Annotated in this window: 71 protein-coding genes and 1 tRNA gene; 21 read left to right on the top strand and 51 right to left on the bottom strand. The window is 35.2% G+C overall.

All coding sequences use genetic code 11. The features are described from left to right. Positions 1 to 166: 166 nt before the first annotated feature. From A9G09_RS11710 to A9G09_RS11720, 3 genes are all read left to right on the top strand, one after another. A complete protein-coding gene (locus A9G09_RS11710) occupies positions 167 to 1,417 on the top strand; it encodes a nucleoside permease (protein ID WP_065635021.1) in 1,251 nt (416 codons plus the stop codon). A gap of 70 nt (positions 1,418 to 1,487) precedes the next feature. Next, positions 1,488 to 2,522, top strand: coding sequence for an ADP-ribosylglycohydrolase family protein (locus A9G09_RS11715; RefSeq protein ID WP_065635022.1), 1,035 nt, complete (start codon positions 1,488 to 1,490; stop codon positions 2,520 to 2,522). Continuing rightward, positions 2,500 to 3,477 (top strand): PfkB family carbohydrate kinase, encoded by a 978-nt coding sequence (locus tag A9G09_RS11720; protein WP_065635023.1) that lies wholly within the window; start codon positions 2,500 to 2,502, stop codon positions 3,475 to 3,477. Before A9G09_RS11715 ends, A9G09_RS11720 begins: the two co-directional genes overlap by 23 nt. Before the next feature lie 165 nt (positions 3,478 to 3,642). Here the strand turns inward: A9G09_RS11720 and A9G09_RS11725 are convergent, their stop codons facing one another. The 7 genes from A9G09_RS11725 to A9G09_RS11755 form a co-directional block, all read right to left on the bottom strand. Next, positions 3,643 to 4,380: a GntR family transcriptional regulator gene (locus tag A9G09_RS11725; protein ID WP_065635024.1), complete on the bottom strand. Its 738-nt coding sequence runs from the start codon at positions 4,378 to 4,380 to the stop codon at positions 3,643 to 3,645. Between the two features lie 1,026 nt (positions 4,381 to 5,406). Beyond that, entirely contained in the window at positions 5,407 to 5,745 is a 339-nt protein-coding gene (locus A9G09_RS11730) for a tail fiber assembly protein (RefSeq protein WP_081297567.1), read from the bottom strand. 4 nt (positions 5,746 to 5,749) lie between these two features. Then, positions 5,750 to 7,333, bottom strand: coding sequence for a pyocin knob domain-containing protein (locus A9G09_RS12780; RefSeq protein ID WP_065635025.1), 1,584 nt, complete (start codon positions 7,331 to 7,333; stop codon positions 5,750 to 5,752). Then, positions 7,333 to 7,986, bottom strand: a complete 654-nt coding sequence (locus tag A9G09_RS11740; RefSeq protein WP_065635026.1) for a DUF2612 domain-containing protein — start codon at positions 7,984 to 7,986, stop codon at positions 7,333 to 7,335. The genes A9G09_RS12780 and A9G09_RS11740 overlap by 1 nt, the downstream gene beginning before the upstream one ends. After that, on the bottom strand, positions 7,979 to 9,097 hold the full coding sequence (locus A9G09_RS11745; RefSeq protein WP_065635027.1) for a baseplate J/gp47 family protein: 1,119 nt from the start codon (positions 9,095 to 9,097) through the stop codon (positions 7,979 to 7,981). The genes A9G09_RS11740 and A9G09_RS11745 overlap by 8 nt, the downstream gene beginning before the upstream one ends. Then, positions 9,081 to 9,443 carry a hypothetical protein gene (locus tag A9G09_RS11750; protein ID WP_065635028.1) on the bottom strand — a complete coding sequence of 121 codons (363 nt, stop codon included), beginning with the start codon at positions 9,441 to 9,443 and terminating at the stop codon, positions 9,081 to 9,083. The genes A9G09_RS11745 and A9G09_RS11750 overlap by 17 nt, the downstream gene beginning before the upstream one ends. After that, positions 9,440 to 10,090, bottom strand: a complete 651-nt coding sequence (locus tag A9G09_RS11755) for a Gp138 family membrane-puncturing spike protein (protein WP_065635029.1) — start codon at positions 10,088 to 10,090, stop codon at positions 9,440 to 9,442. Before A9G09_RS11755 ends, A9G09_RS11750 begins: the two co-directional genes overlap by 4 nt. 72 nt (positions 10,091 to 10,162) lie before the next feature. Between A9G09_RS11755 and A9G09_RS11760 the strand changes: the two genes are divergently transcribed. Both A9G09_RS11760 and A9G09_RS11765 read left to right on the top strand, forming a co-directional pair. Next, positions 10,163 to 10,345, top strand: a complete 183-nt coding sequence (locus A9G09_RS11760) for a type II toxin-antitoxin system HicA family toxin (RefSeq protein ID WP_065563028.1) — start codon at positions 10,163 to 10,165, stop codon at positions 10,343 to 10,345. Positions 10,346 to 10,366: 21 nt separating this feature from the next. Then, entirely contained in the window at positions 10,367 to 10,813 is a 447-nt protein-coding gene (locus tag A9G09_RS11765) for a type II toxin-antitoxin system HicB family antitoxin (protein WP_065635030.1), read from the top strand. 245 nt (positions 10,814 to 11,058) lie between these two features. On the opposite strand, the gene A9G09_RS11770 is transcribed toward A9G09_RS11765, so the two are convergent. Beyond that, positions 11,059 to 11,880: a phage antirepressor N-terminal domain-containing protein gene (locus A9G09_RS11770; RefSeq protein ID WP_065635031.1), complete on the bottom strand. Its 822-nt coding sequence runs from the start codon at positions 11,878 to 11,880 to the stop codon at positions 11,059 to 11,061. Between the two features lie 287 nt (positions 11,881 to 12,167). On the opposite strand from A9G09_RS11770, the gene A9G09_RS11775 reads away from it, so the two are divergent. Then, on the top strand, positions 12,168 to 12,740 hold the full coding sequence (locus tag A9G09_RS11775; RefSeq protein WP_065635032.1) for a hypothetical protein: 573 nt from the start codon (positions 12,168 to 12,170) through the stop codon (positions 12,738 to 12,740). A 17-nt stretch (positions 12,741 to 12,757) separates the two neighbouring features. On the opposite strand, the gene A9G09_RS11780 is transcribed toward A9G09_RS11775, so the two are convergent. The 26 genes from A9G09_RS11780 to A9G09_RS11905 form a co-directional block, all read right to left on the bottom strand. Beyond that, on the bottom strand, positions 12,758 to 13,462 hold the full coding sequence (locus tag A9G09_RS11780) for a hypothetical protein (protein ID WP_065635033.1): 705 nt from the start codon (positions 13,460 to 13,462) through the stop codon (positions 12,758 to 12,760). Positions 13,463 to 13,504: 42 nt separating this feature from the next. Further along, on the bottom strand, positions 13,505 to 14,329 hold the full coding sequence (locus tag A9G09_RS11785; RefSeq protein ID WP_065635034.1) for a hypothetical protein: 825 nt from the start codon (positions 14,327 to 14,329) through the stop codon (positions 13,505 to 13,507). Continuing rightward, complete coding sequence (locus A9G09_RS11790; protein ID WP_081297568.1) at positions 14,298 to 14,648, bottom strand: hypothetical protein; 351 nt, start codon at positions 14,646 to 14,648, stop codon at positions 14,298 to 14,300. The genes A9G09_RS11785 and A9G09_RS11790 overlap by 32 nt, the downstream gene beginning before the upstream one ends. Further along, positions 14,645 to 15,367: a phage baseplate protein gene (locus A9G09_RS11795; RefSeq protein WP_065635035.1), complete on the bottom strand. Its 723-nt coding sequence runs from the start codon at positions 15,365 to 15,367 to the stop codon at positions 14,645 to 14,647. The genes A9G09_RS11790 and A9G09_RS11795 overlap by 4 nt, the downstream gene beginning before the upstream one ends. Beyond that, positions 15,367 to 17,151 (bottom strand): hypothetical protein, encoded by a 1,785-nt coding sequence (locus tag A9G09_RS11800; protein WP_065635036.1) that lies wholly within the window; start codon positions 17,149 to 17,151, stop codon positions 15,367 to 15,369. The genes A9G09_RS11795 and A9G09_RS11800 overlap by 1 nt, the downstream gene beginning before the upstream one ends. Then, positions 17,151 to 17,288 carry a hypothetical protein gene (locus A9G09_RS12930; protein WP_176700986.1) on the bottom strand — a complete coding sequence of 46 codons (138 nt, stop codon included), beginning with the start codon at positions 17,286 to 17,288 and terminating at the stop codon, positions 17,151 to 17,153. Before A9G09_RS12930 ends, A9G09_RS11800 begins: the two co-directional genes overlap by 1 nt. A gap of 8 nt (positions 17,289 to 17,296) precedes the next feature. Then, positions 17,297 to 17,713: a phage tail assembly chaperone gene (locus A9G09_RS11805; RefSeq protein ID WP_065563021.1), complete on the bottom strand. Its 417-nt coding sequence runs from the start codon at positions 17,711 to 17,713 to the stop codon at positions 17,297 to 17,299. Continuing rightward, positions 17,713 to 18,144, bottom strand: a complete 432-nt coding sequence (locus A9G09_RS11810; protein WP_065635037.1) for a phage protein — start codon at positions 18,142 to 18,144, stop codon at positions 17,713 to 17,715. The genes A9G09_RS11805 and A9G09_RS11810 overlap by 1 nt, the downstream gene beginning before the upstream one ends. A gap of 9 nt (positions 18,145 to 18,153) precedes the next feature. After that, on the bottom strand, positions 18,154 to 19,665 hold the full coding sequence (locus A9G09_RS11815) for a DUF3383 domain-containing protein (RefSeq protein ID WP_065635038.1): 1,512 nt from the start codon (positions 19,663 to 19,665) through the stop codon (positions 18,154 to 18,156). Positions 19,666 to 19,667: 2 nt separating this feature from the next. Then, positions 19,668 to 20,099 carry a hypothetical protein gene (locus tag A9G09_RS11820; protein WP_141671589.1) on the bottom strand — a complete coding sequence of 144 codons (432 nt, stop codon included), beginning with the start codon at positions 20,097 to 20,099 and terminating at the stop codon, positions 19,668 to 19,670. Continuing rightward, positions 20,086 to 20,412 (bottom strand): hypothetical protein, encoded by a 327-nt coding sequence (locus tag A9G09_RS11825; protein ID WP_065563018.1) that lies wholly within the window; start codon positions 20,410 to 20,412, stop codon positions 20,086 to 20,088. Before A9G09_RS11825 ends, A9G09_RS11820 begins: the two co-directional genes overlap by 14 nt. Beyond that, the gene (locus A9G09_RS11830; RefSeq protein WP_065635039.1) at positions 20,409 to 20,870 is read right to left on the bottom strand and encodes a hypothetical protein; all 462 of its coding nucleotides are present in this window, start codon (positions 20,868 to 20,870) and stop codon (positions 20,409 to 20,411) included. Before A9G09_RS11830 ends, A9G09_RS11825 begins: the two co-directional genes overlap by 4 nt. Then, on the bottom strand, positions 20,867 to 21,244 hold the full coding sequence (locus A9G09_RS11835) for a DUF4054 domain-containing protein (protein WP_065635040.1): 378 nt from the start codon (positions 21,242 to 21,244) through the stop codon (positions 20,867 to 20,869). The genes A9G09_RS11830 and A9G09_RS11835 overlap by 4 nt, the downstream gene beginning before the upstream one ends. 16 nt (positions 21,245 to 21,260) lie before the next feature. After that, positions 21,261 to 22,217, bottom strand: coding sequence for a major capsid family protein (locus tag A9G09_RS11840; RefSeq protein WP_065635041.1), 957 nt, complete (start codon positions 22,215 to 22,217; stop codon positions 21,261 to 21,263). After that, positions 22,217 to 22,717, bottom strand: coding sequence for a hypothetical protein (locus tag A9G09_RS11845; protein ID WP_065635042.1), 501 nt, complete (start codon positions 22,715 to 22,717; stop codon positions 22,217 to 22,219). The genes A9G09_RS11840 and A9G09_RS11845 overlap by 1 nt, the downstream gene beginning before the upstream one ends. A gap of 1 nt (position 22,718) precedes the next feature. Then, positions 22,719 to 23,861: a DUF2213 domain-containing protein gene (locus A9G09_RS11850; protein ID WP_065635043.1), complete on the bottom strand. Its 1,143-nt coding sequence runs from the start codon at positions 23,859 to 23,861 to the stop codon at positions 22,719 to 22,721. Between the two features lie 70 nt (positions 23,862 to 23,931). Next, positions 23,932 to 24,771: a phage minor head protein gene (locus tag A9G09_RS11855; protein ID WP_065635044.1), complete on the bottom strand. Its 840-nt coding sequence runs from the start codon at positions 24,769 to 24,771 to the stop codon at positions 23,932 to 23,934. Then, positions 24,728 to 25,996, bottom strand: a complete 1,269-nt coding sequence (locus A9G09_RS11860) for a DUF1073 domain-containing protein (protein WP_065635045.1) — start codon at positions 25,994 to 25,996, stop codon at positions 24,728 to 24,730. The genes A9G09_RS11855 and A9G09_RS11860 overlap by 44 nt, the downstream gene beginning before the upstream one ends. Further along, positions 25,993 to 27,411: a phage terminase large subunit gene (gene terL, locus A9G09_RS11865; protein WP_176700987.1), complete on the bottom strand. Its 1,419-nt coding sequence runs from the start codon at positions 27,409 to 27,411 to the stop codon at positions 25,993 to 25,995. Before terL ends, A9G09_RS11860 begins: the two co-directional genes overlap by 4 nt. Next, positions 27,365 to 27,823: a DNA-packaging protein gene (locus A9G09_RS11870; RefSeq protein WP_065635047.1), complete on the bottom strand. Its 459-nt coding sequence runs from the start codon at positions 27,821 to 27,823 to the stop codon at positions 27,365 to 27,367. Before A9G09_RS11870 ends, terL begins: the two co-directional genes overlap by 47 nt. 8 nt (positions 27,824 to 27,831) lie before the next feature. Then, entirely contained in the window at positions 27,832 to 28,338 is a 507-nt protein-coding gene (locus A9G09_RS11875) for a Rha family transcriptional regulator (protein ID WP_065635048.1), read from the bottom strand. A gap of 444 nt (positions 28,339 to 28,782) precedes the next feature. Further along, positions 28,783 to 29,379: a hypothetical protein gene (locus tag A9G09_RS11880; RefSeq protein ID WP_065635049.1), complete on the bottom strand. Its 597-nt coding sequence runs from the start codon at positions 29,377 to 29,379 to the stop codon at positions 28,783 to 28,785. Between the two features lie 173 nt (positions 29,380 to 29,552). Beyond that, entirely contained in the window at positions 29,553 to 29,900 is a 348-nt protein-coding gene (locus tag A9G09_RS12935) for a hypothetical protein (RefSeq protein ID WP_065635050.1), read from the bottom strand. A gap of 200 nt (positions 29,901 to 30,100) precedes the next feature. Beyond that, positions 30,101 to 30,544, bottom strand: coding sequence for a D-Ala-D-Ala carboxypeptidase family metallohydrolase (locus A9G09_RS11895; protein WP_065635052.1), 444 nt, complete (start codon positions 30,542 to 30,544; stop codon positions 30,101 to 30,103). Continuing rightward, a complete protein-coding gene (locus tag A9G09_RS11900; protein WP_065635053.1) occupies positions 30,528 to 30,851 on the bottom strand; it encodes a phage holin family protein in 324 nt (107 codons plus the stop codon). Before A9G09_RS11900 ends, A9G09_RS11895 begins: the two co-directional genes overlap by 17 nt. Positions 30,852 to 31,056: 205 nt before the next feature. Continuing rightward, positions 31,057 to 31,737 (bottom strand): endonuclease, encoded by a 681-nt coding sequence (locus A9G09_RS11905; protein WP_065635054.1) that lies wholly within the window; start codon positions 31,735 to 31,737, stop codon positions 31,057 to 31,059. 275 nt (positions 31,738 to 32,012) lie between these two features. Between A9G09_RS11905 and A9G09_RS11910 the strand changes: the two genes are divergently transcribed. Beyond that, on the top strand, positions 32,013 to 32,201 hold the full coding sequence (locus tag A9G09_RS11910; protein ID WP_065635055.1) for a hypothetical protein: 189 nt from the start codon (positions 32,013 to 32,015) through the stop codon (positions 32,199 to 32,201). 131 nt (positions 32,202 to 32,332) lie between these two features. Here the strand turns inward: A9G09_RS11910 and A9G09_RS11915 are convergent, their stop codons facing one another. From A9G09_RS11915 to A9G09_RS11960, 11 genes are all read right to left on the bottom strand, one after another. Next, positions 32,333 to 33,109, bottom strand: a complete 777-nt coding sequence (locus A9G09_RS11915) for a BRO family protein (RefSeq protein ID WP_065635056.1) — start codon at positions 33,107 to 33,109, stop codon at positions 32,333 to 32,335. A gap of 272 nt (positions 33,110 to 33,381) precedes the next feature. After that, complete coding sequence (locus tag A9G09_RS11920; protein WP_065635057.1) at positions 33,382 to 33,735, bottom strand: antiterminator Q family protein; 354 nt, start codon at positions 33,733 to 33,735, stop codon at positions 33,382 to 33,384. Further along, on the bottom strand, positions 33,732 to 34,289 hold the full coding sequence (locus A9G09_RS11925; RefSeq protein ID WP_065635058.1) for a recombination protein NinG: 558 nt from the start codon (positions 34,287 to 34,289) through the stop codon (positions 33,732 to 33,734). Before A9G09_RS11925 ends, A9G09_RS11920 begins: the two co-directional genes overlap by 4 nt. A gap of 59 nt (positions 34,290 to 34,348) precedes the next feature. After that, positions 34,349 to 34,663 carry a hypothetical protein gene (locus tag A9G09_RS11930; RefSeq protein ID WP_065635059.1) on the bottom strand — a complete coding sequence of 105 codons (315 nt, stop codon included), beginning with the start codon at positions 34,661 to 34,663 and terminating at the stop codon, positions 34,349 to 34,351. After that, on the bottom strand, positions 34,663 to 35,106 hold the full coding sequence (locus A9G09_RS11935) for a recombination protein NinB (RefSeq protein WP_065635060.1): 444 nt from the start codon (positions 35,104 to 35,106) through the stop codon (positions 34,663 to 34,665). The genes A9G09_RS11930 and A9G09_RS11935 overlap by 1 nt, the downstream gene beginning before the upstream one ends. A gap of 2 nt (positions 35,107 to 35,108) precedes the next feature. Continuing rightward, the gene (locus tag A9G09_RS13275; protein ID WP_141671591.1) at positions 35,109 to 35,291 is read right to left on the bottom strand and encodes a DUF1187 family protein; all 183 of its coding nucleotides are present in this window, start codon (positions 35,289 to 35,291) and stop codon (positions 35,109 to 35,111) included. Next, a complete protein-coding gene (locus A9G09_RS12940; RefSeq protein ID WP_176700985.1) occupies positions 35,210 to 35,485 on the bottom strand; it encodes a hypothetical protein in 276 nt (91 codons plus the stop codon). The genes A9G09_RS13275 and A9G09_RS12940 overlap by 82 nt, the downstream gene beginning before the upstream one ends. After that, complete coding sequence (locus tag A9G09_RS11945) at positions 35,460 to 36,797, bottom strand: replicative DNA helicase (protein WP_065635062.1); 1,338 nt, start codon at positions 36,795 to 36,797, stop codon at positions 35,460 to 35,462. Before A9G09_RS11945 ends, A9G09_RS12940 begins: the two co-directional genes overlap by 26 nt. After that, positions 36,797 to 37,942 (bottom strand): hypothetical protein, encoded by a 1,146-nt coding sequence (locus A9G09_RS11950; RefSeq protein ID WP_065635063.1) that lies wholly within the window; start codon positions 37,940 to 37,942, stop codon positions 36,797 to 36,799. The genes A9G09_RS11945 and A9G09_RS11950 overlap by 1 nt, the downstream gene beginning before the upstream one ends. Positions 37,943 to 38,122: 180 nt before the next feature. Next, on the bottom strand, positions 38,123 to 38,407 hold the full coding sequence (locus tag A9G09_RS11955) for a CII family transcriptional regulator (RefSeq protein ID WP_065635064.1): 285 nt from the start codon (positions 38,405 to 38,407) through the stop codon (positions 38,123 to 38,125). Next, complete coding sequence (locus A9G09_RS11960; protein ID WP_065635065.1) at positions 38,388 to 38,603, bottom strand: Cro/CI family transcriptional regulator; 216 nt, start codon at positions 38,601 to 38,603, stop codon at positions 38,388 to 38,390. Before A9G09_RS11960 ends, A9G09_RS11955 begins: the two co-directional genes overlap by 20 nt. A gap of 99 nt (positions 38,604 to 38,702) precedes the next feature. On the opposite strand from A9G09_RS11960, the gene A9G09_RS11965 reads away from it, so the two are divergent. The 12 genes from A9G09_RS11965 (at position 38,703) to A9G09_RS12030 (ending at position 48,111) form a co-directional block, all read left to right on the top strand. Beyond that, positions 38,703 to 39,353 carry a LexA family transcriptional regulator gene (locus tag A9G09_RS11965; protein WP_065635066.1) on the top strand — a complete coding sequence of 217 codons (651 nt, stop codon included), beginning with the start codon at positions 38,703 to 38,705 and terminating at the stop codon, positions 39,351 to 39,353. 70 nt (positions 39,354 to 39,423) lie between these two features. After that, positions 39,424 to 40,227: a hypothetical protein gene (locus A9G09_RS11970; protein WP_065635067.1), complete on the top strand. Its 804-nt coding sequence runs from the start codon at positions 39,424 to 39,426 to the stop codon at positions 40,225 to 40,227. Between the two features lie 45 nt (positions 40,228 to 40,272). Then, positions 40,273 to 40,689 carry a hypothetical protein gene (locus A9G09_RS12795; protein ID WP_141671592.1) on the top strand — a complete coding sequence of 139 codons (417 nt, stop codon included), beginning with the start codon at positions 40,273 to 40,275 and terminating at the stop codon, positions 40,687 to 40,689. A 430-nt stretch (positions 40,690 to 41,119) separates the two neighbouring features. Next, positions 41,120 to 41,404 carry a hypothetical protein gene (locus A9G09_RS11980; RefSeq protein WP_065635069.1) on the top strand — a complete coding sequence of 95 codons (285 nt, stop codon included), beginning with the start codon at positions 41,120 to 41,122 and terminating at the stop codon, positions 41,402 to 41,404. Positions 41,405 to 41,493: 89 nt separating this feature from the next. Next, on the top strand, positions 41,494 to 42,036 hold the full coding sequence (locus tag A9G09_RS11985; protein WP_065635070.1) for a hypothetical protein: 543 nt from the start codon (positions 41,494 to 41,496) through the stop codon (positions 42,034 to 42,036). Positions 42,037 to 42,040: 4 nt separating this feature from the next. Next, positions 42,041 to 42,430 carry a hypothetical protein gene (locus A9G09_RS11990; RefSeq protein ID WP_065635071.1) on the top strand — a complete coding sequence of 130 codons (390 nt, stop codon included), beginning with the start codon at positions 42,041 to 42,043 and terminating at the stop codon, positions 42,428 to 42,430. 184 nt (positions 42,431 to 42,614) lie between these two features. Then, positions 42,615 to 43,235 (top strand): DUF1071 domain-containing protein, encoded by a 621-nt coding sequence (locus A9G09_RS11995; RefSeq protein WP_065635072.1) that lies wholly within the window; start codon positions 42,615 to 42,617, stop codon positions 43,233 to 43,235. Next, the gene (locus tag A9G09_RS12000) at positions 43,216 to 43,869 is read left to right on the top strand and encodes a lambda exonuclease family protein (RefSeq protein ID WP_065635073.1); all 654 of its coding nucleotides are present in this window, start codon (positions 43,216 to 43,218) and stop codon (positions 43,867 to 43,869) included. The genes A9G09_RS11995 and A9G09_RS12000 overlap by 20 nt, the downstream gene beginning before the upstream one ends. Before the next feature lie 2,056 nt (positions 43,870 to 45,925). After that, positions 45,926 to 46,774, top strand: a complete 849-nt coding sequence (locus A9G09_RS12010; protein WP_065635075.1) for a phosphoadenosine phosphosulfate reductase family protein — start codon at positions 45,926 to 45,928, stop codon at positions 46,772 to 46,774. Positions 46,775 to 46,878: 104 nt separating this feature from the next. After that, entirely contained in the window at positions 46,879 to 47,175 is a 297-nt protein-coding gene (locus tag A9G09_RS12015; protein ID WP_065635076.1) for a hypothetical protein, read from the top strand. 242 nt (positions 47,176 to 47,417) lie between these two features. Further along, positions 47,418 to 47,876 (top strand): hypothetical protein, encoded by a 459-nt coding sequence (locus A9G09_RS12025; RefSeq protein WP_065635078.1) that lies wholly within the window; start codon positions 47,418 to 47,420, stop codon positions 47,874 to 47,876. Continuing rightward, on the top strand, positions 47,866 to 48,111 hold the full coding sequence (locus tag A9G09_RS12030; protein WP_065635079.1) for an AlpA family transcriptional regulator: 246 nt from the start codon (positions 47,866 to 47,868) through the stop codon (positions 48,109 to 48,111). The genes A9G09_RS12025 and A9G09_RS12030 overlap by 11 nt, the downstream gene beginning before the upstream one ends. On the opposite strand, the gene A9G09_RS12035 is transcribed toward A9G09_RS12030, so the two are convergent. The 4 genes from A9G09_RS12035 to dusA all read right to left on the bottom strand — a co-directional run bounded on the left by A9G09_RS12035 (position 48,087) and on the right by dusA (position 53,035). Further along, on the bottom strand, positions 48,087 to 49,259 hold the full coding sequence (locus A9G09_RS12035) for a tyrosine-type recombinase/integrase (protein WP_176700989.1): 1,173 nt from the start codon (positions 49,257 to 49,259) through the stop codon (positions 48,087 to 48,089). The genes A9G09_RS12030 and A9G09_RS12035 overlap by 25 nt on opposite strands. A 165-nt stretch (positions 49,260 to 49,424) precedes the next feature. Next, positions 49,425 to 49,501: transfer RNA gene (locus A9G09_RS12040), tRNA-Arg, on the bottom strand. Between the two features lie 445 nt (positions 49,502 to 49,946). Continuing rightward, positions 49,947 to 51,965: a DNA helicase Rep gene (rep, locus tag A9G09_RS12045; protein WP_065635081.1), complete on the bottom strand. Its 2,019-nt coding sequence runs from the start codon at positions 51,963 to 51,965 to the stop codon at positions 49,947 to 49,949. Positions 51,966 to 52,066: 101 nt separating this feature from the next. After that, positions 52,067 to 53,035: a tRNA dihydrouridine(20/20a) synthase DusA gene (gene dusA / locus A9G09_RS12050; protein WP_065635082.1), complete on the bottom strand. Its 969-nt coding sequence runs from the start codon at positions 53,033 to 53,035 to the stop codon at positions 52,067 to 52,069. A gap of 79 nt (positions 53,036 to 53,114) precedes the next feature. Here dusA and A9G09_RS12055 point away from each other — a divergent pair, with 79 nt between their 5' ends. Continuing rightward, complete coding sequence (locus A9G09_RS12055) at positions 53,115 to 53,489, top strand: DUF5362 family protein (protein WP_065635083.1); 375 nt, start codon at positions 53,115 to 53,117, stop codon at positions 53,487 to 53,489. 42 nt (positions 53,490 to 53,531) lie between these two features. On the opposite strand, the gene bamE is transcribed toward A9G09_RS12055, so the two are convergent. Further along, positions 53,532 to 53,975 (bottom strand): outer membrane protein assembly factor BamE, encoded by a 444-nt coding sequence (bamE, locus tag A9G09_RS12060; RefSeq protein WP_065635084.1) that lies wholly within the window; start codon positions 53,973 to 53,975, stop codon positions 53,532 to 53,534. 210 nt (positions 53,976 to 54,185) lie between these two features. Here bamE and A9G09_RS12065 point away from each other — a divergent pair, with 210 nt between their 5' ends. Next, on the top strand, positions 54,186 to 54,797 hold the full coding sequence (locus tag A9G09_RS12065; protein WP_065635085.1) for an FKBP-type peptidyl-prolyl cis-trans isomerase: 612 nt from the start codon (positions 54,186 to 54,188) through the stop codon (positions 54,795 to 54,797). Positions 54,798 to 54,838: 41 nt separating this feature from the next. Here the strand turns inward: A9G09_RS12065 and A9G09_RS12070 are convergent, their stop codons facing one another. Beyond that, positions 54,839 to 56,044, bottom strand: coding sequence for an MFS transporter (locus A9G09_RS12070; RefSeq protein ID WP_065635086.1), 1,206 nt, complete (start codon positions 56,042 to 56,044; stop codon positions 54,839 to 54,841). Between the last annotated feature and the right edge of the window lie 127 nt (positions 56,045 to 56,171).

The raw sequence follows: 56,171 nt of genomic DNA on the forward strand, positions 1-56,171 counted from the left end.
AAAGATTATCCAAATATTCTTATATTGTTAATAAAGCATTTAAATTTATTTTGCTAAAAAAATAAACAATTCTTACTAACTTTGAATTCCTGTGTTAATATTGTCGCGATGCAATACCTTTATATAACCTATAGATAATTGTAACATACAAGTGGAGTTCATTTATATGAATATGAATAATATAAAGCTTTCTTCTATGATGTTTCTTGAGTGGTTTATTTGGGGCGCGTGGTTTGTGCCTTTGTGGCAGTTTTTGAGTTATCATGGTTTTTCTGCTGCGCAAATTAGTCTGTGTTATGCAACGACTGCAATGGCAGCAGTAATTTCTCCAATCATTATTGGTTCTATTACAGATCGTTATTTTGCAGCACAAAAAGTATTAGCAGTTTTATGCATACTCGGTGCTCTTTTAATGTACCTTGCAGCACAACAAACAACTTTCAACCTATTTTTCCCTATATTATTTTTATATGCTTTAACTTATATGCCAACGGTGGCTTTAACCAATACCATTGCTTTATCAAATGTCAGTGATGCAGAACGTTATTTTCCACGTATTCGAGTATTAGGCACAATTGGCTGGATAGCATCTGGCGTAGTATGTGGTTTTCTACCAACCTTGCTAGGTTTTGGTGATATTTCGAAAAGTAATATTCCACTTATCATCACAGCTATAAGCTCTGTAGTATTAGGAATATTTGCATTTATGTTACCTAATACGCCACCAAAAAGTACTGGCAAAATCAGCTTAAGAGTAATTTTAGGCTTAGATGCTATTATTTTATTAAAAGATAGAGAATTTAGAACATTTACGCTATGTTCATTTTTGTTCTGTATTCCACTTGCTTTTTATTACACTTTTTCAAATGGTTACCTTACTGAAATAGGCATGACAAATGCAACTGGATGGCTATCCCTTGGCCAAGTTTCTGAAATTCTATTTATGCTTTGTCTCCCACTCTTTATCAAACGATATGGTATAAAAAATGTATTAATGCTCGGATTAATAACCGCAGGCATACGTTATGGCTTGTTTGTCTATGGCGGTGTGGACAATCTATTTATTTATAGTTTGTTATTTATTGGGATTTTACTACATGGCGTTAGTTATGATTTTTATTTCGTTACCGGCTATGTCTATGTTGATAAAAAAGCCCCTGCACACGTTCGAGCCTCTGCTCAGGGATTATTTTCACTTTTCTGCTTAGGTTTAGGGAATTTAGTTGGTTATAACTTAGGTGGAACAATGATGGAATACTTTTTCAAATATGAAACGCCTGAAAATGGTTTAACTTATAACTGGGCTGGCATGTGGGGCTTTGGTGCAGTAATGATTGTGATCATTGCAGTAATATTCCTACTATTTTTCAGAGAAAAACGTGAAATCGAACCAATTAAAGTTGATCAATTGCAATAACATTGATCTCGAATTTATGCTGGTAATTAATCACTTTGCGAATAATTTACAGAATTAAATAGAGGATATTATGTCTATCTCTAAGGAAAATAAAATATTAGGTACGTTTTATGGACAAGCCATTGGCGATGCAATGGGAATGCCATCTGAACTGTGGCCTAGAACAAAAGTACAGTCCTATTTTGGATGGATAGATACTTTTTTACCGGGTCCGAAAGAAAATAATGCAGCCTGTTATTTCAATCAAGCTCAATTTACTGACGATACTTCAATGGCACTCGCGCTTGCTGATGCCATTATTGAGTGTAATGGCCAAATTGAGCCAAACACTATTGCCAATAATATAATGAAATGGGCACAAAATTTCGATGCCTTTAACAAAAATGTCTTAGGACCTACTTCAAAAATTGCACTTAATCTAATTTCGCAAGGCAAATCAATTGATTCATTAGAAAATAATGGAACAACGAACGGTGCAGCGATGCGTGTATCGCCATTAGGTTGTCTGTTGCCGGCTGATAATTTAGATGATTTCATCGAACAAATTACGCTTGCTTCAAGCCCAACACATAAGTCAGATATAGCCATTGCTGGTGCGGTCACCATTGCCTGGGCAATTTCTAAAGCAATAGACAATTATAGTTGGCAACAAATTAAATTAGGTTTAGCAACGATTGCTGATATTGCTCAAACACGAAAAATAACCACATTTAGTCCTTCAATATCAAAACGAATTGAGTTAGCACTGGATCTGGCTGAAAAACCAGGAGGCGTTAAGTCTAAGTTGTCCGATATTTATAATATTGTAGGAGCAGGCACCAGTACGCTTGAAGCCGTACCCGCTGCATTAGCAATAGTTGAAATTGCAAAAACCGATCCTAATCAATCAGCCATACTTTGTGCAAACCTTGGTGGTGATACAGATACTATTGGTGCAATGGCGACCGCAATTTGTGGTGCACTAAATGGAGTTGAGTGTATCAATCCATTATGGATAAAACAACTTAATGAAGCTAATCACTTAGATTTTACACACTATAGCAAAGAGTTTTATCGTTTAAGACGGATAAAGGAGTCAGCTAATGGTCAACCAACAGCTCATTAGGCAAATTGAATGTTTAACAACTAAACGGCAAATTTATCTTATTGGCGCTGCCGTTATTGACTTAGTGATGCAAACCCCTTTTATTCCCAGCTCAGGTGGTGAAGTTTTGTTATCACAGCAAGAAAAACATATCGGTGGATGTGCCTTTAATATTGCATTAATGTTAAAACAATTAGGTATGCAATCGTATAATGCCCTACCTATTGGAACAGGTATTTGGGCAACACAAATTAGCCAATTAATGCAACATCATCAGATTGTATCTGAGTTTACTCATCTTGAAGAAGATAATGGCTGGTGTTTGGCTCTGGTTGACCCCACAGGTGAAAGAACTTTTTTTACTATTGAAGGTATTGAAAGTACTTGGAATAAACAATTACTTGCTAATCTTCATATAGAAAAAAACGCAATAATTTATTTATGTGGCTACCAATTATCGAGTAAAACAGGATCTGAAATTCTCGATTGGTTAGAATCTCTCTCTCAACCTTTTGACCTTTTTATTGATTTTGGCCCAAGAATATCAACGTTAAATTCCGAAATTTTTAATCGGGTATTCGCTTTAAAACCCATTATATCGGTCAATCGACAAGAGGCTGAATTTCTTGGTCTTGATAGTCAATCCAGCAATTTTAAAGATGCTGTACAAAACTTTGCCCATAATTGGTTTACTCAGCATCATACACCGATCATTATTCGATTAGATTGTGAAGGTGCCTACGTTTATCAAAAAGGTGAACAAAAGTGGGTGGATATATTTCCAGTCACAGTAATCGATACAATTGGTGCAGGAGATAATCATGCAGGAGGCGTTCTTGCGGCTTTATCAGCTGGTTGGTCTTTATCCGATGCAGTTACGTTAGGCAATGCAGTTGCATCTTACACTGTTGGCCAAAAAGGTGCGGACTGTTCACCAACCAGACAACAACTTATTAAACATATAAAACAAGAATAACTTAACCGTTTTAAACAAATTTTTTATTCATTCGTTACTAGACATAACAATCGCAAAAAGACAATCGGGGGACTTATTCCCCCTTTTTAATGGCTAATTGGACTATAATCTAATTTTTACTCGATAATAGGATAAGCACAGTTAAATTTTACTCATCCAATATGCTTACTCTTCAGTTGTAAAGACATATAAATCACTTCGGCAGTGACAAATACTATATTCAATAGGAATGTAATTTTCATCAAAAACCTGCTGTTTGATAATCAAAACAGGTTCCGACTTTTCCACTGACATCACTTGCATAAACTCTTCATTGGGCGCACTAGCACATACCCAGTTTTTAACATGCATAGGAATAATATTATGTGTCTGGAAAAAGGTATATAAAGAAGTTTGTATATCATCTATATTATCAATAAGTGCTTTAGGAACATAGGATTGTTCAATCGATACAGGATAGTCATCAATATATCGAATACGTTTTAAAATAAAAACATCTTCATTTAAGTCAACACCAAGATATCTTGCTATTTCTGGACTGACATTACTTAATTGTTTATTAACCCAAATTGTATTTGGTTTTTGACCTAATATTTGAATTTGTTCGGAAAAACCTTTTAGACTTTTAAGTGAATATTCGAAGGAACCATTAACATAGGTACCATAGCCTCGTGCACGAATAATAAATCCGTCATTTTCTAATATTTCTAAAGCTTTACGTATAGTTATTCTCGAAATATTGAGTTGTTGAGTAAACTCCCTTTCACTAGGTAAAAAATCACCTTTCTTCAATGTTCCTGAAGTAATTAACTTAACAATTATTTCAACAATTTGTTGATATAAGGGTAATTTAATACTTTTATCTAATAGTCGATTTAAATTGGAGATTAAATTATTGCTCATTATTTCCTCATTACTAATGATACGCTTTTATTAAGACTATTTGGTATTCTTTCCGATCATTTATCATTATTAACTAAACATAAAATGTGTTTAAAAATCAAGGTATCAATAACTATCTATGAAATAAATAAAATCTAGCTTTACCATTAGTTGGATGATAATGATTTACTTAAGGTGCTTTATTAAGTTATTTTCAAGTAAATTAATTATAATTAATAATGATATAGCAAAATTTTAATGCACTAGAGTGAACAAAAAATAAAGAATTTATAAATAGCTAAATGCTTTTGTTAGTTAACTCAAAATAATTAAAATACGTTGTGAATCAATACCATTTATGAAATTAACAATATTAAAAATTTCTATTTTAAAAATTTGAGGCGTATATAATCGAGTTGTTCCATCAAACTTAAAAATATTTTTTACTTTGCGAAATCAAGATTTACTTAATGCACTAGAATTGGTAAAAAAACAAAACTATTTACTTAGATTCTAATTAGATGCAATAACGCTTTATTCAAAGTATAGATCACAGAAAACCAACTTTAAACTAGTACGGGACAACTATTTATTATCAAGAATTCTTATGGCGTCCCCTACAGGATTAAAATCAATGGGGTAATATATTGAATGTTTTAGATATATTTTTGATGTAAAAATAAAATACCGAAAAAAATACCGAAAAACACCGGAATTTTATTTCTATAATAAAACCCTCATTGCAATATAGCCGAGGGCTTACATTGGAACTTAGACGCATATAATTATACTATTGACTAATTAAATTTCAATCTATCCGCGTCAAATTTCAGTAAATTGTAAATAATATAGCGAAGTCTATAAATTTTAGTGCTAAATAATAAATTTTAGGATGCGCTATGTTTTTCCTATCTAAACTATTTAAATCAACAAAACATCAAAGTGTAAATAACTGACTAGATGAATAGAAAAATGGAAATTGTATCGTATACATCTAAAATCTATTGTTACAAATAAATTAGATATTGAATTACTCTTAAAGCCCGCTTAGGGCTTTTCAGGGAATACCGCATTAACATCTGACGCATCAACACGAGTTAATAATATGCGATATTTTTTCCATTGTTTTAGCTGTTCCTCTTCATTAGATTCTTGCATATCTAGATCGATAATATCCTGAAGCACCGCTATTTTTTCATTGGCTTCATTAATTAACGCTGTTTTTATAACTTGATTTTGGTATTGAATATCTTCTGGTTTTGGCTTAATTAATTTTAAAGCCTCTTTTTCTGTTATCGCAATTTGTTCATGCGGAATAAACTCGTCTTGAGAGCCGTCATCGCAGTACGCATAAACTTGATTATTAGTATCTTTATAATATTTCATGATTTCACCTCAACTCGTCCCACGCAGTTAAATTCCCGCCTCCAGTTACTCTATATGTACACCCTGCGGGAATTGGCATATACATTGTTACATTTTTTGTGCTGCCGCTGCCGGACCCGCCAGCAGTCGCATAAAATTCCATTTCATTAATGAATAGTCGCATATCTATTGCAGTCCCAGACCAGCCATGTTGAAACGAGATTCTCACGAAAATAGTTTGCCCTGTTGTATTTGTATAAACTACATTTGCGGCGCGTTGCGATATTACGTTATACCAATTTTGCTGGCGTGGTAAAAACGAACTGATATTTGAGGACGTAATTTGCTCAACCCACGGAGACCACGTGTTTGGTGCGTCTCTGTAAGTTCTTACAAATTGACGTACAGAGTAATAATCAGTATAAATTTGCACGCACCCTTCAATGCCGTCTCCACCAGTTTGAGTTACGATCAATGATCCAGCAGCAGAAAGCGGATAATTATTTTGTGCTGTCGCAAATTCATTCATATTTTGCAAATAGACACCATGGCGCGTTGCTTTGATATTATTCAGGTTTTCATTGTTTAAATAACCTTGAAATCGATATGCGTATTTCTCGACATTTGCGCTAGTAATTGATTCAATCCATTGTTGTTTTCCTGAGTTTTTAGTATCTGCTCGATAATAAATACGCGGAGCATTCCCACTAACAACTGATAGCTGCTCAATTTTCCAATTTTGATTTTCTGTCGGCAGTATCATTAGTGACGCTGACGCGGGGGTCGGATGCGGCGAATTTGTGACTTTTGATGAATTTGTGCCGTAAAATCCACTATTTAAATGTTCATCAAAATTTGTAACTTCTGCGCCAGTTTGACCGCCAATCCCGTAATCGCCAGTTTTTAAAACTGGTTTGCCGTTGATAGTAACGCTATTAATATTTTCGAAATTCCAAATACTACTATCATAATTGTATCGCAGCTTAGATTTCCAAAGGTCAGACTCTGCATCGCAAAACATAAAACCAAAACTACGACTGCCGGTGCGCACAACCATTTTTGCACCGCTTTCATATTTGAATTTTATACCTGCGGCGCTAGCATTAAATTGTAATTGACCGGACATTTCATCGCCTGATTTTTTCACTGCATTAGATGCTAGATCGTATGCAATTTTCACAGCTTTCGGTGTAGCCGCTTCTGTTTCTGATGTGCTATTTGTTGATGAGCTTAATTGTACTTTACCGATTTGATTAGTGCTGGCATTTGGTATTTCAGCCTGTGTTTTTTTCCATTTAGTTGTGCTTGATGTAGGTATTGAATTTTCGTTTTTAACTATTGAAGTATATAACACGCCGTTGTATTTAATAATAGCGTTTACTGGATAAGTGACTTTCTCACTCCATTCCGGCACGCCCTGTTGTAATAAATACAGCATATTTTTATCAATGCGGTTAAATGCACCGTTCATCCATTCCATTGGTGGTTTCGAGCCTGTTTGCTCAATAGTTATCCCCCACCCTCTGCTCACATCTGGAAAGTCCGAAACTTCGCCTTTTTTCGCAGATTCGGCAAAAATTAAACAATCTGGTTTTTCTTGAATTTTCATTAATTAATTCCTATTTCTTGAAGTCGTACAAATTTACCTATATTGAATCCATATGATTTTTCATCATGAGAAAACCCGAACGGATTGTTATTGATTAAAACAACATATTGATACATAACACCAACCGGCCGGACCAAAATATCCAATTTGCTAATTGCATATAGTGTCAATGAATTAAGCTGATCGCTATTTACTAGTACGTTCATCGTCATATTTTGGGAATCAATAATATTCCCATGTTTGCCAATCACGAATTTAATTGAATTAACAATGTTTGATATTTCGCCAGTTTGGTAGTTTTTGGTTATGCGCGCTTTAATAAAAAAACGATAGTCGTTGTCATTTAAAACGACTGATGAGTGTAATGCATCACCATTTCTATAAAACTCACCAACATTGAATGAAAGCGCAGTGTTGTCTTCCAACCAACCGAAATACTCTTTGGCAATAGCTGTTGGTAAAACTCGAAATGCACCAACATGACGACCGACTAAATCAAGCGCATAGCCTGTCGCTTTGTCAATATTAAGAATATCTGCTAATTGAACAACATTTTTAAACGTGTTATCGGTTTCTGCGTAGATAGCTCTAATCGTGCCCAGAGCCTTTGGCTTTGTTCGATACTGCCAAATAATGAATTTTTCTCTATTCAATTAGCACCTCAACACTATTTATCTTTGCATATTCTCTATAACCGATATTTGCTATATTTGAGCCGTTAACCGTAAGTTCTTTAATATAGAATCCGTCAACTAAATTAATGCTCGAAATAATGCGCGATGCATAAACATTCTCGCCAATTTCAAAATCCAAACTCTTTAAATTAGTTTTGATTTGCTCAGTATTGATATCGTTAAATGATTTATAACGACCAATTATCATTGAGACGTTGATATCGACCTTTTTGGGTCTATCGAAATAAACTCTACGCGGTATACCATCTAATAAATAAGAGGATTCAATTTGACCATATAACCCACATCCACCAATTTTCTTTTTAGTAATAACTTCCGCTATTTTTTCATCAGCTCCACCCAAAATAACAGCGTTAAATGAGTGAGCAGGCACACATTTTTCATCTGTTTTATTCGTATAATTTTCATATACAACGCATTTCGTAACGCCTGTTATATTCATTAGTGCGGATTGAATGCCTTGGCGGTCATCATAGTTATTAATTGAATGGGATAACATGAAACGCTTTAATAATTGCGCATCTGTTTCTTCATCAACACCACCATAACTTTTAGTATTCGCAGTGACTTTATCTACACCAATGATTATTGTACTTGGCGTGAACTCGTCCATTTCATTAACAGTGTAATTACCGAGTTCTAACGACCTGAATTTGACGCGAGCGCTACCTAAATTGTTTAACGTTATTGATTCTGTCGTAACCCATTTATTTTTATTCTTATCTATATAAATAGAATTGTTAGGTATTGTCGTTTTTAAAGAACCCGTAAAAATAACTTCATCAATATAAGAATATGATGCCGTGATTCGTGTTATCCCTGCGTACATTGCTCGCTGTTCTAACCATTGACCCGTCGCTTGATACGGGTCTAACATCTGGACAATAAACGAAACAGCTTGATGAATGTTTGCAAGCTCTTGTGAAAATAACCCTAATAATTGACCGTCAGGCGTATCGCTATCGAGATTGACGTCATCACCGTATATCGATTTAAATGCAGCAACTAATCTTTCTTGAATTGTATAGATATCATCGATTTCAATACCTTTTTCACTTATTTGTAACATTGAATGATGCCTCGTTGGTTTTATTGAATTTATCGGTATATGTGATTTGAATTAGAAATTGTCGAGTGTCGCTATCTAACAAAATGTCGAAACTATCGATATTTACAACGCCATCAACTTTAAAAACTTCTGTTCTTACATCAATTTCTAGTTGTTTTGTATTAGGGTTTTTAGTTAGATAATCAAACCATGCTATACCATCCTCACGATTTAAAAACCAATCTCTTTTTAATGCTAATAACTTGGTTTTTACGCATTGCGCTATTGCATCAGAATAATCTAAATAGTTACCTAAACCGTGCCCAAACGTCCAATCGTGATTATTATCTAAGCCTCTAACTATCATGTCGGTGCTCCTGTTTTATCATTGCCACTTTTTACATCTGTGTGCGTGTGCGTATTCAAATCAATACCTTTATTGGTTTTAACATCCTGAGCCGTTATCGTGCCAGAGCTATTTGTATTACCATCTGTTTGATTGTAGCTACCGATTTGATTCGTATTTCCCTCATGCTCAATATTCCCTTTTATATAGATTGTTCCATTTGTAAGCCTTATATGTGTCGATCCGTCGTCAGTTTGCATCGAAAGGCCATCATGATAAAAATCAGGTATTTTGTTTGGCACGCTATTGCAACCAACTATAAAAAAACCGTCGCTGAGGTCGTTAATTCGATTATCAAGCGGTTTTGACGCATTACCCGAAGCGAACCAACCGTCTATGCAACGACTCGAAAAGATAACAAGCCCCTCATCGCCTGCTTTTATGGGTACGGTTATGCAAAATCCACCCGCATGTGGGAATTGAGCTGGCACATCAACTAATGGAGGGATTGAAATTTCCTCACCATTGGATAGCACTCTGTTAATCATGGGTTTACATTGAACTGTATGACCATCAAACGAAATAACTTTTGCTGGCAGTGCGGTATAAACATTTGATTGTGCGCGTTTTATTTGATTTTCAACCGCGTCAAATAGTGAATCTGTCATAAATTACCTAATAAAAAATTATTGATTTATGTGTATATGTGTGTATAATTGTTTTCAGGTTAGGAGGTAAACATGAAATCAACTGACCTAATAAAAGAACTTACTAATGCAGGATGTGTTCTGAAACGAGTTAGAGGTAGTCATCATATGTTTTACTCGCCAATAACTAATAAAACGTTTCCAGTGCCTCATCCAAAATCGGATTTACCGATTGGCACAGTAAGATCAATCAAAAAATCGGCGGGGCTTTTATAGCCCGCCACCTTTGGAGGTATTATGTTTTTTACTCTTGGCATTGAAACACCGAACGATAGCGACACAGCTTACGGCATTGTAGTGCCTGCGTTATGTGATAATAAATATAGTTGTTATTCTGCAGCCGACAAAGAAAGCGATATTCCAGCAATGGCAACAGAAGCTATCTTGTTAACTGTGCAAGATATGATTGAATCAGGCGATTATGATGTCAAAGATATTCATAATGATCATGTCTCGTATAAAAATAACAATGAGTACGCTCATTGCGATACGTGGGTCATTATTGATGTTGATTTGTCATCATTTGTTGGTAAACAAAAAAGAATTAATATCACATTGCCAGATATTCTTATCGATAGAATAGATAACGCAGTTAAGGCGCCAAACTCTTTTTATAAAGATCGAAGTAATTTTTTGGCTGAAGCAGCTATTAATGAGTTGGCAGCACAAAACAAAACGCGTTGATGAATTTCCCTCAAAAATTTATTTAGACAATAAAAAACCGCCTACTCGGCGGTAAACATGGACGGAATGGTTCAATTTCATATCAACTGTTTCTAAACCACCTACTCGGCGGTAAACTAGATTATATCAAACATAGCCTATTGTTTTAACTAAATTTTAGCCATTTTTGAAAAAATAACCCTTTTTTATTGTGTGAAAATTAATTAATAATAATCAATATGTTAAAAAAGGGCTAAAAAAAAGGGTTATGCATGTCTAATAACTGGCAAGACATTGTTCCATTTATCGATAATATTTTTGGCTTTAATATGCGCTGTTTCTCGTTCAATGATTACTTTAGCACTATATAAAACTCGCTTGTATTCACGAGCCATAGAGTAAAAATTGCCTCTAAAACCTGAATCAATCACACGCAATGCAGGCTCTATTAATTCTATTTGATATCGCATCCTTTCAGCGGCTTTATATAACCACGCTAAATCATACCAATCTTCGTCAGATAATACGCTTCGAGAATGCACACCGCCCAACCACTTAATCGCTTCCTCAAATTTATTCGCTGGCAAATCTTGGTAGCGAGGGATTTTGAATTGCTCATAAAGCTTGGTATAAATCGCTTGATAATGTTCACCTGTTCTATATGAACGATCATTAACAGCTTGCTTAATTTGCTGTTGTTGTTCGGCGTTAATTGTATTAGGGTATTGTTGTGCCATTTTTGGCATAAAGTGACTATAAAGCACATTAAAACATTCAAGCTGATATTGTTCTAGTGTTGCTCTAATTTCTGGTTTTACCCGACTAGTTTCAATACCAAAAAGCCAACCGTTGATCATTGAAATTGGTAGACAAACGTACTTTTGTACACCGCCTTTTGTGGGGGTCGCTATCATGACGACACCTTTGCTTAAAACATGGTGACGATTGATTCTGTTTAGTTGAGCGTGCCAATCTAACCCAATATTTTCACACACAGGTTTCATGGCTATATACGGTTTATTTTGGTGATTAAGAACAATTAATTGTTGATTGTGAAACTGAATTGTTTCTAATTTTGTTATTGACATATCTACATCCTCGTTGATTTTATTATTATCCCTCATGTTGATTGAGGGAGGTCGGGTGCTTCAACACTGCAACGAGACAGCCTGCATTATTCCCTTTCGGTATTGTATTATGCACGCCACCCGACCATAAAATTTGGACGTAAAAAAACCGCTAATCTTTCGGGTGCGGAAGTCCGCTCGTTGTTTCGGTGTGTTGAGCACCTAAATAGAAATTTAACTTAAAATATGTTTACAGTCAAGTCAGTTATGCTATAGTCAAAAAACGATCAATTATAATTAATGCTTTTATGAAGTTTTTAAAAAAATTATTTGGATTAAACAAGGAAAAATCAACAGCCGACAACACAAAGCTAAGAGTTCCTACAACACAATCAACTAACTTGGAAGAAATGCTGACGCTCGAAATATCTCGCTGTAATCTAATAAAAGAAGATTGTAAACCAAATTTAATTAAAGAATTTAATTTATTATCTTCTCCAGATTTTGGTGATGAATTTTTAACTACTGAAGAAAAAAAATCATTAAACCTTAATTCAAGAATGAAGATTCATAAAAAAATTATTAGCGTTCTAACTGATGATGCGCTTGATAATGAAAGCAACCCCAAAAATATAATTCTAAATTTAGTATATTCAGCTAGAAATAAAGTTAGCTTGAATGAAGAATTAAAAAAAATAAAAGAGTTAAAAATAAAGAACCTCAAAGTCTTAAATGTGGGTGATGCTAGGGACTGTGATTGGTGTATTTCTATGGATAAAAAAATTATACCTGCCGACACCGATTACGTAGCATTAATTAATCAAAATTGCACTTGTGATTATTATAGAGGGCGTATTCTTGCTGATATCAAGATTGAATAAAGCCCAAAAGGGCTTTATTATGGTTTCGGCATTGGTGTTATCTTGTTTTCTTCTGTTAGAGATTCTCTAACAATTTTAGCTATTTCATCAATTACATTTTTACTTTTAAAAAATTCACTCGCAGTTTTATACTTATCTAATAAGTTGGGGTGTTGAACATCAAATTTCACTAATCCAAAATAAAATGCCTCAATAGTTGAAGTGGGCTTGCCATCTTCTTTTAAGTTATTTATTTTTTCCATTGTTGTTTCAACATATTTTTGAAAATAACTATCAGCAGTCACGCAGTTTTTCAATGTTGGAAACATGACATTATTTTTTGTGCCAACGCAAATCATATCAATTTTGTTACCTTTATTGATATTCATTGCGTCATCTTTATTTTTTAGTTCAAGAGACACATATTCAAATTGATTTTTACCATTCGCTACAATATAAGGATCGCCTGATAAATCAGTTTTTACGCCCGAAGCTACTGTTTTGATGTTCACTAGTTGCTTGTCGTATGCTTTTTCATATTTATACTGATTGTTACTGTATTCACTGATTAATTGTGACGCTGAAACTACAGAAATCTCATCACTTATATTGGATTTTCCACCATTTCTAAAAACAGATATATCTTCTTTTATAACAAGTTGAATAAGTCTTTTTGCATTATCATTTGCTGACGCATTAAAAGCAATTAACAATAAAAGCGAGACAGCGATTATCTTTTTCATTTATTATTTCCCATTCATAAAGACGACAAAATAACAAATTAATCATACTTTTTCAAACTTTCCGCCAACACAAACTATCTTGCTGTGCCAGTTTGTGCCGTATAAGTCGCCGTTATGCTCTATTGATTTTACTTTATAATCGCCGTTATACTCGGTGAGTTTTGATTCGACGCGAACAAGCGAACCAATTCTATAATGCGGATTGCATAGCGTTGTAACTTCTAGCCCCTCATTAGATTTTTTAGGACTACCAATCATCCCTGTGCTTCTAGAAATAACCCAGCCCTCGTTATTAGCAAGAGCTTTATTTTTGGGGATAACAACTAGCTGATCATCTTGTATAGACCAATCAGCATTATTATTAATAGCAATTTTATGCATAGCCTCGCGTGTGTCGCACATGAGCACTTTACCGCGTGGCAACACCCTATCATTGGGTAAATCAATAGCGCCCTTTTGAACACCAAAACTGCTTACCGCTTCATTTAAAAAGTCGCTATCTTTTTGCCCTTTTTGCATCGTTTTGACTATTGTTTTTTCGGTATAGGCTCGGTGCCCGTCACCGCATCGCATCGTTGTGATGATGTCCTGTCCTGTCAGTTTATTTTCAACTGTCAAGATATCACCACAAAATATCAATCGCAAAACATCCTCTTTATAGCAGACTGATAACTCTAAAAAATGATATTGCTTGCCAGTGATAAGGTTGCGATTTGAATCATTGAGATTGTAAACTGATATTTCAGCAGTGTTAGGCTCTGAAGTTAACGTTTTTTTGATAGAAAAGGTAACCCTAAGATTATTAATAACAATGCTTTCTTTACGATTACCTATTTTAAGCTCTAAAACCCTGCCGAATTGCCTCACGATATTCTTCCTTGTCCATGATTAATAATTGCATACGATTATTTAAATCGTCTTTGGATATCGCATTAATGCCCAATCCTAATTTATCATCTAAAACAAATACAAAAGGCAAATTAAATTCAATAAGCGATGGACTACCGACTGATAGCCCCTTGTTTTTTGTTATATACTCGTCATTATTGATATCAAATAAATCAAATTGATATCCTGTTGATATTGCGTTATATCTTAATGTTAGTCGCAAATTCATATCATATAGTGAAAATGATTGCTCTAACACATCATCGTTTGTTGTTTGTATAATGTGCATTTTTTTCACAAAGAAATACCAGTCACTACATTTAACCCTGATCTTGAGCTGTCAACCTCTTTCGGTTGAGTTTTTCCCAGATTTCTTGTTTTTGGTTTTGGCACATTTAGACCGCTCGCTGTCTGAGTATCTACAATGAAAATCTCACGAAATGTTAATACAAACTCGCCACTTGTATTTTGCTTTTGAGTAAGCCCAACCGAGGTCAAAATCATGTTTTTATACTGCCGAGTGTTAGTTTGCAGCGTTACTGGCTCTCCGCTTCGCTGTATTGCTAATAGCTTTTCATGAGCATCAGCGATACGGTCGGATGATAAACTGTTTAAAAGTGGCGATTGATAGTCCGGTAGAAAATCAGCTACCACTTTATTAACTGCTTTTGCGCCTGTTTGAAAGTGTGACGCATAACGCTTAACCATCTGTTCTGCTTGAGCAGTAACCGCTTTAATCGGCATCGGTAACGGATATTCGGAAAAATTAACCCCTAACATTTTATCAAATGAAAAGTTGTTAGTTTCATACCCAACAACTAATCCATACACCGTCACTTCCTTAGGGTCTAACACCGCATGGTCTGCAATATTAGCCCCGTTTTCAATTGGGTTTTCTGTTACCCTCAGCTTTGATGCATGTTGTTCAACGGTGTTAATATCCAGATTAAAGGTAAAATTATCACTGATTATCAAACCGCTGTCTTTTGATGATTTATTTAATATAGATTGAAACATTAGTTAGACCCCATAACTGTAGCAGAGTTATCATTTATTTGTCTTGCCATCTCTTCAACAATGTTATTAACTTTGTCAAACCCATCCTGCGGAGTCGTAACGTTCATTGTATTATTGAGAGTGAATACGTTATTATTATTTACATTTCTATTTGATTGCATTAGTCCACCCGCGCTCGCTATATTAGTAGCAAGTTTTGCCTGTATTTTTGACTCAGCTATGGTTTTCTCAGTCACCTCGATATCATCATTGCCAAACAAACCTGACCACGCTAACGCCGACTTAACTTTATTTTTGATTGTGTCAATAAAACCCAAAAATTTATCTTTTATCCAATCAATCGCTTTTTTAAATGGAGCGGTTACAGAGTCGTAAATATCAGCAAATTTTTTCGCTAATTTTTTTGTAGTATCTCCGCTATCCCCAATCCACGCTGTGAACAGTGATTTTACAAAATTCCAAGCGGCTTTGAATGGTGACGTAATGTAATCCCATATTGCCCACAACGTTTTACCTATCTTGCCAGTTGTCGAGGTAGTGTCATCCTCCCAAATGTCAAATAAATCATTTACTAATTTCCAAGCTGCTTTGAAAGGTGCGGTAACAAAGTTTATGATAGCCTTAAATGTCTCTCCAATAGCGTTAACAACATCACCAGCATCAATACCAAGCCAATCCATTATCGAGCATATAGCGTTGTATGCCATTCTGAAAGGAAGCGTAAGCGCATCAACAATAAAATTGAAAATCTTACCAATTCTATCTACCGTTTTACTTGCTTCGCTTTCAGACATGCCAAAAAATTTTAATATGCCTTTTAATGCTTTTGACAATAACGACTTAACGCCCGATATTAGCGATTTAAAACCGCTTACTATCGAATCAAACAAACTCTTAGATAGCGATTTTATTTTTTTAGTATCGCCCGTCCACAGTGCTTTGAGAAATTCCCAGAATGTTTTTGCAAATTCCCACGCTGCTTTGGCTCCGTCAATGAACGGTTGCCAGTATTCACCGAAAAGGCTCTTACCACCATTCATGTAGACCATCAAGTCATCAATTAACAGCATTAAAGCCGCAAGTAGTCCAATCACAATTCCAATAGGGCTAAATAAAAAAGCCCTATTGAGCACTGCCCAGGCAATACCAAGCGCAATAATTGCATTTTTCCAACCTATAGTATTGGTGATGATCATATTGAGGAATTTATAATAATTCATAATAACTTGAATCACTATCCCGACCGCTTTAATGATTTTAGTGATGCCGTTAGCAATAAGTTCTTTATTTATTGTCAGCCAATTACGAAATCCAGCAATTAAATTAGTCAGCGCAGGAGCAAGATTTAGTGCAATTTTGGTTTTGATGCTATCAAGCGCAAGCCCCGTTTTACTCATTTCTCGCTTATAAAGCTCTGCTTGTTTAAGTTCCTTTTGTGAGATTTTGAACAGTGCACTTTTTTTTGTTGCTAGCTCTTTGGCTTTATCCATTGCATTATTAAATGCGCTAACAATTTTTTTACCATACAGCATGGCAATCGTAATTAAACCAGCAATACCGATTTTCAACTTGCTAAGTTTAGATTTAGTTTTATCTACCGCTTTACCTGCCTCCGATGTTGATTTTTTTGTCTCACGGATCGCTTTATTTGTGTCTTTTTGTATGCTATTTGCTGTATCAGAAAGCCGATTAGCGCCTGATTGCAAATTGTTAATCACTTTTGCAATATCACAAGCTTTCGAGGCATCAACACCAATTTTTATCAAAAATTCTTCTAAAACCATTATTGCGCCTCGCTTTGCTGCTTTTCTGCTAATTTAGTTTCAGCTATTACGTTATGCATATCGATAACATCATCAAGAGAGTAGACGGTCCGAAGTTCGTGGAGCGTTGCATATTTATTGACTATAACACCCCACACAAACCAATCTACATCACTGTCTCCGCCACCGTCTCCAAGCTGGCTGTACTTAGCTTGGATGCAATCCCATTTGGTAAAAAACCCAAAAAATGAAATTTTAAGCCCTCAACTATCACTTGATAGTAATGGCTTCGATGTGTATTGAAAAATTCGCCCGCTTCTTGTGGCTTTTGAAACAAAATTTTCTTACCGTTTTCATCGACAGCGGTAACATAATCAAGGATAAATTTTTCTATTTCTGCAAATTGTTCAGAGCCAATATTTGATGCTAATTGACCGATATCAAAACCTGATTTATTCCCTTCAAATGAAAAACAACCCTGAAGTAGAGCTGTTAATTTTTTTAGATATTTATTTGATTTGAAAAAATCTGCTTGTGTGAATGTATAAACTACATCATCAATAGTAAAATCTGTGCTTTGCATTATAAACCGCCTTTAATGTCAAATTCTGCTTTAGTTGCTTTAAATGTCCATGTTACGCCGTTGTGTGACGTTCCGCGCGCATGCGTTGGTGGTGTTGTAAACCAGCAACCTGTCAATAAAAACTCATCACCATTACGCAAATCTTTGTATGTAATTAATTTACCCGTCGCCGTGGTCGGATTGTTAATTTGAGCATTGCGCAACTGATTTAGTTTTTGGTTAGTTTCAGAATGCTGTAACGTTTTAATAGTTACTGTTGCGCCACGATTGCAAGAGTGAACAAAAACGCCCTTTCCGTTGACACCGTATGTGATATCACCGTCATCGCCAATAGGCGCAATACTGATAGCATCCTGTGCATTCTCGTAGCCTGTAATTTCCGTGCCGTCTATCGTTAAAATAGCATCTTCTAAAGAAAATGATTTAGACATAAAAAATCCTTATCGATTAAATTGAACAATGATATCGACGCTGTGACCCGCACCAGCAAGCTTAAGTGCGCAATTGATTGGCATCATCTTGCGAGCTTCTCTATCTGCTGTATCTTGCATGTCGAACGAATCAGAATAGAAATAATAACCATTAATTTGGTCACCATAAGATAACTCGCCAAGGTCACCCAATGTCCATTTACCTAGCCCCAAGAAGCCATTATTGATAAATTGCTCGCCAACCACTTTGATTGAACTGATTAAAATTTGCTGACCGCGATCGGTTTGAGGGATTTTTGTAGGCTGACCTTGTAGCGTATTGAACGCCTGAACTTGCACCGCATTAATAAACGCATCCAAGCCTGTCGTTTCATCAATAAACGTCCCACCAAGCATAACACCCTCGGCTAACATGTTTACACCCGCGTAATCAGTATAAAAATTTATGCCTAGGCGTCTACATTTTGTAGCTTCGTTGATTGTAATTCTATCGTCTGATGTGACACTAACTTCTTGCTTGAATTTAACAGTTTTAGCCGTATTTACACCCGTCCAAACCGTTGTCAAAGCAATACCCATTAGCTCGGCTGCTGCATGAGTGTTGCCCTTGTTGTTATACTGAGCCATCAAGCGACCGCTATTACGTTTTGATAGCGTTTTAAGTACGTTTGTATCAGTATATTCAATGTTAGCCGGTCGGGTTTCTGTGTATGCCATGACTTTTGCATTTTCAACACCTTGAGCCACCACCCAGTCGTGGGCTTCAACTAATTCAGCGTCAGTGATCGTATTAGCAAAATAAACGCCGTACCAATTCTGGTATTGATTTTGCAACTTGCTCAGTGCTTCGGCAGGTGTTTCTTTGTTGTAAGTTATTGCGTCTTCACCGTTGATTAGTGTACCTCTACCATCAATTAGATTAGTCATACTACCGATATATGTACCGTCTAATTGCGCATCAAACACATAACCAAAATTAGCACCTTTACCTTCTGTCTCAGATGATAAAATAAATCGACTACCGACTAAGTCATAAATAAATTTAACGCCAATATCGGCTAGTTTTGTATTAATGACATTTGCTACATCTTGCATACTTGAAACAGTCGAAAAATCTAGCTCTTTAACATCGATTTTTGTATCACCAAAGTAAAATGACAGATAACCATCGGTAATGTTTTTAAACTGAATATAGCTTACTGATAATGCCGAGCCATTGATTTTTGAACTAACCGCTGATGATGTGAAATTATCTTTCATGTATCTAGCAATTAACGCGGTTTTCGGTTTTGGTCGTGCTGAAAATAACGCAGCAGCAGCACGATACGCATCTGAATTAGTGCCAAACAATGACGCTACACTGTTAGGATCAGATACAACGACGTAGCGAGTGTCTGGATTAGTAAACTCGTCGCACATTTCGTGCGTGAAGATGGCAACCACGCTCAAATCACGTTTTTGTGCACCCCGTGGTGATTGTTGTAGTGTTACATCTACAACTTGACTGATTGGTAAACTCATTATTACCCTCTTTCTATGTTGAATTTTACTGTATCGCCACGGTTTACTGGAGCCTTGACGATTGGATTAATTGAAAATGCAAGATCGACTTGCGCGCGTTGTTCTTTACCGCCTGCAATCGCTGTTGGTAGACTACGGATTTGCGAGCATTTTAGATATCCCATACCTAGACGTTTTAAACGTTGCCAAACAAAGGTAAATCTCATTGATTCAGTCAGTTTGCACAACATATCGTAGGCATTTTTACCGTAGGCATTGACTGAGATAGTTGTCTCTCTGAGAGTTGATGCAATCTCCTCTTCCTCAGCACCTTTAAATTTAACTTCAGTACCGATATCCGATTGGTATGCATTTAAAACTGTGATGAATTTATCCAGCTTTGAAACATCCTGCATATTATTAGCATCAAATACTAAAGATTCAGGTAACGTCAAAACCTCCGCTATCATGTGCCTGAGAGCCGTCATATCTAGTCGCGAGACAGTCGTAATAGCCATAATCACTCCATATTGATTCTGAAATTATGCGAAATCTCATGCCGTGATGCTGAAACATCATGCCGTTAGTGAGTTTTGCACGAGAAAATACCCGTACCGTTGGGTTATATCTGTCGCCCTCAGGTAATATTTGCAAATCATCATTGCTGGCAGGTTGAATAATGCATGTAATGCTACCCTGTGACTCAAAATTAACTTTAGTTGCAAAAAACGGATCGCTTAAAAATTGTGATATCAATTCACGCTTCATTTTTCCTTGACCTCATATGTTATTGCTCCTCGTAACTGTCCCGTGTCAATTAGCGGTTTGCTCGATTTTTTGCGATTCACCGTTGCTTCAGTATTAGGCTCAAAATCACCATCAGTAATTTTATCTACGATTTTACCCTGTAAATAAACTCCCACAGTCGCAAAAGCGTCATGCGCAGATATTTCACATTTCAAACACTCAGCTATTTTAATTTTTGCTAAACGACTTAAATTTTGTGATTCTTCTGATGCTGAAGACCTCATGAATGAACGTTCTGGAATGTTTTTTTCGGGCACACCAAATTCATGAATAACTCCAAGCTCAGCATTGGTTATGCTAGTCGATTCTTCTCGTGAATTTTCATCGCTCGGTATACCAACAACCAATTGAAGATGATTTAACTGTTCAGCTCGCTTCATGACTTCTTTTAGTCGTTTTATGATTTCTAATTCACTCATCCAACAACCCCGATAGGTGTTATTAAACGACGTAATCGTAGATATTCTTGACCGTAAGAAGTAGAAGTTAAATCGTAGTCACTAGGATTGCCTGATGATGTGTTTTGTGATGTGTAGCTAAGAGATAAACCTCCCGCTGATTTACTCGATACTGATTTGAAATTTTCACCATTGTTGAAAATAACGTTATCGTCTAAATCCCGATTTAAAAAGCCTTTGATAGCTAATCGATGCGCTGTGTAAGCAAAAAGACCAAGATTATATAATTTACCCCAAGCCTTTTTACTGACAACTAGCGTGCTACTTTCTAAAAAGTGATCAATTGTGCTATCAGACACGCTTTTAAATTCGGGGTATTCATCGCGAAAGCTCATAGATACCCCTTATTTATCAGGATTTATAATCTACATACTGCGCGGATTTTGGTTCTTTAAACATTGCGCCAGTAAACGCAGAGCGATAACCACTTTGATATGAGAGCAAATCTTTTCGCATCACTTCTAAGATTTCTGGCATATGCACTTTCATTTCAAGATAATCTTGGTCATGAGAGTAAATTGCTAAACGAGATTTATTTTTGTTAATCTGTTTAGCATATTCCGCAGGAATCTTAACGAAATTAATGTTAAATCTCTCATTTTGCGACGCTTTACGTAACGCAGCCATAACTCTGTCCATGGCCGCAATTGGTAGTAAATCTGTACCTAAAATTTGAGGATTTGGGTCGAACTTCTGCATAGCTGTCATGAAGTCTTTTGCGTCCATCGCGATATGCGTTGGTTGAATAGTATAGTTAGAACGAGACCAAACTTCATCGTATCCGCTTAGAATCATTTTAACAAACTCATCTGATGACATTTCTTTTAATGTTTTACCTGATGTTTCGTTATAAACATTAACTTGCGACCCTGTTAATAACCCCTCTTGACCCGGTTTTTGTTCATGCCCAACATAACCAGCATACTGAATTGTTGCTACAGCATTCGCGTACAAGTCATTTTGTTTCTTGGCTGGTAAGTTGATGCCTAATTTCTGTGCTTTCTCTATTTCTTGCTGAGTGTAAACCAAGCCTTTAGCCCATTGAACTACTGGTGATTTCCTATATTCGATTGTGCTATCAATAGTTTCAAGCGATGTTGTTTTGATGCCAATCACACCATTTTTAACAGAACCACGCACTTCAGTAACGCCGTATTCCCATTCTTCGGTCGCGAAATCTAGTCCCTCTGTAATTGGTATTGCTTCACCAATGTTAATTTCCGGTAATTCTTTTTCTTGTAACTGTTTATCACGCTCTAACAGTTGTTCTGTGATAACGTCACTATAATCTACATTTTCATATGCCATTACGCCTTAACTCCTCTTGTTGCAACCTTAACTGATTGTGCATAACCTAATGTAATTGCCGCGCAGTGATTGCCGTTGCTTACGCGTTCAACCCAGTAGCCTAAATCGATATTGTTTTCTGCTACATTTGTGATTTTGCCTGCATCGTCGCCCGTTGGTACGATATAAACACGCTCGCCTCGCTTTAACTCAATGTCATTTACTGCTAACGCAACAACAGAATCACCATGTGAAAAATGCCCGATGTTAATTTGGCGATTATTTGGGTGCTTGTCACCGTAAATATCTCGAACAATAATTCCGTGGATTAAATCATTTGCAGATTCGATTGCTTTAATGCCTCCCTCTGCGTTTACTGCCACGAAAGTACCGCACAATAAATCTTTGCCAGTTAAATTTTCTTCACCCCAGACTTTACTGTCTGAGCTAGATACACGGTAAATAGAACCAGGTTGCATTGTCCCTTGATCTGAATCCCAACTTGTAAAACTGTAACCCATATTATTTACCTCCTAATCGCGCACTGGCTGATTTTGTTTGAGCTGCTTTGCTGTCATTAAGCAAGCTTGAAACAACCCTGTTCTTCTTCGTGCTTGTTGCTACTAAACCAGCATAAGCCGCTCTGATTTCAGCATCCGTTAACTTAGACGCTTGTTCTTTGCTATAAATGCCATGATCGACTAACACACCGATACGAACATCACGACCGCTTTTAGCGTCATTCAATTTAACTTTCGGGAATCTTACTTTGGCGTCATTCATCACGCTTTCTTTGTCTTTTTCAGCCTCAAGTTCTTCAACTCGAGCCTTTAGTTCATCACGCTCTTTTTTAACTTGTTCAAGCTCTGCTGTTAAAGCTGTAATTCGTGCATCTTTATCATCTTCACCAGCAGTTGGTTCTTCATCATTTAACGTTTCAAGCTTTGCTTTTAGCTCATCGATTTGTTTTTGAAGCTCATCAGCCTTGGCTTTTGATTCCTCATCTTCTTTATCTTGCACTTCCTTAAGTTGCGCCATGAGTTCATCAATTTGTTTATTGATTTCCTCTCTTGATAATTCGCCCTCAGCATCATTTAAACGCTGACGAAACGAATCTATTAGCGCAATTAGTTTGTTTTTCTTCGGCATTGATTTTGCTCCTGTTATTTTTGGTTTACTGTCATTTAGTCTGCAATCTGAGCCAGCTCTACCCTCTGCGACGATTGCAATATGATTAACTCGGATATTTTTGTGATAAAACTTTCCGTTTTCTTCTTGAATATCCGCAGGCTCGTAGCCGACAGATAATTCACGAATATCTTTGCTTTTGAGTAATTCAATTGCAGACGCATCTTGAATATATGCATCGCATACAATGTAATTACCATTAGCTCTCGGATTTTGAACATGTCCAACCGTTGTGTTTTTCCAATCTTTAGCATCAACTGATTTTTTATCGGGGTGTGTAATTGTGATTGGCATACCGTCAATTGATTTTAGTGTTTCAGGTTTACTGAGTTCATCAATCGTGCGGTTAACATCAACCAGCTTATTAGCTCTGCTGTCTGTTAAACCAATTTCATGACCGTAATACTGTAATACTGCCCCTTTGGTGATTTTAGCGGTTGTTTTTAAGTAGCCTTGTGGCGTTATTTCCCAAGCCATAAAACCTCTCTATGTTTTATTTGGGCGCAAATAGCCCTACTCAGTTAAGAGCATTAATTAATATTTTTGATTAGAATTTAATATAAGGAATGGCTAAACATCGGCACTGAAAGTCTTCGCCACATTTACCGATGAATGCTTTTATTGACTTACGCTTTTTCCACGTTTTACCCTCATCGTCTGAGTAGACTGTAGGGTCTGAATATTTGCATAACATGTTATTTAAAACTAAATGCGATTCGCGCTCCCGTGCATCACCCGTGCCTTTCCATTTGTAAATGTCGAAACCTAACTTTTTATTACGCTCTTCTTCAAAATCAGCGTTAATCTTAGCTGTTTGGTCTCTTGCAATGAGTTTTGCACGTGAATATGAGACATTGCCTCTTGCACGAATTTCATTAATTAGCTCGCCATGCCTAAACCCCTTTTTATAATTAGTGAAAACATTTGAGCCAATGTCATTAATAAAATCGTTTTTGATTGATGTTATAAGCTCGACATTTTGCTGAATAGCTACGGCTAACGTATCGCCTAGAATTTCTTTTTCGATGATACTTGAAAGGTCAACATCAAACGCATTTTTGAAATTACGAGTAAATTGCGTTTTGTTCTGATAATGAACCTTGTTAACGAATCGAGTAGCCAATAATTTAGCCCTTTCCTCGATGCTTTCACCAGCAATTGACGCCAGAACTTCAATTAAAGAGTTAATGTAATTATCATCACTAATCGCTACAGCATCAACTAGATTCTTTTTGCTCAGCGCATCAGTGATTCGATTCACCATTGTTCTGATAAAATCGGCTAAAGCCTCACGATAATAAACCTCAGCACGCTTACTCGGTGTTGTTGGCGGTAAAAATCTATCACGCCCCGACAGCGAACTCTTCAGTAGAGAATAAATCTCCATCTTTCAAATCCTCCTCAGTCGTATTAATCAGGAGTTTACGCGCGATTAATTCAGTTTGAGCAACTCTATCGGATATAACATTTGCCGTTACTAACGCTGATATTGCAGAAGCAAACTGACTAAACCTCGTCGCCTCTTTATCCTCATTAATAACCTTGATTGATGGATATTCATAGGTTAACCCATGATTTGGCATCATTTTATCGAGAATAAACTTATCAATGAATTCTTGAGCAGGTCGTAATCGATTTTCTTGTAGCGCATTGATTGTGCCATGATATGATTCTAAATCTTCCTCACCCGTTGAAAAGCCACTTGCAGATTTACCAAACAATATCGTAATTGGTCTATCTAATGCCCCTGCTGTAACAGTAATCAGCTCCCTGAGAATTTCGGATAATCCGCTATATGTTGCAGTTTTTTGTTCCCAACGCCCTTGAGCCTCACTATTACCCGCATCTAACGCAATAGCATTCATTGACGATTTCGTGTGATTAATTAGGTTGATGAACTTTCTAATATCATCTTCTTTGCCTTGTGCCACTTTGGCTATCAAATCAGGGATAAACAGCACATCAACATTGCTATCTTGAATAATGTCGCCGATACATGTAATTGTTGTGTCAAACAACCGAATAGCATTGTATTTGTTTTGTAAATCCGATATACCAAATTGATTTCTATCTGTCAGTTTTGATTTACCAAGTTTCAATCTGTGACAGCGTGAATGATGCACCTTATCATTTTCACCAATCGTGTAATAAATCGGCTTACCAAAATTCGCAGATTTTAAATCATCATCGATATTACTTTCAGGTTTAAACTCACCTTTAGTTAACACAATGAAACGTTGAATATCTTCGACATCCGATAGTGGTTGCGACAAATCATCAGTATCAGTAATTGCCACGATTAGCGCATCCCCCAATAGCGAGCTGAACGTCAGAAACTTTTCTTTTATCTCATTTAGTTTTAATTGATTTTCTTTTTCAATAACGAGTTTTAGCAGGTTTTCATCATAATCACCACTAAACACTCTCGGCAATTTAAGCATGTCCTCAGCTGTTTTATTGATGTATTTGCCGGTTAACCAAGAATTGCTATACATATTTAACAATTGTCGGTCAGATATTTTCTTATTCGAATATCTCACCGAATCGTTTTTGTTGCCTAGTGATGTGTACAGGCTTTCTAATGAATCAGTAAGATAGTTAATTTTTGTCATAAAACATCCCAGATATCAATAATAAATTTCCCAAAAATAATATTCAAACCATCCGACGTTGTATCTACCTGATCATCATGCGCCCCGTTCGGGAATTGTGCATGTTCAACAATAAAATCATTTAACCACTCCGCTTTTTCCGGCAGATAAACTCTGCCACTTTCGATGAATGGCGCAACATCATTAGCGCGCGTAATTTTGTCAATGTTACGTTGAACGGCTTTAATCGGTATAACGGGCTCTGTTGATTGTGATAGCGTTTGGATTAGTGTTGTTCCGCTTACTTTATCTTCAACATTCATTGATCTGATATTAAAATTCGGAACATGCTTATACCAAAAAGTTTTAGCCATTTTAATTAAATCCGGTGCTTCCCATTTACCGCGCAATATATCAATTAAATACGCATTACCGTCTTCACCTTGCCCCCAAAGCGCAAATACCGAATAATCGTTTTGCTCTTTCGTTTTTTGGGCTGTATCAACCGTGATAACTGTAAATTTAAGCTTAGGTAATACGCGATATGATTTGAACCATTCGGTTTTGAATATTCCACCGTCAGTAATGTATGGGTTTTGCTGATATAGCGCTTCAAAGTTAGCGGCTGGCATCACTTTCTTTCGTGCAAGTAGAAAATCAATACTTTTATGCTCTGGGAATAGCGCTTCACCTGTTTTTCTGTGCTTGTCATCCTTAATAGCTATAGCTGGATAACTTAATACTTTGACTGTCTTATCTGCGGCAATTAATCGACCTATTGGGTCATCAATATGCCAGCGCGTAAGTATTGCCAATAATGCACCATCTTCACTAAATCGCGTCAAAAAATCATCGGTGAACCAATCCCATGTTGAGTTACGAACAGTTAAGCTATTTGCATCTTGTCGCCCTTTTATTGGGTCATCAATAACACCTAAATCTAATGATTCGCCTGTAATAGAACCGCGCACAGTAGTATTTCTGAAATAACCATCGCGATCAATATACTCGATGATTTCTCGATTTCTTAATGTCTGAGATGAAATAGTAACGGCGTTTTTATTTGATATTTTTGTGTCAGGAAATATTTTTTGATAAGTGGGGTTGTCGTAGATGCGTTGTAGTTTTAAGTTAGCTTTAATGCCTAATCGTTCTGAAAATGAAGCGTATATTGTTTTACAGTCTGGGTTATGCCCAGCAACCCATGATATAAAATCAATGATTGCAACTGATTTACCGTGCTGAGGTGGTGCCTGAATAACTAACTTAGGTTTTAACCCATTAACAAAATCATAATAAAATTTCTCTAACTCTTCACATACTTCCTTTACCCACCAATTGACTTTTAAATTCTTGTTGATCAACTGGCGATAAGTAAGAAATGATTTTCTAGCCTTTCTTATCCTCAGTTCCAGCAACAATTCTATTGATTTCATGTTCGCTGTAACCATTGGCTTTTAACTCTTTTATGATGTCATCGGTGGTCATCTTTGATATGTCCAATTTGTTTGTGACAGTTTGGTCTACTTCTTGCTTATCGGTGTAGCCATGCTTACCCAACATAAGCTTGACAATATTTGAATTAAATTCACCTGTTAAACCTTTGTTAAGCAACTTATTTTCTTGAACTGTTTTAACGCTTTCTAATATGTCGGAAAACTCACTGCTTTGATCAGCGTAGTCATACATTGTTGAGCGGTGTTTACCTAAATAACATGCTAAACCTGCAACGCTTGGAACTACATCACCAAACGTTTCATAGTCCCCAAGCAAATACTCCTTAGCCTTGACTAAACAATCGGCTAACTCACTTGGGCGACCTATTTTTTTCTTTTCGCCCTTTGTCATATGTTTCCTTAAATTAGTAATTCAATTTGTGATTGCTGTTTAAGTTTTTCTATTCTATTTTTCAGCTCTGGCTTCTTCTCTCTACCCCATCGCCTTAGTAATCGACCCGACATACTTGCTACATCTTTCTCTTTCATGTACTCAAGCATTAAGTCATTATGTTGTTTCATGTAGCTATGTTGCATTTTAATAAGTTGTTCAGCCATCCAGTTAAATGCGTAAATGTACGCCTCTTTTATCTGTGCTGCAGCTTTACCAGTGAAGCCCATAACCAAAAAGATAAATCCATCTTTAGTCATCTTAAACATTGGTCTAAGCTTGCCTTGTTCATCAAGATAACTAGCCTCCTCAAAATTGAGGGCGCGAAATTCCTTTGAACACTCAAGCTTATTTATGCCTCTTAAAATGTTATCGTGCCGTTTATTAAAATACTCAGCCACCTTTAAAGATGTCGTCATTACTTGATTACCTTGTAAAGTAACCATTTCGTTAAAATCGAATTTAATAATATTCATATTATGTCCTTTATAGAATGAGCCTAAGTCACACAGAATAAACAGCCCCAAGAGTTCAGACATTAGCTGTCACTCTCTTAGGCTCATTCTGTAAAGCTCTTGGTTGATTAATATTTGCCGTGTGTTGGCATTATGATTGATTGAAAATTGAATTTGATTTGTGGTATTTCAAAGAAAATGGGCACAAAAAAACCGCACAAGGCGGTTTGCTGGCAATATATATATTTATTCTTAAATCGTACCGAAAAAAAACGTGTTTAGCAATGGATTTTCAAAAATAATTAAAAACTCAAACAAAATCAAAGTGTTTCATTATTAGCTTTGTGATCATTTTATTTCCGTTTTTTTAAATTAATAGTAATTCACGGCAGTTTTGAATAAATATGCAGTTTTAAAATTATAGAACTGGTGAATTTTTATAGTTTATGCGGTAATAGTGAATAATTATTTATTTTTACTTTGAATGTATTTATCTAAATTTACAGTATTGGGTTTATTTTTGTATAAATCGCTATATCTGAACATATCTAATACTAATAGCGCATTAGCCACCTTATTGTATGCATCTCGTGCCATGGACTTACAACCGTTTTCACCCTTTGAACTTTCGATAAACCTTAACGCACAATCTAATTTATCACAAATCCAATTATCCACCCATTGAGGGAATTCAGGGTTAGACCTAATTTCGCTCAAATCACGAATCGCAACATCAAGTTGACTTAATGCAAGCCTTTGCCAGTATGACGATTCCTCATATGGCTTTAGTCGATGCCTTTTTGGGAATCCGTCGTTATCACATTTTATTTCACCGGTTATTTTAAACATGAATATATTTTCTTTGCCAAAGAATGATAATGAAGACTGAACTATATAATCGAGTAATGTTAACCCCCAAATTGGAAACCAATTTCTTACTTCAACTGTTGGTGATTCATGCTCTAATTTACCAATATAGATCGGGTAAATACCATATGCTAATGCATAATGGGTATAATTCATTTGAATGTATTCTTTTGTAACGCGTTTAAATATTGCCACTATTTCAACTCTCCAAAATTAAAGTCCATCCCAACCATTTTTATTTTGCATTGCTAATCTCCCTTATTGCCCTTTTGTCTGCATTGCACTTCTCAATGACATTAAACAAATGTTCGTTATATCGTAGACTATCGCTGAAAGTCATGTGATTAGGAGGTAAATTTGGTAAACAGTCACTTAATAGATTGGCTGGAATCGGGCGATTTACGTATATTTTTCGCTCTGTTGTACAGGCTGGCAGAAACAGGCATAGGCACAAACCGATTAGCACAATCATTTTCTTTGAGTTGCTCATTAATTTGCTCCTGCCTTTCTATAGATTGATTTTCTAGTTCACGTTTTGATAATTCGTTATCTGCAATAATTTGATTATTTTTAGATATAACTTGCTCTAATTGAGATATTTTATCAGATAATATTTGCGCTTCTTTTTTAGCTGAGTTTTTATCTTGATATAAATCAAATATTACATATGCAAGTAACGCAAAACAGATTGCTACTGTGATATATGTTTTATTCATATGTCATCCAAATAAAAATGTAATGATTCCATCAGTTATTTCGTGCTGTACTATTGATGCATATAGATAAAATAAACCTGCTGTTACGGCTGTGGCGAAAACCCACAAAAACCATTCGACCAGTAAATTACATTCTATAACTAGGACCATCTCGTAGCTGTCATTTTTAGCTAATACACATTCACATTTGCGTTTCAATTTCATACTAAATCATTTAAATAAACTGTTTTACCGCCGTTCTTAACTGCTGTGAGTACTATTTGACGGTTTTTTGATGGACTAAATCCTATGTGTACCCACTGATTATGTTCTTGGATAAGTTTGTCGAATTGAACACCTGCTTCGATTAATCGTTGGCAAATCTCTTTAGGTGTACCAAAAGACGAATGAAAATCGACGGCTAATCCTTGCGTGTGGGCACTGGTTGTGACTCCACCAACTCGCGCATTTAGCGCAGGACAACGATAACCAGAAGTGATAATAATAGGTTTTCCTAAAGCTTGCCTAACTAATTCTAACTTTGCAGCGGTTAATTTAATATTAGGCATTAACTCTGTAGGAACGCTATTATCTATTTTTAATCTGCTTGCAACTGTTGATTTTGTAAATTCTTCTAATGTGAAGTGTTCAGTGAGTTTTGTCATCACAATGTCCTTTCGCTTTCTTGAGTAATTGTTCTTCAAGTACTTTTATGAGCGCAGCACCAGACCAACCGGCTAAACCAGCAATTCCTCCGGCTAATTCAAAATCCCAGTTGAAATAACTTGCAGCAAGTACAACCAATAGACCGGCAAATATTGAAATAAATATTTGTGCAAATAATATCCAGACATTAAATTTGTTACCATTAAGCACTTGATAACAATAACTAGCTAATGAACCCAATAAGGTAACGAAAAATAAATAAACAACAACGGTCCAATTGACGTTGTTCGGGTCTTTTATAGGCATGATTAAATCTTCTTGTTAGTTAAATAGGTGGTAGCGTACTAGCTAATGAGTGAACGCTCGTGTGTGTGTCTAGCATTGCTACCAATTCTGTGATGAGTGAATACTCAAAATTTAGGTATAAAAAATACAATCAGCGTAAATATAGTGTTTCGATGTGTGTTAATGCTGATTGCAAAAAGGCATAAAAAAACCGACTTTCGTCGGCTTAATTACATTGCTGAGTAACGAATTTATTATCATTACCCTGAATTTGTTTGATTTGCTGATTTCGCTCGCATTCCCAAGAATTTGGTGGATACATCTTATCCCATGCTTGCATTAGCTTGTATTCAGATTTCGATAAATTGATATTGTATTTATCTGACATGTAGAAATATGTGCGAGCTATTGTGCCCCTGATTTCTTCCCTTGGCTGAAATTTACGAGTTTGAAAATCTACAGCGCTTTTACATTGTCCGTATTGCGTGAACTCATTAGTAAACTGTGAATATCTGAAATTTGACCTATCGCCGTTAACTTCTCCGATGGACGGTTGCAAGTTATGCAAGTCGCCTTCCATTTCATTAAAAGTCACATCTTTTTTGCACTCTTTACGCCCACCATTTCGCCAGCATTGTAGATGTCGGCCGAAATTCTCCGCAGGCATAACATGCTCCCATTCAATGCGTTTAGCTCTATTTAAATTCTTTCTTGGCTCATATCCGCATTTAGTGAAATCAACTACACCCTTTTTACCTGTATATGTAAACTCACAGCCACAATAAAAAGTTGTTTGCTCGGGATTTGATTTATATAACTGAATGAGTTTTGTTTTAGCTGTATTGAAGTTTTGTACTGAATGAGCAAGAAGCGGGATAAATAACAGAGTAACAAGAAACTTTTTCATAAATCCATTTAAAAATATTTAACTTTTTTCGTAATAACTGTTGACTTTTATTGTAGGGTACCTTACAATAATAATCATCAAGTAAGGGACTTGATAAGGTAAACCCCCGACCTAAGACGAGGGCTTAAGGAGAAGTAAAATGAAACTCAAAATACTCATTTTAATTCTGCTACTTTTGATAAGCTCCCCAGCAATCTAAAGTAGTTCAAAGGAGAGGGAAACCTCTCCGGCGACCTTAAATATAACAATTTAGCGATTTAAAATCAAGGTGATTTATGGCGTTAACAAGAGCTGAAATAAATGAACGTAGTAATGAAAAACGTGGTATCAAAAACAAAGCTTTTAAGTTAAATATAGATGATATTGCAATGATTAAGCAAACAGCTATAGACTTAGGTTTATCTGAAGCAAAACTTGTTGTTGAAGCAATAAAATTTTACCGAGATAACAAAAAAGCCTCTTGATTGAGGTTTTCTTTTAAATAATAAAAAAAGCCCACCTATTTAGTGAGCTTATATTTTATGCGTTCTGAACCGCATCTTAGGCATATTATCCGTTTAAACGTTTAAACAGTCAAGTGTTTAAGTCGTATCAATTAATTATTTCTTACAACTGGCAAGACATTGTTCCATTTAGCTGTAAGATGATTAGTTTTAATATGCGCAGTTTCTCTATTAATAATTAACCTTTCTGATTCAATATCTCGCCAAAATTCAACGCTCATTGAATGAAACGATGCACTATATGATGAATCAATTATCCTTAAAGCTGGCTCTATTAGCTTTATTTTTTCTCTCATATAGTTAGCAACAAAGACTAGCCGAGCTAAATCATATAAATCTTCATTAGACAAACCACATCTGTTATTTATACCTCCCAACCACTTAATAGCATTTTCAAATTGGCTTGCAGGCAAATCTTGATAGCGAGGGATTTTGAATTGCTCATAAAGCTTAGTGTAAATTGCTTGATAATGTTCACCTGTTCTAAATGAACGTTCATTTACCGCTTGTTTGATTAATTGTTGTTGTTCGATTGAAATAGTACTTATACCGATTTCTTTATCTGCTAAATCTAACAACCATTTACGCACTTCTTTTGCTACTTCTGTTTTAGCAAGCATTGCGATTAGATGCGCTCCTCTAAGCGAAAAAATCCTTACAGTTTGTATAAGGTTATTCGAGGCGGTCAATTTGACCGTCTCGGTCATTTTGCGAGTAAATTCGTCAAAGTTACGATTATAAATCTTTGTTACTGAGTCAGCACTTTTATATTGAAGTAATTTAGCTAGTTCGCTTGATGTGATCCATATTTGGTTATTGTGATTAACTGATTGAATGGTAGTATTATGAAAGACTAATGAATTAGACATAATATTGTCTCCGTACTAATGATTTTAATAAATCACCACCGCAGAGGCTAATCATTGGAGGTGAACTGAATAAGGTTAGCCTTACCGCTAGTACGAAACGGCGCTCTTTCGAGCCCTCACCCAGTCCACCATAGAATAGATGCAACTAAGCTTTACGCATAAAAATACCGCTGACGCGGTTTATACGTCGTACTGAACAGTAGGAGGCTAATCCTAACGTTAGATTTTGCTAACGTTTTTTCAATATACATCTTAATTATGTTCATTGTCAACTATGCCACTTTCGAAAACAATTCGATGATATGACCTCTAATAAAGCATTCTGCGGCAAGTAATGTTTTAGTTATTTCTGTTGTTTGCTTACCCAATATTCGTGCTTGTTTACTACAAGAGATTTCACGAAGATAAAAAGCAGTTAAAATAGCCCAGTGTTCAATATTATCTTGTTTAAGTTTCAATACCGCATTATCAACTATCAGAGCCTCATCTTCGGTTAAGTATTGACGATAATCAAAATCACGAGGCGCACCTTCAATACCTGCGGATTTTGACGGATATTCTGTGCCCATTCGCTTAAGAATACGTGTATTTTTCCATGCAGTTAAAATATCTTTAGTTTCTCTCATTGCGCCCCTCTTCTTAATTCTTTTAACTTAAATTTATATTCAGCTTTAATCTGCTTAATTTGCTCTATAGTGTATTTTTTTGGCTTATGAGGTCCTTCCAACCATTCAACTTTTTCAGCACCTATTTTTTTAACTAAATTAATTCTATATTCAATTATGTTCCCTGATTTGTGGTTGTTACATGCAGAGCATTGTTTATGAACATTGAGTTCACAGAAGCGTAACTCTGGACATGCGCCAACACTTCGATAGTGTCCTGCGTGATACTGCCCATTGTGATAGCGTTCACAGCTAATGCACGGCTCGTTTTTATCTCTTTCTCGAATAAATGCATTAAATACAGTTTGTGCTTCTTCTAGATGATCTGAGCGAGTTTTAATTTTCTCTTTAGCTATTTTCTTCAATTGACGCCTAACACGTTCCTGAACTTTGTTATCTTTTGCATACTGAATAGCACAATCAATTGAACAAACTTGAGCCAGCGAATTAAATAATGTAAATTTCTTACCGCACGCTTTGCATTTTTTCATTTTAATATTGTGCTTTTTATTCATTTTGCTTTCTCTCTAATTCTTGTTCGGTTTCATCATATTTTTTTAGCCGCTCTTTGTGTTCATCTTTCATTGTTTTCAGCCTCTTTTATCATTTGCTTAATTTCCTCAACGGTTGATGTACAAAAGAAATGGTCACGACCTGTGTTAAACAATATATCTGACTTAACGATTGAATTTGGATGATCTACCAGTGCTACAATGTTAGCTATGCAAATTGAAACTAAGCCTGTCTTTGGCGGTTGTTGGTTTATATCTCCAAAAACAACTGTCACATCAATAAATTTTTTCTTGCTGTTATCCGTTTTGTGAATAACCTCTTTTATTAACTCGATTTGTAATTGTTCAAATTGTTTGTCTGTTAATTTGATTTCCATCATGCCACCTTAGATAATTGGTCTTTATATTGCTCAGCTAGTCGTATTGCCTCCTGCGCATCTGTGCTAAATCTAACACCATTTTCGGCGCCAAATTGCTCAGCACAGGTAACCACATCAGCAAACTCTTTTTTGTTCATTTTACGAGTAGATAACCCCATAAAGACTAATCCTCCTTGAATCCCTTTTACACATTTCTGACCATGTAAATTGGCTGTGATTAAATGCTTCCATTCTTCTGCTGTCAGTTTTTCTCCGTTCCATTCAACTTGTTTTGCAATATCGTTTAAAACAGCCCACATCATTCGGTTTTGTGCTAATGTTCGCTTTTCTTCATCAATCACTATTCTTAACGGATGTTCGCTATCAACTGGTAATTGATTAATAAAATTTATGGCTGTATTACGTGCCACTTCATGAGTTAATCGAATTTCTTTAATCATCTCTAAACCCTCTCACATGTAAAATTACGCACATGCACATCAACTTTCGATATGCCGAATCGTGTTTTAACTGTAGATAATTTTTTAATTAATAATTTTTCAGTTAACTTTGAATCACGGTGTAAAACAATTGCCCCCCAACTTTGCCAACCTTTTTTAATTTCTGCTGTAATCTTGTAAGCCATTTTTGTATCAACTCCCGTAATTTCTCTTTGTCAATTTCCGAATATTTTTTAACTTTTTCAGATAGTTCATATTTAATTTTTGCTATATTTGCGCCTTGTTTCCTCAGCGCTGTAACATAGTCATACGCTATTTTGTCTAACATGTGATAGCGTCCGCATGGGCATAAATTAGAACGGCGCTTTATTTCTTGCATCTGTCTTCGCCGTTGCTAATTGATGAGCTACAGCTTGATCTGTATTATGAAAATGCCCATTAATAAAACTCATATACACAGTGCCTACTTCACCATTTCGAGCCTTACCAATAATGATTTCAGCTATCCCTTTTTGATTAGAATTTTCTTTGTTGTAATATTCATCACGATAAAGAAACAATGTAATATCTGCATCTTGTTCAATTTCACCCGAATTGCGTAAATCGCTATTCATTGGTCGTTTATTTGGTCTTTCTTCAACTTTTCGTGATAATTGACTCAATGCAAAAACAGGGGTTCTAAGCTCTTTTGCCATTGATTTAAGTTCACGAGAAATAATGCCAATGGAAATATCAAATCTTTCAGCTTTAGGAGGTTTAATTAACCCTAAGTAATCAATAAAAATAGCAGTTAGTTCTGGATGTTTTCTTTTGTGTCGTCTTGCAATATTACGAATTTTTTCAATTGTTAAATCTGAAATATCAACCATCCAAATTGGTAAATTAGTTAATTGACTAATACCCATACTGATTTTTCCCCATTCGCTATCGTCTAGTTCTTCAGGGCTTCTAAATTTACTTGTAGCCAAATTTGTTGATGATGCAACTTGCCTTTGTGCTAACTGATTGGCTGACATTTCAAGAGAAAAAACTAAAACCCCCTGTCCTTTCATAGCCATTTGCTTAATTGCTTCTAATGCAAATTCAGTTTTTCCCATTGATGGACGCCCAGCAATAATTACAAAATCACTAGGCTCTAGCCCACCTATTTTTTTATCTAAATCAGGTAAGCCAAGATTGATTATTTTTTCCTTGCCATTCATTCTGTTTTCAAGCGTATCAAACATATTTAACAGCACATCGTTAATGTGAATTGGCTCTACATTATCAACCTCTGTGGACAAATCATTAACTTGTTTAATCAGTTCTCCAATAATCACTTTAGTGTTTTCAAAGTTATTGGCTTGCGCTATATCGTTACTGGCTTGCTTAACAAGATAGCTTATTCTGTTGGTTTGATAATTTTCTACCAACATCCGAGCATAGCCTTTAATATTGGCGGCACTATGGCACATCTTCATGGTTTCAAACATGTTAGCCGAATCATTACCAGATAATTTTTCACTGATGATCAATGGGTCTATTAAGTTTTTAGATAAAGCGTGCTGTTTGATTTCTTGGTAAAGAGTTCGATACAACCCAACTGAAAAAACCTCATCACAAAGCATATTTAAAACATCAAAAGAGTTCTGATTAGCTCCATTTAGCAAAAGCCCGCCAATAACCGCACCTTCTAATTGCTGAGTATTCATTACTGACAACCTCCTTGCAATTTCATATACTTGGAACGTGTGTTATCTAATTTTTCAACAGTCATAACGTTGTCAAAATTCATAGCCCAATTGGTTTTAGGGTTGCATATATCTAGTTCAGATGAAGTTTCCATTAAAATTTCAAAGTAGGATCGGATCGCTTGCAAGGAATCACTATTACGCTTAGAAACCACTTTGATAATGGCGTCGATTTTTTCAATGCGCTTAGGTGTTATTTCATCAACACATCCTAATTTTTCACCGCAAATTTCATTGAATGTATCAATAACATTTTGATAAGTTTGTAACGATTCCTGTCGCTTAATTGCATCTGATAAATAACCATCAAAGTAAGTTATACGGCAAATGTTTTGCGGCTTAGCTTTTGCTTTACCCATAGCATCAAACCAATCAATAACAAGCTTGATTTCATCCAGATTGTATTTATCCAAAACTTTCAAGAACGGACTGTAATCTTGACAACGTGCATTACGTGATTGGTTGTAATATGCCAAAAGTTCTTTCGCTAAATTTTCAGCACTAGATTTTTCCCCTTTAGGGGATATAGGGGTATTATTTTTATTATTACTTTCTTGTTCTAATACTTTATTGTTCTGTTGGTCATTCTTTTGGTCATTTGATTGGTCGCAAGGTTGGTTATTAACACCGTTTGAAGCCTTACTATTATTAACTTTGCATTGGTCATGAGGTTGGTCATTCTTTTGGTCATTTGATTGGTCAAAAAAATACGACTGATAAGCGTCATAATTTGTGATAGTTATAACAGTGCCTAAACGGTTGCCATACTTGGAAATCATGCCTTGTTTTTCAAAAAACTCTAACGCTCTGCGTATGATTAACGCGCTAACTGGTTTCCCTCCAATTTCGATTTGACTGGCTAAAATTTCCCTAGTTGTAACTAGTTGTCCGCGAAATAAATTCCAGTCAACACCTTTAAAATTTACAACTCTGCTTTTGTAGCTAGCATCAATTAATAGATTTTCCCACAGAGTCCGTTTTACTGCGTCCTTAGCCCATTCTGCACGCTTTATGCTTCGAGTTAATGCAATATAGCCCTTTTTAAAATTATCCATGTTTACGCCTTGTTTAGCGTCATAGAAACTAATTACTTTTGCTGTGAACATAAACCCTCCTTAGCCTTCAAATACGCCTTTTTAAATTTAATAAATCCATTTTTTGTAAAACCGTATTTGACGATTTCGTTAAGTTCTGTCTTGCTTAAAAATTCATATCTTGATATGCTTTCCATGTGATTTACTCCTATTCAGTGATCACACGCCACTAACCGCTAATTAGTGGCTTTTTTATGCCATCTCGTCAATTTCTAGGTATTTTCTTGCTAACGTTTTTATCGATTTAAGCTCTGCTTGCGAAACCTCTAACGAATCATCAGGAACAACTTTCAACCCCAAGCAAGTAATTAACTTTGCAATCACTGGAAGATCATCATTTTTTAATCTAGATATCTTCGATTCACTCATTTCCAGTTCTAGAGCTATAGTTGTTTGCGTTTTCTCTGCAAGACGCTGCAAGATTATGCTTTCAATCTTTCTCGATCTTTCATCTGCTTTATTTGATAATTTTTCCATTGATTTGGTCTCTGTTAATTTTTCGGTACAAAGAACTGTCTACTTTTAATTTTCCATTAGTAAATTCTTGTAGACGATAAGCATTTTTTTCTGGGATTATTTTTCCCCATTGAGAAACAGCAGCAGGACTAATCATCAAAATATCAGCTATTTTTTTGGGGCTTTTAAAATAAGTTAGAACTGTTTTTTTTAGCATAATTTAAACTCAATAATTTTAGTTTTCTGAAATATTACATTGTTAGAAATCTTAAGTCAATATGATTTAAGATAACTTAAATAAAAAAAGAGGTGTCATATGGCAACAGAAACAATTGGTCAAAGAATACGTAGGCGAAGAAAAGCATTAAATCTTACGCAAAAAGACTTGGCTAAATCTCTACAGGACGCTAGTCATGGTTCTATATCTCAATGGGAATCAGACACAACTTCGCCAAGTGCTAAAAATTTATTTGATTTATCAATTGCACTTGAATGCGATTTTGCATGGCTTCTAAATGGCGGAGAAGAAACCAATGTCGTTCCCGCATCACTAAAATCATTTAAAGTTCCACTTATAAGTTATGTACAAGCAGGAGTATGGACAGAGTCTTGTGAATTAAGAGATTCAACTGGATTTGAATATATTATGACATCATTAGAATTATCGGATAAAGCATTTGCATTAAAAATTAAAGGCGACTCTATGGAACCTGAGTTTAAAGAAGGTGATGTTGTTATTATTGATCCTGCTGTAAAACCAACACCCGGTGAATTTGTAGTAGCAATGAACGGGGAGTCTGAAGCCACATTTAAAAAATATAGAGAACTGGGCTATGATGAGCATGAAAGAATGCAGTTTGAGCTTATTCCATTAAATCCAGACTACACAATTATGAGCACATTAAAACAACAAATAAGAATTATTGGAACAATGGTTGAGCATAGAATATTTAGAAGAAAAAGATGATAAAAATAATAAGTACAAAATGGTTGATTTTTAAATAAATAACTAAATAACTAGAATATAAGGAGTTAGGATGAAAATATCTTATTATAAAGTTTATGAGCAGAAAGAAAATTCTGACGAAGATAAAAAAGAAAAAATAGACATTAATTTCAAAGATATAGTAGATAATATAATCAAAAATCAGCATGCATATTCAAGTGAATTTATTGCTAAGATTTTAAAAGACGTATATGTTTTTGTAAAAATCAACAGCACTGATTTAATAAAAAAAATCAACACACAAGATCTTTCTGTAACAGAAATTCAATCAATACTAGATAAAGATGAAAGTATTGGTTTTTCTTCATACTTTATTATAAAAAATAACATAATTGGTTATGGTCCAACTTTATTATCGGCAAAAATAAATAGATTTTATAGTTACATTAACTCTTCTTACATGGATGCAAGTAATGGGCACATAATATTTGAACCGATTTGCAAAAATGTAACAGCAGAAACAGCAATGAAACTTGAATTTATAGGTAAAACCACTATAAAAGTTGAAGCTAAAAGTTCTGGAGTGCTTGGTTTTTTTGGTATTAGTGGTGTAAATGAAGAATTATTGGATTGCTTAGAGATTACAATTAAACCGAAAAGAGGTAAAAATATTAAAAAATTAACACAATATTTAATTGAAAATAAGATGAACGAAATAGAAAAGATGAAATTCATGGCAAAAGAAGAAATGGCAGATCATGCAGTCGAATTATATTTAGATGAAAACATATTATGTGACCACGTCGATCACAAAGTTTCTTCTGAAATTCCTTTTGCAATGGAATCCAGATATCAAAACTCAAAGAAAATAATAAAAGAATTGCTAAAACAATAGACACTGTACATAAACACAGTATAATATGCTCAGGAGGATTGTTGAATGAGCAAAACCATTATACCATTAATCGTGGTAACAATATCTAATGCTATTGGATTTACAATTTCTTATTTGTTCCTAAGCATCGTGCAGGAAATAAATATTGAAGCTTATGGTTCTTCTATCTGCGAATTTTCCGGAACCATTTTGGGTTTTCTAATTGCATCGTTAACTATTGCTTTAGGCATAAATGGAAATCATATTAATAAGTTTAAAAAATATGGTTATTTTAAGGCGCTTATTCTATTTTATTTAATAATGTTTATCGAGTTAATATTAACTTTTTTTTCAGGAATAATGTGCTTCATTACCCCCATAATCACCAACACTTTGTATATATCAATTGCATTGACAATATCAAGCCTAATCTGTGTTTTTTTAGCATTTATACAAATTATTAATTTATCGATAAAAAAATAAATCACGAACCCGCCTTGCGCGGGTTTTTTCATGCCTAAAATCCGCATAAACACATCTAAAAACCTAAATCTTTTACAAATTAGATTTCCTGACTCCTAATATAACCAATTTTAAATTTCTAAAATATATTTTAGATTACTTAATTATTTTATTGACATTTAATTTTAGATATCTTAAATTATTAAACATCAAAACAAATCAACTTAACAACAAAGTTAAACAAGACTACGAGTTATTTAACAAGTTAAGAAGATTCAAGTAGCTAGCAGGGGCATATGAACATACTGCGGTTTTGATTAGATAGTCGAACGGCGCGACTTTAAACCATGCGTCGGGACTGTGGCGGTAACTCAATACAGGCGGTAAACAATCAAACTAAATGCCTTTCAGTGAGAGATATCTAGTTTGAAATAAATATAAGGAATTGATCATGAAAAACTTATATCAATGTGTAGAAAACGGTTACGAAAAACAATATCAAAACATGATGCGGAATATCGAAAATAACGACGAACTAGACGAGGAAATCGATAAACGAGCAAATGAGTTGATGCAAAATTTTAGTAACAACAACGACCAGCCGATAATCGATTTGATATCCCAATATTTAGAAAATAATGCCGTTGACCAAAATATATTTGCCCAGTTTGTAACAGACATTTGCTATTCACAGGCTAGAGCGGAATTGAATAAAAAAATAAATCAATACTATTAATTAATATACACGACAGCTCGGAAAGACGGCACGCTACATCCTATTTGCCCTCATTTGAGGGCTTTTTTACTGAATCTTCAAGGTGAAAAATGAGTTTAGATGATTTTTTAAATGCAAACCGAAAAAAACTTTTTGGATTTTACCGCACAATCAATCGATTGATTTGCAATGATGGTTTTTCAGTATCAATACAATGCAGTTATCTACATCACTGTACGCCTCGCTCAGAATTTGATGATACACGAGAATACACATCATTTGAACTCGGATTCCCGTCTATCGCTGATGAGTTGATATCCAAATATGCAGAAGATAAAGAATATCCAACAGAAACGGTATATGCGTGTGTACCGCGCGCAGTAGTTGAACAACTGATTAAAAACCATGGTGGAATAAAAAACAATTATCAGGAGTGGAAATCTGACTATCTGAATTTGTTGGAGCTAAAAATCAGATCACACAAATACTCAGCTAATTACACAGATATCTACATTAAAGAGTTATGCATTGAACTGTTAGAGAGAGGCGGGTTTCACGAGGATTACGGGCACTGGGAATGCGTAACAGCGGAACATGCATCACAAGAGAGTTTCAAGCTTTGGCTTGATGACTATTTTACAGACGAGGAATAAAACAATGGATAAATTAACACCACAGAATGCAGAACAAGAACATATGGTTCAAATTTTATTAGCAAAAATGCAGGGGATTGAGGTTGAATTTTATGCTTGCCACTGCGAAAAGTGGATATCATCTGTTGCTAGGGATATTGATCTGGATACAAACTATCGTATCAAATCACATGAATTACCAATCACCACAGAAATGTGGGCAATGATTGATAAAAAATGGAAATGGGCGGCAATGGATGAAGATGGAGAAGTGTATTTCTATACAAAAAATCCATCATCAGATAATTGTCTTTGGCGATATGATTTTGGTAAGTATAGAGGATGTGTTTTAGCTATAGACACGGACCGCATCGACTGGCGAAAATCTCTCACAAAACGCCCCGAGGGAGTATAAATGAACACAATACCAACAGATCATGTCGGCTGTAATGTTTATCAAACAGATCGATTTAGAAATGATTATAGACTAAACAAGGGCGAACAAATGTACGCCCTTTTTTGTACGTGTGTACTAACGATTGGCATGTTGTTTATGCTGTTTCACTGGATGTTTAAGATAGCAACTAATTAGAGAGAATATGCAAATGGAAGAATCATTTGAAAAGAAAATCTGGGACACCCTGTCCTCAATTAATGTTAACGACAAAATAGAGAAAAAAAACGGTCTTACATATTTGTCTTGGGCTTGGGCTTGGGGTGTATTAATGAAACATTATCCACAATCTACGTACATAATTAACTCTCCAGCTATAGAATTGGATGGCTCTATGACGGTAAGCGTCACTTTGACAATAAAAGAAGACAAGAACGAAGCAACTCGATTCATGTGGTTACCTGTTATGGACTTCAAAAACCACGCCATTAAAAATCCTAATTCAGTGGATATAAATAAAGCGACAATGCGGTGTTTGACCAAAGCTATATCAATGTTTGGGCTAGGGTTTTATATTTACGCCGGTGAGGATTTACCAGAAGAAGAAAAACAGGCGCAAAAAATTAATGAGGATGAGTTAAACAAAAAACGGGAATCATTAATAAAAGCGGTTGAACAATCCGCACAAAAGGGAATTGATGCAATGGCTGAATTTTGGAAATCATTATCAATTGAAGATCAAAAACTTATCGGAGCAGACGAAAAACGTCGCATCTATGAAAGCGTAGCAAAAGTGGCAGACGCAAATGGAACAGAGAACGGATGAATGGTTTAACGCGCGTCTAGGTAAAGTAACGGCTAGTCGTATAAGTGATGTAATGGCGAAACCTAAAAAAAGCGGACATGCCGCATCTCGCCAAAATTACATGGCTCAGTTGATTTGCGAGCGACTGACTGAAACACCTACCGAATCACGCACTAATACAGCCATGCAACGTGGCACAGAGTTAGAGCCAACAGCCAGAGAGCTATATGTATTAAATCAATTTGATATAACCGTTACAGAAGTGGGATTTATTCCCCATCCCACAATCGAAAATGCTGGAGCCAGTCCCGACGGACTAGTAAATGATGACGGGTTAATCGAAATAAAATGCCCTAATACATGGACACATTTAGAATTCATTCAGTCACTAAAACCAAAACGAGAATACATATTACAAATGCAATGGCAAATGATGTGTACGGGTCGAAAATGGTGTGATTTTGTGAGTTATGACGATAGATTACCCGACAATTTAAGTTACAAATGTGTCCGCATTAATTATGACGAAAATTTAGCTCAAGAAATCGAAATGGAAGTTATTAAATTTCTGCAAGAGCTTGATGAACGAATTAAACAAATAGAAAAAAATTATTCTAAAGAGAAGATGGCAAATAGAGGGATGTTACATAAATAATTCTATATATAATTTGAACTAATAAAATAATAAAACCAATACAAAACGAGATTACACCCCAATATTGTACAGGTAGAAAATAAACTTCATATTTATTAATGCGTTTTTTGATTTGCTTTTCGCTTATGTTGAAAATACCTGAGTGGTCATATACTTTTCGATTAATGACTAGTAATCCAAAAAATAAACCAATATGCCGTAAAACATAAGAAAAGTAGGGACAAAAAAATAATTTCCAATTGTCGCTTCTGTTCCATAATTCATTAAAAAAGCAGGATAAATATAATTAGTGATATGTGTAAAGCCAGCAAAGGAAAATATTGTTACAAACACAAAAAGCAAATTCTCTATAGTTTGAGTACAAAGATAATATTGAACCCAATTCATAAACATAATCACAATAAGATAACATGTTTATAGTATAAAACACTAAATTTAGTAGGAAAAGATTGCGAGTTACGTGTAACGCAGAATGGCAAGAATACAGCAAGTTTTAGTATAGCTGTAACACAAGGTTACGGTGAACACGAAAAAACGAGCAGGTTTACTTATCGTATATTTGGGAAGATAACTGAAGGATTATAACCTTATATTAAGAAAGACAAGCTGATAACTGTTCGTAATGAATACGTTACTGGAGAATGGGAATAATTGTGAGTATATTTTTACTCGCTCAACTGATAGACCTATTTACGATATTGATCGGAGAGACTTTAAACCATGCGTCGGAATTGTGGCGGTATACAATCAAACTAAATGCCTTTTAATGGGAGGTATCTAGTTTGATAAAATATGAGCTTTTTAGTAGTTCATAAATATTAATGCAACAGATGAATAATTTTTAACAGAAAATAGGTTGAATAGATTAAATTTAAAATTGAAATAATAAATGCTATGATACTCTCAAAGGTAATTTTTTTATTTCGTAAAATGAAAAAAATACCTGATGTAACCATGCATGCAATGATAAATTGAATAATAACAAGCAAAATTATGGTAATTACTGCTGTTATTGATATTCCATATTCTGTAATTAATTTAACAATAATTACAAATGGTAATATGCAACTTGGAATAAGAAAACACCAAAAAGTTACAGCTAGACTTAGTTCTCCCTTAACTAATCTCTTAAGTATATCCATATAAATTTCTCTTATGTAAATAAAACATACTATACAGCCAAAAGCATTATTTACAAATTTATTTACGAATCAGATTTAGACAAAAAAATCTAAAAGAAAGTAATAATATACTAGCTATCATGAGCCACAAAATAGCACTAATAATAGTCCCTGTTAATATGTTATATAAAATATTTTTTGAAATATTTGCATGACTGTTTTTTAGCTATCCGAATAGATTTAGGACTGTCTTCTTTATTTTAGTATCTTTTTTTGGGTTTATTCATCAAATTTTTTTTTAATATGACCAATTTCTAAAATTTTTAGATAATTTAGGCTTGATATCTTATCGTAATAAAATAAATTTACAATGCCTATAACTATCTAAATAAGTTCAATCTTATACTTTCATTTTAATAAGTAATTTTATTAAGCTGCAAACCGAAATAGATATTTAAATTTTATTATTAAAAAGGGCTTTATTCCTTTTTTAACCCCCAAAATCTGTTGATAAGTATTTTTATAATACCGCTAACCCATTGATTTAGCTAACCTAATAAGACTGGTTAAAATATGAATTAATGAGAGTAAGTTATAATCATTTTATCTATAAAGTACAAACACTAAAAAACCAAAAAGATAACAACATATTGGTATTAGCATTAATATCACACCAATCCATCGAGTAACTGTTTCCTTAGCAACGAATAAAATTACAATACCAATTATGAGAACAATTGCATAAAACCACCAAATAACAAATAGTGAAATTATAAATAAATCCAATGCACTCAGATTTAGAACCCTCGTTATACCCTTTTATTAAAATAAATTTTCACCCTAAATCAATTAAATTTAAAGATCAATTTATTTAAATCAAAAATACCGCACTATTCATTCAGTGTGCGATAACTATTATCTAAATTGGTATCTCTATGAAAAACGTTGTCAGCTTTAGCGGCGGTCGTTCGTCCGCATATCTAGTTCATTTAATGAAAACACGCCACCCTAACACGGATTTTATTTTTATGGATACAGGCACAGAACATCCAAAAACCTATGAATTTATAAAAGACATGGTTAAACATTGGGGGATAAAACTAACGTGTTTACGTGTAGTTGTGAACCCAGAACTTGGGCAAGCTAATTCGTATCGCGTGATAACACTAGATGAACTCCAGCCGGATTTACAGCCGTTTCGGGACGTTTGCTATAAATACGGAACGCCGTACGTTCACGGTGCATTCTGTACTCGCACAATGAAATTCGAGCCATTTACACGATATTGTAACGAGACGTACGGCAACGGTAATTATATAACGTGGCTAGGCATTCGAGCTGACGAGCCTAGACGATTAAAACCCAAACAGGGTTATAAATATTTAGCCGATATATGCGATTTTGATAAACAGGACGTTATCAACTGGTGGAAAACTCAGCCGTTTGATTTAGATTTACCGGAGCATCTCGGAAACTGCGTTTTTTGTATCAAAAAAAGCGTCAACAAAATTGCGCTTGCTACCCGTGACGAGCCAAAAATGGCGGAGGATTTTATCAATCTAATCAATGCCCCCGATGTCCGTGTTGTGGAACGTCGGCAACAGGCTAACAAGATCATGTACAGAGGTAACAATTCGTTGATTTCAATCATGGCTATGTACCAAAACCATACACGAGATGAAATTTTAGCAACGATTAGAGGGCGCGGGGGTTACGATTCTGGCTCATGTTCTGAATCATGTGAATTGTTTTCGTGTCAGTTGGATTTTGATTTAAACGATTAACTAAAGGAAATAAACATGACTGAACAATTAAAACCCTGCCCGTTTTGTGGCAGTAAATGTGATGTAGTTACTGTCAGTGGTCATACTCTCGTAGAGGTGATTAATTGACAAACAAAAAAATAATCAAACGTTTAATAAAAGGTAATTGGTATTTAAGGGCTGAAGATGACCACGATTTAGCTCTAATACTAAACGCCTGTCATGACGCTAAATTAATATGGATAAGCGGAAACACTAAGGTAAGCAACGTGATATTTGAGGATGATGAATACATCCTGCACCCAACATATTTTATTGGCGTTGATTGTGATGATACAGGGCTGTCATATAGCCACACACCATTTGCATTTGAATTTACCCATGACATTACAGAATGGTTTTATCGAGAGGTAATTAAGTGAAAGAGATTAAGAGATACAGCAAACTAAGGACCAAACATGACTAACTACACTAAAGACAGCGGGAAATGCTTAATGAAAAAATGTAAATTACTAACAACTCTCGAATCAATAGATAAATGGCTAAACGTAATAAATAGCGGGATTTTAAAACCTAAAACTAATACATGTAACAAATATAGCGAATTACCGGATGATGAAATAAATAAAGATGAATGCAAAAATGATTGAGTTAGGAGTATAAAATGACTTTAAAAAAATACAAAATAGAGACAGTTTTAAATTTAGACGGTGAGAAATCATTTGTAATGAAAGAAAGTCAGTTTGGTCATTACGTTACAAGCGAATGCGCCGAAAATTTATTAACTAAAATTAATGGATTAAGATTAACAATTACACTACACGAACGTAATGCATTGAGAATAAGAAACAAATTAACAGAACTAAGAAATAGCACCAGAGAATTTGGTTATTATAAATACAAATCAATAACGTTATCAGAAGTAATTCATTCATTAACTGAATGTTTGAGCAACTCAATCAAAAATGGAAAAAATAATGAACTCAATCAATATTTATTAAATTTTTTAAAATCAGTGATTGATAACTGCCTCGAATTAACAACAGATATCAGCATTGAAGAGATTCAAAAACTGATTAAAACATATTATCAATTAAAGCGGGAGACGAATAATGATGACTGATTATACAATTGAGGATCCTAGATACACAAAAGCTCAAGTATGCGCATACGTTGGCAATCTCGACCTGTCCACGCTAGATAAATGGATAGCGGCAAAAAAATTCCCAAAACCTGATTTGTATTTGGGTAGGCAACCTAGATGGAAGTTGTCAACAGTAAATTTTTATTTAGAACAAAAAGAGCAAGAATATCAAGAAAAACAGAAAAATAATCAATCAGTTAGATTATCGATATAATCAGCATACCACTGCATCATTTCACGCCTACCCTCCAAATATTGTGCGTGGTTGTAAATACCTCGCACACTGCCTTCCTCATGATTTAATTGTTTCTCTATCCAATCACTATTAAAGCCATGCTCATTTAAAATACTAGAAAACTGATGCCTAAAGCCGTGCCCGCTTGCACGGTTAGCAAATCCCAATCGTCGAATGACATGAAGTATTGCGCCGTTCGACATCGGCTTTGATGGGTGATTTCTATTCGGAAAAACATACTCACCGTGCCCAGTTATTGGCTGTAAAAATTTTAATATTTCTATCGACTGCGTAGCTAACGGGATTAAATGCACCCTGTCTTTTTTAACAACTTCCTCATCAATCGTTGCTAATTTCTGCTCAAAGTTAATATCGGACCATTTCAATGTAAGTAGCTCTATTGTGCGCGGGACGGTATATATCAAAAGCATAGTTGCATACCGTGTTAAAATATTGCCAGAATAACCTTTAAGCGCATTTAAAAATTCCGACATTTCGGCATCAGTAGCTAAAAAAGGAAAATTTTTTGACTGAGTTTTAGCCATTGCGCTTGATAATTCAGCCGTCGGATTAACTTCCGCCCTACCGGTAATAATTGCATATCTAAAAACTTCACCACATCGCATTCTCGCTTTTTTTGCTATTTCTAAAGCACCGCGACTTTCAATAGCTTTTAATACCGTTAGCATTTCCAGTGGTTTGATTTTAGTAATTGGTTCATTACCAATATATGGAAAAATATCGCGCTCAAATATGCTAATTATTTCATTTGCATATTTTTTTGACCATGTCGATTTTTTAGATGAATGCCATTCGCTTGCAATTGATTTAAAAGTATTGTCACGTTCAACATTAGCCAATAAAGCACTTTTTTTGCGCTCAAAGCTTGGGTCTTTGCCGTGCGCCAATAGTTGTTTGGCAAGTTCCTTTTCATTACGAGCATCAGATAAACTAATATATGGATATTTACCGATAGTTAAGGTTTTCCTTTTACCATTAAACTGGTAATCGTATCGCCATGACTTAGTACCTGATGGTGTGATATACAAATATAAGCTTTCAAAATCTGGTAGCTTGTAGGCTTTATCTTTGGGCTTTGCTGAGTCAATAGCTTTTATAGTTAGCATAATTACGGTATTTTTAGTTACGATATTGAAATATACCGTAAATATACCGTTATTAGATTGTCGTTGTCAATCGGCTAGTATCGCCCTTAATCGCGTCAAATATTGCTCAATCAAAGGTTTTATAAGGGTTAAATCGTGGTCGGTCGCCTTGTATCGTTAACCAAATGGCGTCCCCTACAGGATTCGAACCTGTGACCTACGGCTTAGAAGGCCGTTGCTCTATCCAGCTGAGCTAAGGAGACAATGATATGTTTTGTAGAAAAGACGCTGAACATTATATAAAGCTATTTTGATCCGTCAATGATTTTTAATGCTTTATCTAGTTAGGTTGACAAAATATCATCAATTCTTCCATTTCTTGAACGTTATCAGTCATAATTCATGGTTTATAATAATGTCATATTATAAAATATAATTGAAAAATATCTATTGTAAAAACAAACTAGATTACTCTAACTTTATTGGATGTGAATGACCAAGTAACCTATTACAACTTACATAAAGATAATAATAATAATTTATTGGTTTCACTAACCGGTTTTATTAAAATGTTGACTATTCTCCAGTGGGTAACAATCCATACAAAGTTAGCGTGTAGAACTATCATAGTTAATCCCAAAAAGCATTAAACGAGCTTATTAACCATCCATTAAAACGTATCAACTCTTATTTTTATGATAATAAGGATTATTGTTTAGCACTAGCAATTTGAGCTTTAAGCATTGCTAACCGACTCTGCCCTTGTTGCATTTTTTTTTCGGGTGATAATTCAGTTGATTGATCTTGCCATGCTAAATCATCTTGAGGTAACTCTAATAAAAATCGACTTGGTTCAACATACATTGTTTCCCCAAATTGTTTACGTTGGCGACTAAATGAGAAAGTTAATTCTCGTTGAGCACGCGTAATCCCAACATAAGCTAAACGACGCTCTTCTTCAATATTATCTTCATCAATACTGGTTTGATGAGGTAATAGCCCTTCAGACATACCAACTAGGTAGACATAAGGAAATTCGAGCCCTTTAGATGCATGCAACGTCATTAACTGAACTTGATCTAACTCTTCTTCCGATTCATTACGTTCTAACATATCTCGCAAAGTAAACCTAGCGACAGCTTGCTCAAGTGTCATTCCTTCATCTAGGTCATCACCTTGAAGCATATCATTTAACCAGCTTACTAACTGTTCTACATTACGCATTCGCATTTGCCCTGCGGTTGGGGAAGCTGATGTTTCATAGATCCAGCTTTCATAGTGAATACCATGTATGAGTTCATGAATAGCATTCATAGGTTCACTATGTGATTGCTGAATAAGTGAGTCAAACCATTGAATAAATAATTGTAAAGACTCCATTCGTTTACCGGATAACACTTCTGTTAGTCCCATATCATGACTAGCTTGAAATAAACTAACACCGCGATGATTTGCCCATTCCCCAAGTTTTTGTATCGTCGCTGGGCCAATTTCTCTTTTTGGTGTATTGATAATGCGAATAAAAGCATTATCGTCATCAGGATTAGTTAGTAAACGTAAATAAGCCATTAAGTCTTTAATTTCGATACGAGAAAAAAACGACGTACCACCTGATATACGATAAGGAATTCGATATTGCATTAGCATCTTTTCAATTAAACGCGCTTGATGGTTACCTCGATATAAAATTGCATATTGACCATATTGGCTATTATTAGCAAAGCGATGAGCAATTAAATCATTAACTACTTTTTCAGATTCGTGCTCTTCACTATCAGCCGTAATCACTCTTAATACTTCACCGTAACCATGTTCCGAAAACAGCTTTTTTTCAAATATATGGGGATTATTTTCAATTAAAATATTAGCTACTTTTAAAATACGACCTGAAGAACGATAATTTTGCTCTAACTTAATCACGGCTAATTGAGGAAAATCTTGCTTAAGTAACACTAAATTTTGTGGACGAGCGCCTCGCCAAGAATATATCGATTGGTCATCATCCCCAACAACAGTAAATTTAGCGCGGTTGCCAACTAATAATTTGATAAACTCATACTGACTAGTATTGGTATCTTGATACTCATCAACCAGTAAATAGCGCACACGATTTTGCCATTTTTCCCGCACTTCTTGATTGTTTTTTAATAATAAAGTAGGAAGCAAAATGAGATCATCAAAATCCAAAATACTACATGCTTTTAATTGTTTTTCATAAAGTTGATAACAATGGGCAAATAACTTTTCTTTATTGGTTTGAGCTCGTGCCATAGCGACAGTTGCATCAATAATATCATTTTTCCAATTCGAAATGGCTGATCGCAATTGGTTAATTAAATCTTTATCACCTTCTAGCCATTGCAAAGTCAATTCTTTTAGTAAGGCAATTTGATCATGATCATCAAATAATGAAAAATTAGCTTTAATGCCAAGATGGTGATACTCTCGGCGCACAATATCAAGGCCTAAAGTATGGAAGGTCGAAATTTTTAACCCTCGCGTCTCTTTTTTAGTCAAAGACAAAGCAATTCGCTCTTTCATTTCTCGCGCAGCTTTGTTGGTAAACGTTACCGCAACAATATGACGAGGCAAATACTCTTTAACGCGTATTAAATACGCGATTTTATTAATAATAACACGAGTTTTGCCAGAACCAGCCCCAGCTAAAACTAAACAAGGTCCGGATACATATTCAACCGCTTGTTGTTGACTTGAATTTAAACGCACTGATTTTAACCATTAGAAGAATTGGCACTTAGTATATACTGTTTTTATAACTCGATACAAATGCCGATAATTAAGCATTTTGAATGTTTTTTATTCAAAAATTAATGAATAAAAGCCAACGCCTGTTCAACGACTTCAATCCCCGCGCCTTTTTTATGAGCATTTTCACTGAGATAACGACGCCACTGTTTAGCACCTTTGCGACCATTAAAAATACCTAGGGTGTGACGCATGATATGATTTAATTGTGCACCTTGGGTCAATTGCTGTTCGATATAAGGATATAAAGCTTTTATAGCTGATATACCATCAATACTTGGTTTATCGATACCAAAAATTTGAGCATCAATTTCAGCCAGTAACAAAGGATTTTGATAAGCTTCCCGACCAACCATCACCCCATCAACAAATTGTAAATGATGTTTGATCTCATTAATTGTTTTTACGCCACCATTAAGCGCAATAGTTAATTGTGGATAGTCGCACTTTAATTGATAAACACGAGCATAATCTAATGGAGGGACTTCACGATTTTCTTTTGGACTAAGCCCCGATAACCATGCTTTGCGAGCATGAACAATAAAGGTATTAGTAAAAGGTAAAAGTGTATCAATGAATTGACGTAAAAAGTCATAACTATCTAAATGATCAATACCAATTCTTGTTTTGACCGTAACGGGAATATCAACCTGCTCTTGCATCGCCGATACACATCTTGCCACTAAATCAGCATTGCCCATCAAGCAAGCGCCAAACATCCCATTTTGCACACGGTCCGAAGGGCAACCGACATTAAGATTAATTTCGTTATAGCCTCGTTGCTCAGCCAATTTAGCACACTTTGCAAGTGCAACAGGATCGCTGCCACCTAATTGTAGACATAAAGGTTGTTCAGCTAAATTAAAATCTAAATAATCACCTTTACCAAATAAAATCGCACCGGTTGTAACCATTTCGGTATACAACAATGTTTGCTTAGTTAATATGCGATGAAAATAACGGCAGTGCTTATCGGTCCAATCGAGCATTGGTGCTACCGAAAAGCGGTTTAGACAAAAATTAGCCAACAAAACACCTCGACTTCAATCAAAAACCTGTTATTCTATCTGCCATTTTTAAATAGTGCAATAAATAATATAAGGAATGAAAATGGACACAAACAACACAAATATAATTTCCATTCAAATAACAGAATTACTCCAAAAACGTCTACGCTTCATTGCGGTGATGCAACAGATTTGTGGTGTTATATCAATTATTTCTGGTGCATTAACTTGCTTAGGTATCATCACTGCAATTTTTGGTGTGCCGCTCCTTATTGCTGGAATAAAGCTCTTTCAATCGGGTAGTGCATTTAGCCTGACTGCTAATACAAAAAGAGGTGAAGATCTAGTAAATGCAATTACTAACTTGCATTCTTATTGGAAATTATTGTTGATTACTATTATTGCTATAGTATTAACTTATGTGTTGCTATTCGTTGGTATGTTAGTGTTGATACCGATGTTAGGTTCTAGATATTAATTACAGCATGATATAAACCTCGCTATTTAGCGAGGTTAGTATTTATTGAGAGTCAGATTCAGATTTCGCTTCTGAACTACTTTGCTCATCATCTGATTTAATATCAATAGGATCGGATATCTGTTGTTGATTCATTTCTTCTAACGATTTAGAACCCTCTAACTCTGTAGCTTTAATATCAGTGACAATACCCATTTCGTTAAAGTAAACAGTATAATTTCTTTGGCTTACTTGACCATGCTGTGGTTGTTGTCGAAATACATAATACCAAACATTATCACCAAAAATAGAGGTTAACATTGGTGATCCCATGATAAATACAACCTGATCTTTGGTTTGACCTGTTTTTAATAGTTCAATTGCTTCTGGTGTTACATAATTACCTTGATTGATATCTGGTCGGTAGACCCAACGATCAACGACTGAACAACCAGTTAATAACACACTAGTTACAATGACAAGCGAGGTAAATTTACGAAACTGCATCTACACTTAATCCATTTTTAAAATTTAATAACGTCTATTATCGCTGATATTTTGGCTAAGTGCTAGCCAAATTAACAAATTCTTTGTTATTGAGTGATGAAATGGTCATTATTTACGACTAAAACAAATTACTTCTTGACTTTTATGCGCGTATCTACAAACTTATAAACTTCTTTATAAACCTTATCAACTCATCATTAAAGGTCAAAAATGAAATTAGAAACTATCGAACAAAAAGCCAGCTATGCAATTGGATTACAAATTGGACAACAATTAAAAGAGTCAGGATTAAAAAATTTAGAACTTAATGCGTTAAAATTGGCGATGGAAGATGTGCTATCAGGCAATCAACCCGCATTACCATTACAAGAACTACATGATGCACTTCGTCAAATTCATGAACAAGCTACCCAAGAAAAAGCTAAGCAAGCAGAAAAGATTGCACAAGCAGGTAAAGAGTTTCTTGCACAAAATCTAAAAAAAGAAGGGGTAAAATCGACTGAATCAGGTTTACAGTATCAAATCATTACCAAAGGTAATGGCGCTTTACCTAAAGCAACCGATCGCGTACAAGTACATTACACAGGGCAATTAATTGATGGAACCGTGTTTGATAGTTCAGTTGAACGTGGTCAACCTGCTGAATTCCCAGTTAATGGCGTGATTCCTGGGTGGGTTGAAGCATTACAATTAATGCCAGAAGGTTCAAAATGGCGATTATACATTCCACAAGAGTTAGCTTATGGCGCACATGGTGCAGGTGCATCTATTCCACCGTATAGTGCACTTATTTTTGATGTCGAGTTATTAAAAGTATTATAAAAAACATGGACGCTTGCTCGCGTCCATTTTTACTTATCAATCTATCCAATCTTTTTTAAGTTTTTAGGTAGAAAATAGGAACTCAATGCAGCCATGAGTAATAAGATGCTTGCTGCACCAAAAGCGACTAAATGGGTATGTAAATTATCATACGCCCAACCACCTAACCACGAACCTATCATGGCACCGATTTGATGACCTAAGTAAGTTAATCCAGAAAGTAATCCAACAATTTTTACACCATAAATATCGGCAGTTATTGCCCCTGATGTAGATAATGCACCTGCCCAAACTAAACCACCAATAGCCGCGATAGTAAAAAGTTGCCATTTGGTCGAGGCTAAGACCAACGCAATAAAACCGATTCCTCGAACCAAATAAACGAGCATCAAAATGTTTTTACGTTGCACAATATCAGATATATAACCCAGCACTAAAGTACTAAAAATGGCAACTAAACCTATCAAGCCAATTCCTGTAGAACTGGTTACCGAATCAAAACCATGATCAACCAACATTGGGACACCATGTGTGCCTAATAAATTCATACTAAATCCACAAGTGAAAAGCCCAAAACTAAGTTGCCAAAAAGGACGTGTTTTTAAGACATCAATAAGTTTGATATTAACCGGTTGTGTTTGCACTGTCGCTTGTTCTGGCCGGTCGATATCAGCGTGATTATCTTTCATAATAAACAGTGCAATGGGCATGGCTAGAATCATAAAAAATAGTGAAAACGCCACTAACGTATTTTGCCAACCATATAACGGAATAAAAAAGGCAAATACAGGTAGCATCACAGCAATGCCAGCCATACTGCCTGTTGATACAATAAATAGTGCTAACCCTCTTCGCTTATGAAACCATTTCGCCACAATAGGCGTAAAACTGACAGCCCCCACAAATGAAGTACCAAATGACAAAGCAATACCAAACGAAAAAAGGAAGTTCCAATAAACACGAGACATTGCTGACCATATTGTTGAGAGAATAATCATCACTGCACCAATTAACAACACAAAGCGCGTACCATATTTACCCACTAAGTAGCCGGCTATCGGCATGGCAATACCCGAAAACAACATACCAATAGCAATAATGCCTGACAAGACGCTACGACTAAAACCCAGATCATTTGCGATAGGTAGAAAAAACACCCCCATGCTCATTCTCAGTCCACTAGATAGCAGGGTTAAAAGTGCAGCTGCAATAACAATGTTCCAGCCAAAATACCATGGACATCTCATGATTGTCTCCTATAACGTTTCCTTAAAAACAACGTTGAAAAAGTATATAATTTTGAATTATGTATAACTTTTTTATTTTCCGCTATAATATTTATTTATCTAAATCTAAAAAAAAGTTAAGGATAGT

Origin of the sequence: Gilliamella sp. wkB292 (assembly GCF_001690235.1) — a bacterium.
GTDB classification, from domain to species: Bacteria; Pseudomonadota; Gammaproteobacteria; order Enterobacterales; family Orbaceae; genus Gilliamella; species Gilliamella apicola_F.

Coding starts and splice junctions, on each gene's coding strand:
- A9G09_RS11710 (WP_065635021.1), top strand. CDS start 167: ATGAATATGAATAATATAAAGCTTTCTTCTATGATGTTTCTTGAGTGG.
- A9G09_RS11715 (WP_065635022.1), top strand. CDS start 1,488: ATGTCTATCTCTAAGGAAAATAAAATATTAGGTACGTTTTATGGACAA.
- A9G09_RS11720 (WP_065635023.1), top strand. CDS start 2,500: ATGGTCAACCAACAGCTCATTAGGCAAATTGAATGTTTAACAACTAAA.
- A9G09_RS11725 (WP_065635024.1), bottom strand. CDS start 4,380: ATGAGCAATAATTTAATCTCCAATTTAAATCGACTATTAGATAAAAGT.
- A9G09_RS11730 (WP_081297567.1), bottom strand. CDS start 5,745: ATGAAATATTATAAAGATACTAATAATCAAGTTTATGCGTACTGCGAT.
- A9G09_RS12780 (WP_065635025.1), bottom strand. CDS start 7,333: ATGAAAATTCAAGAAAAACCAGATTGTTTAATTTTTGCCGAATCTGCG.
- A9G09_RS11745 (WP_065635027.1), bottom strand. CDS start 9,097: ATGTTACAAATAAGTGAAAAAGGTATTGAAATCGATGATATCTATACA.
- A9G09_RS11750 (WP_065635028.1), bottom strand. CDS start 9,443: ATGATAGTTAGAGGCTTAGATAATAATCACGATTGGACGTTTGGGCAC.
- A9G09_RS11755 (WP_065635029.1), bottom strand. CDS start 10,090: ATGACAGATTCACTATTTGACGCGGTTGAAAATCAAATAAAACGCGCA.
- A9G09_RS11760 (WP_065563028.1), top strand. CDS start 10,163: ATGAAATCAACTGACCTAATAAAAGAACTTACTAATGCAGGATGTGTT.
- A9G09_RS11765 (WP_065635030.1), top strand. CDS start 10,367: ATGTTTTTTACTCTTGGCATTGAAACACCGAACGATAGCGACACAGCT.
- A9G09_RS11770 (WP_065635031.1), bottom strand. CDS start 11,880: ATGTCAATAACAAAATTAGAAACAATTCAGTTTCACAATCAACAATTA.
- A9G09_RS11775 (WP_065635032.1), top strand. CDS start 12,168: ATGAAGTTTTTAAAAAAATTATTTGGATTAAACAAGGAAAAATCAACA.
- A9G09_RS11780 (WP_065635033.1), bottom strand. CDS start 13,462: ATGAAAAAGATAATCGCTGTCTCGCTTTTATTGTTAATTGCTTTTAAT.
- A9G09_RS11795 (WP_065635035.1), bottom strand. CDS start 15,367: ATGTTTCAATCTATATTAAATAAATCATCAAAAGACAGCGGTTTGATA.
- A9G09_RS11800 (WP_065635036.1), bottom strand. CDS start 17,151: ATGGTTTTAGAAGAATTTTTGATAAAAATTGGTGTTGATGCCTCGAAA.
- A9G09_RS11805 (WP_065563021.1), bottom strand. CDS start 17,713: ATGCAAAGCACAGATTTTACTATTGATGATGTAGTTTATACATTCACA.
- A9G09_RS11810 (WP_065635037.1), bottom strand. CDS start 18,144: ATGTCTAAATCATTTTCTTTAGAAGATGCTATTTTAACGATAGACGGC.
- A9G09_RS11815 (WP_065635038.1), bottom strand. CDS start 19,665: ATGAGTTTACCAATCAGTCAAGTTGTAGATGTAACACTACAACAATCA.
- A9G09_RS11825 (WP_065563018.1), bottom strand. CDS start 20,412: ATGAAGCGTGAATTGATATCACAATTTTTAAGCGATCCGTTTTTTGCA.
- A9G09_RS11830 (WP_065635039.1), bottom strand. CDS start 20,870: ATGAGTGAATTAGAAATCATAAAACGACTAAAAGAAGTCATGAAGCGA.
- A9G09_RS11835 (WP_065635040.1), bottom strand. CDS start 21,244: ATGAGCTTTCGCGATGAATACCCCGAATTTAAAAGCGTGTCTGATAGC.
- A9G09_RS11840 (WP_065635041.1), bottom strand. CDS start 22,217: ATGGCATATGAAAATGTAGATTATAGTGACGTTATCACAGAACAACTG.
- A9G09_RS11845 (WP_065635042.1), bottom strand. CDS start 22,717: ATGGGTTACAGTTTTACAAGTTGGGATTCAGATCAAGGGACAATGCAA.
- A9G09_RS11850 (WP_065635043.1), bottom strand. CDS start 23,861: ATGGCTTGGGAAATAACGCCACAAGGCTACTTAAAAACAACCGCTAAA.
- A9G09_RS11855 (WP_065635044.1), bottom strand. CDS start 24,771: ATGGAGATTTATTCTCTACTGAAGAGTTCGCTGTCGGGGCGTGATAGA.
- A9G09_RS11860 (WP_065635045.1), bottom strand. CDS start 25,996: ATGACAAAAATTAACTATCTTACTGATTCATTAGAAAGCCTGTACACA.
- terL (WP_176700987.1), bottom strand. CDS start 27,411: ATGAAATCAATAGAATTGTTGCTGGAACTGAGGATAAGAAAGGCTAGA.
- A9G09_RS11870 (WP_065635047.1), bottom strand. CDS start 27,823: ATGACAAAGGGCGAAAAGAAAAAAATAGGTCGCCCAAGTGAGTTAGCC.
- A9G09_RS11875 (WP_065635048.1), bottom strand. CDS start 28,338: ATGAATATTATTAAATTCGATTTTAACGAAATGGTTACTTTACAAGGT.
- A9G09_RS12935 (WP_065635050.1), bottom strand. CDS start 29,900: ATGAATAAAACATATATCACAGTAGCAATCTGTTTTGCGTTACTTGCA.
- A9G09_RS11895 (WP_065635052.1), bottom strand. CDS start 30,544: ATGACAAAACTCACTGAACACTTCACATTAGAAGAATTTACAAAATCA.
- A9G09_RS11900 (WP_065635053.1), bottom strand. CDS start 30,851: ATGCCTATAAAAGACCCGAACAACGTCAATTGGACCGTTGTTGTTTAT.
- A9G09_RS11905 (WP_065635054.1), bottom strand. CDS start 31,737: ATGAAAAAGTTTCTTGTTACTCTGTTATTTATCCCGCTTCTTGCTCAT.
- A9G09_RS11910 (WP_065635055.1), top strand. CDS start 32,013: ATGGCGTTAACAAGAGCTGAAATAAATGAACGTAGTAATGAAAAACGT.
- A9G09_RS11915 (WP_065635056.1), bottom strand. CDS start 33,109: ATGTCTAATTCATTAGTCTTTCATAATACTACCATTCAATCAGTTAAT.
- A9G09_RS11920 (WP_065635057.1), bottom strand. CDS start 33,735: ATGAGAGAAACTAAAGATATTTTAACTGCATGGAAAAATACACGTATT.
- A9G09_RS11925 (WP_065635058.1), bottom strand. CDS start 34,289: ATGAATAAAAAGCACAATATTAAAATGAAAAAATGCAAAGCGTGCGGT.
- A9G09_RS11930 (WP_065635059.1), bottom strand. CDS start 34,663: ATGGAAATCAAATTAACAGACAAACAATTTGAACAATTACAAATCGAG.
- A9G09_RS11935 (WP_065635060.1), bottom strand. CDS start 35,106: ATGATTAAAGAAATTCGATTAACTCATGAAGTGGCACGTAATACAGCC.
- A9G09_RS13275 (WP_141671591.1), bottom strand. CDS start 35,291: ATGGCTTACAAGATTACAGCAGAAATTAAAAAAGGTTGGCAAAGTTGG.
- A9G09_RS12940 (WP_176700985.1), bottom strand. CDS start 35,485: ATGCAAGAAATAAAGCGCCGTTCTAATTTATGCCCATGCGGACGCTAT.
- A9G09_RS11945 (WP_065635062.1), bottom strand. CDS start 36,797: ATGAATACTCAGCAATTAGAAGGTGCGGTTATTGGCGGGCTTTTGCTA.
- A9G09_RS11950 (WP_065635063.1), bottom strand. CDS start 37,942: ATGTTCACAGCAAAAGTAATTAGTTTCTATGACGCTAAACAAGGCGTA.
- A9G09_RS11955 (WP_065635064.1), bottom strand. CDS start 38,407: ATGGAAAAATTATCAAATAAAGCAGATGAAAGATCGAGAAAGATTGAA.
- A9G09_RS11960 (WP_065635065.1), bottom strand. CDS start 38,603: ATGCTAAAAAAAACAGTTCTAACTTATTTTAAAAGCCCCAAAAAAATA.
- A9G09_RS11965 (WP_065635066.1), top strand. CDS start 38,703: ATGGCAACAGAAACAATTGGTCAAAGAATACGTAGGCGAAGAAAAGCA.
- A9G09_RS11970 (WP_065635067.1), top strand. CDS start 39,424: ATGAAAATATCTTATTATAAAGTTTATGAGCAGAAAGAAAATTCTGAC.
- A9G09_RS12795 (WP_141671592.1), top strand. CDS start 40,273: ATGAGCAAAACCATTATACCATTAATCGTGGTAACAATATCTAATGCT.
- A9G09_RS11980 (WP_065635069.1), top strand. CDS start 41,120: ATGAAAAACTTATATCAATGTGTAGAAAACGGTTACGAAAAACAATAT.
- A9G09_RS11985 (WP_065635070.1), top strand. CDS start 41,494: ATGAGTTTAGATGATTTTTTAAATGCAAACCGAAAAAAACTTTTTGGA.
- A9G09_RS11990 (WP_065635071.1), top strand. CDS start 42,041: ATGGATAAATTAACACCACAGAATGCAGAACAAGAACATATGGTTCAA.
- A9G09_RS11995 (WP_065635072.1), top strand. CDS start 42,615: ATGCAAATGGAAGAATCATTTGAAAAGAAAATCTGGGACACCCTGTCC.
- A9G09_RS12000 (WP_065635073.1), top strand. CDS start 43,216: ATGGAACAGAGAACGGATGAATGGTTTAACGCGCGTCTAGGTAAAGTA.
- A9G09_RS12010 (WP_065635075.1), top strand. CDS start 45,926: ATGAAAAACGTTGTCAGCTTTAGCGGCGGTCGTTCGTCCGCATATCTA.
- A9G09_RS12025 (WP_065635078.1), top strand. CDS start 47,418: ATGACTTTAAAAAAATACAAAATAGAGACAGTTTTAAATTTAGACGGT.
- A9G09_RS12030 (WP_065635079.1), top strand. CDS start 47,866: ATGATGACTGATTATACAATTGAGGATCCTAGATACACAAAAGCTCAA.
- A9G09_RS12035 (WP_176700989.1), bottom strand. CDS start 49,259: ATGCTAACTATAAAAGCTATTGACTCAGCAAAGCCCAAAGATAAAGCC.
- A9G09_RS12055 (WP_065635083.1), top strand. CDS start 53,115: ATGGACACAAACAACACAAATATAATTTCCATTCAAATAACAGAATTA.
- bamE (WP_065635084.1), bottom strand. CDS start 53,975: ATGCAGTTTCGTAAATTTACCTCGCTTGTCATTGTAACTAGTGTGTTA.
- A9G09_RS12065 (WP_065635085.1), top strand. CDS start 54,186: ATGAAATTAGAAACTATCGAACAAAAAGCCAGCTATGCAATTGGATTA.
- A9G09_RS12070 (WP_065635086.1), bottom strand. CDS start 56,044: ATGAGATGTCCATGGTATTTTGGCTGGAACATTGTTATTGCAGCTGCA.